This is a genomic window from Mesorhizobium sp. CO1-1-7 (assembly GCF_020164885.1).
Lineage (GTDB): Bacteria > Pseudomonadota > Alphaproteobacteria > Rhizobiales > Rhizobiaceae > Mesorhizobium > Mesorhizobium australicum.
Genome location: NZ_JAIUHA010000003.1, coordinates 452799 through 509765, shown reverse-complemented (window position 1 = coordinate 509765; position 56967 = coordinate 452799). Strand labels below are relative to the sequence as shown.

Here is a 56967-nt window from a genome sequence, read left to right as displayed (position 1 = left end):
CGACCCAGTCGCAACGGTTGATGCCGGCAAAGATGTTGACCAGGATGGTCTCGACATTCTTGTCGCCGAGCACGGCGCGGAAGGATTTCGCGACCCGCTCGGGCGAAGCGCCGCCGCCGATGTCGAGGAAGTTCGCCGGCTCGCCTCCGGCGATCTTGATCATGTCCATCGTCGCCATGGCGAGCCCGGCGCCATTGATGATGCAGCCGATATTGCCGTCGAGGCCGACATAGGAGAGGCCGCGGTCGCTGGCGAAGGTCTCGCGCGGATCTTCCTGGCTCTTGTCGCGCAATTCGGAGATTTCGGGCCGCCGGAACAGCGCGTTCTCATCGAACGACATCTTGGCGTCGAGCGCTACCAGGCTGCCGTCGCGGGTCACCACCAGCGGATTGATCTCCAGCATCGAGGCGTCGTAGTCGCGGAACACCTGGTAACAGCTGAAGATGGTCTCGGTCGCCTTGCCGATCAGGCTGTCCTCCAGGCCGAGCCCGAAGGCGATCTCGCGCGCCTGGAAGCGCTGCATGCCGACACCGGGATCGACGGTGGCGCGGATGATCGAATCGGGTGCCTTCTCGGCGATCTCCTCGATTTCCATGCCGCCGGCGGCCGAGGCCACGATCATGACGCGCTCTTCCTTGCGGTCGAGCACGAAGCCGAGATAGAGCTCCTGCGCGATGTCGACGGCTTCCTCCAGATAGAGGCGCGAGATCAGCTTGCCACGCGGGCCGGTCTGGTGGGTCACCAGCTTGCGCCCGAGCATGGCTTCGGCGGCGCTGGAAATTTCCTCATCATTGGCGCAGAGCTTGATGCCGCCGGCCTTGCCGCGCGCGCCGGAATGAACCTGCGCCTTCAGCACCCATTTGCCGCCGCCGATCTCGCGCGCCCGGTAGGTCGCCTGTTCGGGGCTGTAGGCCAGGCCGCCACGCGGCACATGGATCCCATGCCGGGCGAGCAGTTCCTTGGCTTGGTATTCGTGGATGTCCATTCTTTTCTCCTCCCCAAATCGTCAAAGTGCCGCGACGTGCTGTTGGCCGGCGCGTTCGATGGCGTCGTTGACCACCAGAACGTTGCGCGCCATGCGTTCCGACGCGGCGTCGATCATCTTGCCGTCGAGTGCGGCGGCACCCTTGCCCTGCGCCTCCGCCTCCTTCAGCACTTCGAGGATGCGGCGGGCGCGCGTGACTTCCTTCTCCGGCGGCGAGAAGACGTCGTTGGCCAAGGCAATCTGCGAGGGATGGATCGCCCATTTGCCTTCGATGCCGAGCGCGGCGGCGCGCCTGGCGGCCGCCTTGTAGCCTTCCGGGTCGGAGAAATCGCCGAACGGTCCGTCGATGGCGCGCAGGCCGTAGGCGCGGCAGGCGACGGTCATCCGCGACAGGGCGAAATGCCACTGGTCGCCGGGATAGTCGGGATTGAGGCCGCCAATATTGACGGTCCGCGCCTTGCAGCTTGCCGCATAGTCGGCAACGCCGAAATGCATGGCTTCCAGCCGTCCAGGGGTGGCGGCGATAGCCTCGACATTGGCCATGCCGAGCGCGGTCTCGATCAGGGCTTCCAGGCCGACACGGGTCTTGAAGCCCTTGGCCATCTCGATCTGGTTGACCATGGCCTCGACCATGTAGAGGTCGGCCGGAACGCCGACCTTGGGCACCAGTATGGTGTCCAGCCGGTCGCCGGCCTGCTCCATGACGTCGACAACGTCGCGGTACATGTAGTGCGTGTCCAGCCCGTTGATGCGCACCGAGACGGTCTTGCCCTTGGCGCGCCAGTCGATGTCGTTCAGGGCCTGGATGATGTTCTTGCGTGCGCGTTCCTTGTCGGGCGGCGCGACGGCGTCCTCAATGTCGAGGAAGACGAAGTCGGCGGCGCTGTTGGCCGCCTTGTCGATCATCTCCGGGCTGGAGCCTGGAACCGCCAGTTCGCTGCGCTGCAGCCTGAGTTTCTTGAGGTGGTTAATGGTGTGGCTCATCGTCGACTCCCTCAGGCGGCTTCGGCGACCGGCAGCGCGGCCGAGGCGCGGAAATGCTGGATGGCGGCGCCGACGCCGGAGCCCGGCGCCAGCCGGACGCCACAATCGAGCAGCGCCATTTCCGCCGCCGAAAGCGAGGCCAGAACCATCACCTCGTTCAGCCAGCCGAGATGGCCAATGCGGAAAACCTTGCCGAACACCTTGTTGAGGCCGCCGCCCAGCGACGTCTGGTAGGCCTGGTAGGCGCGCTTGACGACGTCGCCGCTGTCGATGCCATCCGGCACGAGTATGGCGCTGACCGTGTCCGAATGCCATTTCGGCGCCTTGGCGCAGAGCTTCAGGCCCCAGGCGTCGACCGCCTTGCGCACGCCTTCGGCAAGGCGATGGTGCCGGGAGAAGATGGTCTCCAGCCCTTCCTCGGCGATCAGGTCGAGCGAGGCGCGCAGGCCGCGCAGCAATTGTGTCGCCGGCGTGTAAGGGAAATAGCCGGCATCGTTGGCGCGGATCATGTCCTCGAAGGAGAAGAAACAGCGCCGGTGGGTGGCGGTTCTCGAAGCGACGAGCGCCTTCCTGCTCACCGACAGGAAGCCAAGGCCGGCCGGCAGCATGAAGCCTTTCTGCGAGCCGCTGACGGCGCAGTCGACGCCCCATTCTTCCTGGCGAAAGTCGATCGAGCCGATCGACGAGACGCCGTCGACGAAAAGAAGGGCAGGGTGGTTCGCATCGTCGAGCGCGGCGCGGCAGCCGGCGACGTCGCTGGTGACGCCTGTCGCCGTCTCGTTCTGTGTGCAGAAAATCGCCTTGATGCGGTGCGTCTTGTCCGCCTTCAGCCGCTCCGCATAGAGTTCCAGCGGAACGCCGGTTCCCCATTCGCAGTCGATGACGTCGACCTCGAAACCCAACCGTTCGGCCATGTCGACCCACAGATGCGAGAACTGGCCGAAGCGAGACATCAAAACGCGGTCGCCGGGGCTGAGCACATTGGTCATCGCCGCTTCCCAGGCGCCGGTGCCGGAGGACGGGTAGATGAAGACGCGGCCGGTCTCGTTCTTGAAGACCCGTTTGATGTCCTCGAACAGCGGCAGGGTGAGATCGGGGAAGGTGGCCGCGCGCATGTCCTCCATCGGCAGGTTCATCGCTTGGCGTACCTGCTCGGGGATGTTGGTCGGCCCGGGAATGAAAAGATGGGTGAAACCGGCCATGATGCGAACTCCTCCTGATCCAGCAAAGCGGTGGTGGGGAGTTTCGTTTCGACGGCCGATGCCGACAACACCTTGGCGGGTAAGATCTCACCGCATGCGGGTGGGTATGGCCTACCCGGTCGCCCTACCCGAAAGGCTGCCTTTGGCTACGCCTCTCTCGTGAATAGAGCGCGACCGCCATGGCGCGGTTGCGGACGTCCAGCTTGTCGTACAGATTCTTGAGATGGTACTTCACGGTATTTTCGGAGATGCCGGTCCGGGTGGCGATCTGCAAATTGGTCCAGCCGTCGGACAGTACCGCCAGCAGTTCACGCTCGCGCACGGTAAGCCGGGATAGAGGCGTGTCGTTGACCTTGTTGATGTCAATATAGGGGATGCAGATACGGCCGTGCGCGACAGCCAGGATCGTGTCGAAGATGATGGCGGGATCGTCGAACTGGAAGCAGTAGCCCTGGGCCCCCAGGCGCACGCACTGTTTCAGGATGCCGATGTCATGGTCGTTTGAAAAGACCGCGATGCGAACGTCGAGCTTGCGGGTCTGGACCTCGGCTAGGACATCAGCGCCGTCCATGTCGGACAGCTTCCAGCCGATCACGGCGACATCGAACTCCTGGACCGCTGCCAGCTCCAGGAAATGCCTGCCGCTTTGTACGGAGGCCAAAAGCTCGAAGCGCCCGTCGCAGTCCAGCATTTCGCGCAGAGCCGATATGACGAGCGGATTGCGTTCGGCCACGACCACGCGAACGCGCCGCTCGTCGATTGCCTTGTTTTCTGTCCGCGACCTGATCTTCAAGGGCTTCCGGCTTTTTTGTTGCGGCTTGGGGGTCCAGCCGATGCCTGGACCTGCATCATGACAATTCTGCCCCAATCGCGCACGGGTGCTCTTTCCCCAGCGACATGCGCTGTCGCGTGGCCGGGCCACAAGCACACCCGCTTTTGGCGGAATCGACCAGGTCGCGCACGCCGGACAATGTCGCGTCGGCGGAAAACGACGCCGTTGCGCAAGCGGGACTTTTCGGCTGGAATTCCCGTGCGTTGGAGCGACGGGCTGCGAAATCGAATCATGCCGCCGCTCCAAATTTCTTGTTTGTGGTCGGACCCAAAACCGATTTCCACTTTTCGGAATCATGGTCTAGACCTGACTGGCAACCTTTCCGGGATTCTGATGGCTGGAGACGCTGGTGGAAGGCCAGGACAAGCAGACGACCTCCGCCAAGGCGGCTGACGACGCCCACGCCGACATCTATGGCGAGGACGGCGCGGTTCTTTCGTCCTTCCTTGCCCAGATCGGTGCGGCGATCGCCGACCGCGATACGCTGACCCTCAAGCGCGAAGTCGACGACCTGCATCAGTCGGAACTTGGCGACCTCATCGAGGCGCTGCATCCCGAGCAGCGGCGCGCGTTGGTCGAACTGCTGGGCGCCGACTTCGATTTTTCCGCGCTGACCGAAGTCGACGAGGCGATCCGCATGGATATCGTCGACAATCTGCCCAATGCGCAGATCGCGCAGGCCGTGCAGGCACTCGATTCCGACGACGCGGTCTACATTCTCGAAGACCTCGAGCCGGAAGACCAGGACGAGATCCTGTCGCAGCTGCCGTTCACCGAGCGGATCAGGCTGCGGCGCTCGCTCGACTACCCGGAAGAGACCGCCGGGCGGCGCATGCAGACCGAGTTCGTCGCTGTGCCGCCTTTCTGGACCATCGGCCAGACCATCGACTACATGCGCGAGGACAAGAACCTTCCGGACCGCTTCAGCCAGATCTTCGTCATCGATCCGACCTTCAAGTTGTTGGGGGCCATCGATCTCGACCAGATCCTGCGCGCCAAGCGCGCGGTCAAGGTGGGGGAGGTCATGCATGAGACGCGGCACGCCATTCCCGCCACCATGGACCAGGAAGAGGCGGCGCGGGAATTCGAACAATACGACCTTCTGTCGGCCGCGGTCGTCGACGAAAACGAACGGCTGGTCGGCGTGCTGACCATCGACGATGTCGTCGACGTCATCCAGCAGGAGGCGGAGGAAGACCTGCTGCGCATGGGCGGCGTCGGTGACGAAGAGCTCTCCGACAGCATTCTGGCGACCTCGCGCTCGCGCGTTCCCTGGCTGCTCGTCAATCTGCTGACGGCATTCCTGGCGGCATCGGTGATCGGCCTGTTCGACCACACGATCGAGCGGATCGTGGCACTCGCCGTGCTGATGCCGATCGTGGCCGGCATGGGCGGCAATGCCGGTTCGCAGACCATGACCGTCACCGTGCGGGCGCTGGCGACCAGGGATCTCGACATCTACAACGCCGGCCGCATCATCCGCCGCGAGATGGGCGTCGGCTTCATCAACGGCATCGTCTTCGCCGTGCTGATCGGCATCGTCGCCGCAAGTTGGTTCCACGACCCTAATCTCGGCGGCATCATCGCGGCGGCTATGATCATCAACATGTTCGTGGCGGCCCTTGCCGGCATCCTGATCCCGCTGCTGCTCGACAGGTTCAAGGTGGATCCCGCGGTCGCTTCGGCGGTTTTCGTCACCACGGTCACCGACGTCGTTGGATTCTTTGCCTTCCTCGGCCTCGCGAGCTGGTGGTTCGGCGTCCGGTAACGGTCTCAATTGACTTTTACGTAAATGCCGTGCGAGGCTTGTGCGGGGTGTCGCGTCGATTCCGGCGGACAAGGGTTTAGTTCGGGACAGAAGGGCGACGCCGCATGGCGAGCGCCTGGAATTCCGGCAGGGAGTGACAATGCGGGAATATTATTCGATCACCGAGCTGACCCGCGAATTCGACGTGTCGACGCGGACACTGCGTTTCTATGAAGACGAGGGATTGGTGCAGCCGGTGCGGCGCGGCCGCACACGCCTGTTTCGCCCTTCCGACCGCCACCTCATCCGGCAGATCATGCGCGGAAAACGCCTCGGCTTCTCGATCAACGAGATCCGCGAGATCATCCAGATGTACAAGGAGCCGCCGGGCGAGGTCGGGCAGCTCAAGCTGATGATCAAGCGCATCGAGGAAAAGCGCGAAGACCTCAGGCAGAAACGTCGCGACCTTGAGGAGACACTAGCCGAACTCGACCAGGCCGAGGAGTCTTGCGTCGAGCGGCTGGTCGAGCTCGGCGTCAACACGTAGCCCTGCTCAAATCCAGCGCCGGACTCTTTTTGCATAGTCGCGGTATTTCTTGCCGAATTTCGCCGCCAATATCTTTTCCTCGCCCTCGATCGCGACCTTCTGGGTGACGAAGGCGGCGACGAAGGCAAGCAGGAAGAACCAGGCGATGCCCGAGACGAAGGCGACGCCGATCAACAGCAGCGTGTTGGCCAGGTACATCGGATTGCGGCTGACGCCGAAGGGGCCGGTCGTGACGAGATGATCGGGCACGGCGTTGGGATTGAGCGTGGTCCTGGCCCGTATCATGGTGCGGATCGCTGTGAACCAGAGTACGGCCACGGCGAACAATGCCACCCAGCCGGCGGCGAACAGGATGTCGCCAAGGAGATCGCCGATCCAGGGCAGCGGGATGTAGAGGCCGAGCACGACACTGATGAGGATGGCGGCGGCGTAGATCACCGGCGGCCACGGTACCAGCCCAGGCTTCGGCCCGGTCCCAGGCTTCGGTTCGATCCCAGGTTTTGGCCCGATCATTGTGTCCCTCCCTCCGTCATCTTGTCGTCGGTCTTGGCGGTGCACGTTGCGGCAAGATCGGACAGATGCGCCCTGAAGTCCGCAGTCTGGTCGTTGTTGAAGAGCCGATCAAGAGAGGCTTCACCTTCGAGCGTTTCGAGCATGCAGCCGCAATAGCTCGAACAGAAGGTTGCGTTGCGCATCTGCTCGCACGATCGCTGGCAGGTTTTCAGGAAATTGACCTGCGGGGTTTCGACCTGCGCCGGCATCACTTGCGAGAACAGCCAGACGCAGCCGATCAGCAGCGGCTGGTGGATCAGGTAGAAAGCCAGGCTGTGGCGGCCGATGAAGACCAGCGGGTTGGACCAGCGTCCGGGCGCCAGGTTCGCCAGGCGTGCCCTTATGCCGGAGGTGGAGGCGAATTTCGCCACCGCAATGCCCGTAAGCACGGCGCCGAACCAGGGGAACAGCGGAACGTAGTCGTTGGAGCGCGGATTGATCGCCGACAGGCCGATCCACCAGAGCCAGGGATGATCGAGAGCCTCGAAGCGCAGGTAGACTGGTGCCGCGATGACGAGCGCGGCGACGGCAAGCGTCAGCAATGCCGGCAAGCGCAGGAAGGCGAGGCCGAGCAGGCTGGCGAGCGCGATCTCGTGCAGGATGCCGAAGAAGATGAACCCGTCGGGCGTGGCGACGCGGGTGACGACCGAAATGGCGACCGCCGAGCCGGCGACCATGGCGAACCGCCTCCAGAAGCCGTTCCAGCGGATCTGCCGGCCATGGGCGAGATAGAGGCTGACGCCAACCAGGAACAGGAAGGTCGATGCAATGCAGCGGGCGTAGAACTTCCACCAGCCGAAGGCGGTGAGGCCGGGATCGGTGTAACCGAAGAATTCCAGGTCCCAGGTGAAGTGGTAGCTCGCCATCGCGATCAGCGCGATGCCACGCAAGATATCGATGGCGACGATGCGCTTCGATGGCTGCGGGACGGGTACGGTCGGCGTGTGGATGCTCATGGTCTCGCGATCTGATTCAGCCCCTCCACGACGACTATCACGGTTGCACCGGATAGAAGAAGACCGGGCGCCTTGGCCTGGACCGCGCGGCGGGGTCCGCGCCAGCCGCCGGGTTGGGCCAGCGCGGAAAAGCCTTTGACCGGCTTCGCTTTTGCCGGATGTGCGTCGGTTTCCTCTTAATGGGCCTGAAATGTCCACGGCAGATTCGACGCCGCGATTCTGCTTTGGGGAAGCAATGTCCACCCATGTTCGCCATCCGATCTGGCTTCCGGCCCTCAAGGCCGCGGATGCGCGCACCTTCGCCTCGCTTTACGCGGTCGAATCCTTCGCCCGCGCCATGGTGTCGAGCGTCATACCGATCCAGGCCTACGAGATTCTCCACAACGAGCAGATCGTCTCCATACTTTACACCGCCGTGTCCCTGCTCGGCCTGTCGGTGACCTTATTCATGCCGATGCTGATCCGCCGCTTCGCGCGGCGCTGGGTCTACACGGCGGGCGCCTGCCTGCTCGCTATCGGCTCGCTGTTCTTCGTCACCCATACGCTCGCCGGGCAACTGGCCGGGATGCTGTGCCGGGTGATGGGCGCCAGCGCGCTGTCGATCACGCTCAACCTCTACATCATGGATCACATCCGCAAGACCGATTTCATGCAGGCCGAATCGCTGCGCATGGCGTGGTCGATGGTTGCCTGGACCTGCGGGCCGACGCTCGGCATTTTTCTCTATACGCGCTTCGGCATTTATGCCGCGCATGGCGCGGTGGCGGTGTTCGCCATGGCCTTGCTGGCGCTGTTCTGGACCTATCGGCTGAGCGACAACCAGTCGATCCGCCCGGGCAAGACACGACCGGCCAATCCGCTCGCCAATATCGGCCGCTTCGTCGCCCAGCCGAGGCTGAGATTGGCCTGGCTGATCGCCTTCGGCCGCTCCTGCTTCTGGACGACCTTCTTCGTCTATGGACCGCTGTTCATGGTCATCACCGGCGAGGGCGAATTGGCCGGCGGCCTGCTGGTCTCGGCCGGCAACGCGCTGCTGTTCATGGCGATCTTCTGGGGCAAGGCGGGGAAACGCTTCGGCGGCCGCAGGACCATGACTTTTGCCTATTTCGCCATGTCGGCGACGCTGCTGGCGGCCGGTGCCGTGGGCGAAACCGTGCCGTTGCTCACCGGTGCCTTCCTGCTGTGCGGCGCCTTCTTCACCATCGCGCTCGACGCGCTGGGTTCGACCGCCTTCATGCGCTCGGTGCGCTCCTATGAGCGCGCGCAGATGGCGGCGGTCTACCGCACCTATCTCGATTTTTCCGAACTGACGCCGCCGCTGGTCTATTCGGTGGTGCTGGCCTTCTTCGGTCTGGGCTCGGTGTTCGTCACGCTCGGACTGCTTGCCGCGTTTTGCGGCTTCATGACCTGGCGATATCTGCCGAAGTCGCTGTGATCTTCAGGCCTCGGGTGAGCGCGCAGCGTGCCGTTCGCGCACCCAATCGTGGAAGCGGTGAAGGTCGTACTCCTCGGGCATCAGCACGCCAGCTGTATGACGCATCGAGCGCAGGCCCTTCTGGTTGACCTCGCAGATTGCCGCGTCCTCCTCCAGCACCTGTGTGCCGAAGGCAACGATGTTGTCGATGTCGGTCTCAGCGAGCGCCTCGGGCGCGAACAGCCATTCCGCGGTCAATTCGGTCTGTTCGGGACCGAGCGGCGTAAGCCGCACGGTCCTGACATAGTCGACATGGCCGACGATGAACATCGACGGCAGGCTGGTAGCATAGGTCTGACCGGCGCTGCGTTCCGCCGGCGTCAAGCTCGGGAAGATCGGCCCGTGCGTCTGCCCATCACGCGACCATGTCTCAGCCCCGGCGCGCAGGCCGCCGGAAAATTCTGGCGCGTCATTGTCGGCGTGGCGGAGCCATTCGGGATCGTCATGCCGGCTCGTCAGGCCGCGGCCATAGATCGGCACCAGCCGCGACAGGTCCTTGTGGACGCCCGGGCAGTGCAGGCACTCGTTGAAGTTTTCCCAAAAAATCTTCCAGTTGCAGTTCATCACCTTGCGCAGCACTTGCCCTGATACCAGCGTTTCCAGCGGCCAGTTGCCGAAGTCGCCGGAGGCCGGGTCGAAGGAGGATTGCGCCGAGCTCGCGGCATCTTCCGCAAGATTGACGAAGACGAAGCCCCGCCACACCGAGAGCGCGACGCGATAAAGCGGGTGATCGGCCTTGTCGAAGCCGTCAGGCAGCGATTTCGACGGCACGCGCACCAGATCGCCACGCAGCGAATAGGACCAGGCATGATACGGGCAGGTGATCAGCCGCGCCTTCAGCCGGCCCTGGCTTTCCTGGCAAAGCTGCGAGCCGCGATGCCGGCAGGTGTTGTGGAAGGCATGCAACTCGCCGGTGTCGTCGCGCAGCAGGAGGATTTCCTGCGTACCGACGCGGAAGGTGCGGAACGCCAAAGGCTGGGCAAGGTCGGCCTCGCGGCAGACGAGCAGCCAGTTCCTGTACCAGATGGCGTCGAGATCGCGCTGATAGTTGTCCTGGTCCCAATAGGCCGACGAGGGCAGCGTCGGCTCGGTTCGAGTCAGGCCGTTATAGGGCACGCACTCGCTGGCATTGGGCTGCATGGCTGGCTTCCCGTGAGGGGTGCCAGCCGACACCCGGCCATGAAGTTTGTCAATCGGGACGGGGTGAGGACAGCTTCGCCGATACGGCGCTCCTGCGCTGGCGGCTGTCGGAATTTGGTTTGCCGGGCGCGGCGAATTTCCCTATAGTCACCGATGTCGTCGGTTCCTTTTTGGAGCCAAGAGGGAATGCGGTGCGGGCAGGAATTCCTGCCCAATGCCGTGGCTGCCCCCGCAACTGTGTGCGGTAGTCCTCTCCATATGCCACTGAAGATTTTTCTTCGGGAAGGTGGGGAAGGGCGCTTATCCGCGAGCCAGGAGACCTGCCGGCGACAGGAAACTGACTTCGATGCCCTCGGGTGGAGGGCGAAAGGACAAGACATGACTACCGCTTCCGTCTCCCTCGGCGCCTCCGTCTCCTCGCAGTCGCGCTTCATGCAGCTTGCGCTCGCGGCGCTGCTCGGCATCTTCGTCGTCGGCTTTGTCGGCTTCTCGCATATCGATGCGGTCCACAATGCTGCCCACGACTATCGCCATTCGATGGCGTTTCCCTGCCACTAACGAGGATCCGACATCATGAATCTGTTTCGCAACGTCGTGTTCGTCGCGGCGATCGCGGGGCTCGTGGCCGGTGTCGTTCTCGCCTGCATGCAGGCCTATGCCACCGTGCCGCTGATCCTCAAGGCGGAAGTCTACGAAAGGGCCGGCGGCGGCCACCACCATGATCACGCGGCCGCACCAGCGGCGACCAATGATGCCATGAGCACGGTGGCGCCCGCTGGGAATGCCATGAGCTCTGCCGCGCCCGCGGGCACCGATGCCGTGACACCGGCGGAGGAAGACGAAGGCTGGGCGCCGGCCGACGGTTTCGAGCGTTTCGCCTTTAGCGTGGTTGCCAATATCGTCACCGGCATCGGCTTCGCACTGGTCCTGGTCGCGGTTTCCGAGTTCTTCGGCGGCGTCGGCAACTGGCGCCAAGGTGTGTTCTGGGGCTTGGCCGGCTTTGCCGTGTTCACACTGGCACCGGGTCTCGGACTGCAGCCGGAACTGCCGGCAATGCCGGCGGCCGATCTTCTGCCGCGCCAGATCTGGTGGACGGCGACGGCGGCCGCGACCGCGATCGGCCTAGGCCTGATCGTGTTTCGCAGATCGCTGCCATTGACCATCCTCGCCGTCTTGCTGATCGTCGCGCCGCATGTCGTCGGCGCGCCGCAGCCCGACAGTTTCGAAACACCGATCCCGGAAGGCCTGCACCATCAGTTCGTGGTGGCGGTGACGGTGACCAATCTGGTGTTCTGGCTGGTGCTCGGCGCGATCGTGGGCGTGGTGCGCAGGCGCTTCACCGGCATGGCGACCAGCCTGCGCGACAGCTTTGCCTGATCGCGGCAGGCTGACCTTCATCATCGGTGGTGGGCGCTCCGGCAAGAGCGCGCACGCCGAAACCCTGATGACGGCATTGCCCTCGCCATGGGCCTATATCGCCACGGCGCAAGCCCATGACGACGAGATGCGCGAGCGCATCGCGCTGCACCGCTCGCGGCGCGGTGAGGGCTGGTCGACCACCGATGCGCCACTCGACCTCGCCGAAGCGCTGGAGGCGTTGCCAGACGGGCAGCCGGTGCTTGTCGACTGCCTGACGCTGTGGCTGACCAACCACACGCTGGCCGATCACGACGTCGAGGCCGCGTGCCGGCGGCTGGCGGACGTGCTGTCTCGGCCGCGCGGACCGTGGTTCGTGGTAACGAACGAGGTCGGGCAAGGCATCGTGCCCGACAACGCGCTGGCGCGTCGGTTTCGTGACGATGCCGGCCGGCTCAACCAGCGGGTCGCCGCGATTGCCGACACGGTGCTGCTCATGGTGGCGGGGCTACCGCTCAAGGTGAAGTGAAATGACCGATATCGACGACAAGGATGAAGAACGCCATCGCGCCAAGATGGCCAAGCGCAAGGCGGTGCAGGACGCCGAGGTTGCGGGCAAGACGATCGAGAAGGGGTTGCTGATCGTCAACACCGGTCCCGGCAAGGGCAAGACCACGGCCGCCTTCGGTCTTGCGCTGCGCATGCTCGGCTACGGCAAGCGCGTCGGCGTCGTCCAGTTCATCAAGGGCAAATGGCACACCGGCGAGAAGGAGGCCTTTGCCGTCTTTGGCGACCGTGTCGTCTGGCACGCAATGGGCGAGGGTTTCACCTGGGAGACGCAGGACCTGAAGCGCGATATCGCTGCCGCCGAGGCCGCCTGGGCCAAGGCTCTGGAATTGATCGCCGACCCCTCGATCAGCCTTGTCGTGCTCGACGAGCTCAACATTGCCTTGCGCTACGACTATCTCGCTCTCGACAAGGTGGTTGCGGCGCTCAAGGCTCGCCGCGAAGGCCTGCATGTCGTCGTCACCGGCCGCAACGCCAAGCCGGCACTGGTCGAGGCGGCGGACCTGGTCACCGAGATGGGGGTGACAAAGCACCATTTCTCGGCTGGCGTGAAAGCGCAGCAAGGCATCGAGTTCTAGAAAACCAGAACGGCGATCAGCGCGACAAGGCCGAACAAGCCGATCAGCAGGTAGTCCGCGACCCGGTAAAGCTTGAGCGCCCGCCTGATATCGCCGCTGTCGACATCGCGGCGGCCGCCTTCGCCCATGAAGATGTCGTCGACCATGACACCGCCATAGCTGCGTGGTCCGGCGAGCGCCAGCCCGAGCGCGCCGGCCATGGCCGCTTCCGGCCAGCCGGCATTGGGCGAGCGGTGTTTTTTCGCGTCGCGCCTCACCGCCTGCCAGGCGTCGCGGGGGTCGGCGCCCTCGACCAGGAGGGAAGCGAGCACGATCAGCAGCGCCGTCAGCCGCGATGCAGGCAGGTTGATCCAGTCGTCGAAGCGCGCCGCCGCCCAGCCGAAGGCCTCATGGCGCGGAGTCCGGTGGCCGACCATCGAATCGGCGGTGTTGGCCGCCTTGTAGGCCGCGCCGCCGGCGAGCCCTCCGACCCCGGTCCAGAAGGCGGGGGCGACGATGCCGTCGGAAAAATTTTCCGCCAGGCTCTCGATCGCCGCGCGGCAGACGCCGGCGCGGTCGAGCGTCTCGGGATCACGGCCGACGATCCGCGAAACGGCGGCTCGGCCCATGTCGAGGCCTCCGCTGTCGAGCGCGTCGGCGACGGCTTCGACATGTTCGTAAAGGCTTTTCTGCGACAGAAGCGATGTCGCCAGAAAGACGGCAACGATCCACCCCAGGGGGACGAACCAGAGCAGAACAAGCTGCACGCAAAGGCCCGCTATCGCAGGCACCAGCACGATGACCAGAAGCGCCTGGACACCACGTTGGCGACGCAACGCGTCGGGATCAGTGGCGCGGTTGAGCCGCAAGTCGAGAAAGGATATCAGCCTGCCGAACCATGTCACCGGATGGCCGATGGCGCGAAACAGCCAGTCGGGATAACCAAGGGCGAATTCGACAATTAATGACAGGAAAGCGATCAGGACTGACATGAAGCTTCTTGAAGGAGCGGTGGACCATGGTGGAAGTCTTGGCCGGGCAAGGGCGCTTTTCCCCAATGCCGTGCTGCCTTTCGTCGACCTCTCGACCGGTATCAATCCGCACTCCTACCCGCTTTTCGACCTGCCCGCCACCTCGCTGTGGCGATTGCCAGAGGCCGCGCGTGGACGCGAACTGATAGAGATCGCGGCCAACACCTATGGCGCGCCTTCCCCAGCAAGCGTGGTGGCGGCCCCTGGCACACAGATCCTGTTGCCGCGCGTCGCCTCGCTGGTGAGGCCCGGCAAGGCAATGGTGCTGGGGCCGACCTATGCCGAACACGCCCGGGCGGCGGCGATTGCCGGGCACGACGTGGTCGAGGTCAGCGATTTCGCGGCGCTGGCGAAAGCCGACCTCGCCATCATAGTCAATCCGAACAATCCCGATGGGCGCGTCGTCGAGCGCGACCGGTTGCTGGTGCTGGCCGCTGGACTTCGCGCCAAGGGCGGGCTGCTGGTCGTCGACGAGGCGTTCATGGATGTCGGTCCATGCGAGCACAGCCTCGCCGGCGATGTCGGCCAGGGCGGCATCGTCGTGCTGCGTTCGTTCGGCAAGTTCTTTGGTTTGGCCGGCCTGCGGCTCGGGTTCGCGCTTGCCGAAGCGCCGACGGCTGAACGGCTGGACATGCAGTTCGGGCCGTGGGCTGTCGCAGGACCGGCCTTGGAATACGGCATCCGCGCGCTCGCCGATCTCGATTGGCAGGATGCGATGCGGGCCTCGCTGGCGGAAGCGACGGTGCGGCTCGATGCGCTGTTTAGCCGTTTCGGCGTTCCCGTCGCGGGGGGCACCACGCTGTTCCGCTATCTCAGCCTGCCCGATGCCGGCGGCCTGTTTTCCGGCCTTGGCCAGAGCGGTATCCTGCTGCGGCATTTCTCCGAACGGCCGCATGCCTTGCGCGCCGGACTGCCGGGGAGCGAGGAGGAGTGGCGCAGGATCGAATCCGCCCTTGCCGATTGGGCGTCGCGGCGCGAGGATCGGTCGAAAGGTTTCAAACAATGATCCATGTCTGCTCACTGGCGAAAATCGAGGAAGTGGTGGCCAGGACCGGCGCCGACCGCATGCTGTCGCTGCTCGCCGCCGGAACGGACGTAGTCCGACCGGCCTCGATCACAAGGGAAAACCATCTGCACCTGGTCATGCACGACATCGCCGTGGCGCAGGACGGCATGACCATGCCGGGCGAGGAGCATGTCCGTAACCTGCTCGATTTCGCACGCCGCTGGGACCGGGCGAAACCAATGCTGGTGCACTGCTATGCCGGCATCAGCCGTTCGACCGCCTCGGCCTATATCATCGCCGCGGCTTTGGCGCCGAAACGCAACGAGGTGGAACTGGCGCGGACGCTGCGAGCGCTGTCACCTTCGGCGACGCCCAATCCGCGGCTGATCGCGGTGGCCGACGCGCTGCTCGAGCGCAACGGCCGCATGATCGAGGCGATCGAGTCGATCGGGCGCGGCGCCGACGCCTTTGAAGGCACGCCGTTCGCCCTCCAGATCGACGGTTAGCTATTTCAGCCACTCCGCGAGCTTGGCCTTGCGCACATCCCGCACCAGGTTGATGAACCCGTCAGCCTGATATTCCGCGGTCAGCCGGCCTTTCTCGGCTGTCGCGATGCTGGCGTCGCCGACCACGCCGTTCGGGTTGAGATCCCCGGCAATCCAGGCGAAGGCGTGGGTGCCTGTGTGGCGCAACAGCGAGAATTCCTTCTCGGCCTTGGCGACGTTGGAAACGAAATTGTCGGCCTTGCCCATGTCGACGAGATCTGGCCGGAAATGCAGCATCAGCGACGTCTCGACATCGCCGCCATGAATGCCGTGACGATCCTCGAGTTCGGTGTACATGCCGGCCGGGCGGCCAAAGCGCTGCCAACTGGTCTTCACCGCCAGCATCTTTTCGCGCACGCGCAATTCGCGCGTGACGATGCCCATGATCTCCTCATTGCCGCCATGCGAATTGACGACGATAAGCTTGCGCACGCCGGCGCGCGCGATCGACAGGCCGAGCTCGGTCCAGGCGTCGACCAGCGTCGTTGCCGGCAAGGTGAGAGTGCCCGGCGCGTGCAGATGCTCGTTCGACTTGCCAACCGCCTGGACCGGCAGGATGCGGATATCGAGATCGTCGGGCAGGCGTGAAATCACCGTGTCGAGCATGCCGTTCATGATCGAAGTGTCGGTCGACACAGGCAGATGCGGTCCATGCTGCTCGATAGCCGCCAGCGGCAGCACCGCGATTGTCGCCTCGGGATCGATCGAGGCGTATTCGGTGGTCCGGTAGTCGCCCCACCATACGCGTTTCTTGCCAGCAGTCATGTCACGCCTCTTCAAATGATCAGGTCAGACCTAGCGCGGTGCCGGCCGGCCTGTCGATCACCCGGCCGCGATGGCCTCGACCTCGACCTTGAATTCGGGCCGGGCAAAGCCGGAAACGATCATCAGCGTCGAGGCTGGCGCCGGGCTCGAAAACAGCCGGTCGCGAACCTCCATATAGGGCCGCAGATGCGCGCGGTCGGTGACATAGGCGTTGATGCGAACGATGTCGCCAAGTCCCAGCCCGGCTTCGCCCAGAACCGCCGCGATGTTCCTGAAGCAGAGTTCGGCCTGCGCGCCGGCATCTTCCGGTATCTGGTCGTCCGCCGTGATGGCGACCTGGCCCGAGCACAGCACCAGCCGCTTGCCGGCCGGCACCTCGACGCCGTGGCTGTAGCGGGCAAAGGGTGGCTTGATCGACTTAGGGGTAAGGAATTTGAACATGGCAATCTCCTGGATATCGCCAGCCTAAGGCCGGATGCATTGCACCATCAAGATGGTGGTGCATGTCGCCGGTGCGATTGTGGACAGGCGTTCAAAAAATAGGCACGATGCCCTTCGGTGCAGCACGACCTTTCCGGCTTTCGCAGATGGCTGTGGTGCAGGCGGGCGGGTCCCGGCGCGCGACGCCGGTGGCATGTGTCTTGCTTCTTGAATCTTTGGTGTCAAGCACGGCGCGCAACGCGCCGGTGCAAATAAAGGGCGGTGTCAATGTACGTGAAACAGAAGATTTCGGCCGCGGTGGTGGCCCTGCTTGCAGCCAGCACGCTGGGCGCGGCGGCGAATGAAAAAGTCACTTTCGGCACCAACTGGCTCGCCGAGCCGGAACATGGCGGCTATTACCAGGCCGTGGCCGATGGCACCTATGCCGCCTGCGGTCTCGACGTCACCATCATGCAGGGCGGCCCGCAGGTCAGCGGCCGGCCGATGTTGCTCGCCGGCAAGATCGATTTCTACATGGGCGGCAATCTGCTGTCGGCCTTCGACGCCGTCCAGCAAGGCATTCCGATGCGTGTGGTGGCAGCCGACTTCCAGAAGGACCCGCAGGTCATCATGTCCCACCCCGGCGAGGGGCTCGACAAATGGGAAGACCTGAAGAACGCCGAGCAGTACATTCTGGGTGACGAAGGCGTGCAGACCTTCTTCCAGTGGATGGTCATCGAGCTCGGTTTCGACGCTTCAAAGCGCGTGCCCTACACCTACAACACCGCGCCTTTCCTTGCCAACAAGAAGTCGATCCAGCAGGGCTACGTCACCTCGGAGCCGTTCGCGGTCAAGAGGGAAGGCGGCTTCGTGCCGAACCAGTTCCTGCTCGCCGACTACGGCTGGGACACCTATTCGACTACGATCGAGGTGATGCAGGAGACGATCGACAAGAAGCCTGAGGTGGTCCAGTGCTTCGTCGATGGCTCGGCCAAGGGCTGGTACAAGTACCTCTACGGCGACAACAAGGCCGCCAACGACATGATCAAGAAAGACAATCCTGACATGAGCGACGAGCAGATCGCCTTCTCGATCGAGCAGATGAAGAAGTTCGGCCTGGCCGATTCCGGCGACACCGAGAAGCTCGGCATCGGCGCCATGAAGGAAGAACGGATCAAGAGCTTCTACGACAAGATGGTCAAGGCCAAGGTCACGCCTGAAGGCATCGACATCACGAAAGCCTACACGCTGGCCTTCATCAACAAGGGGGTCGGGCTCGAGCTGAAGAAATAGGCCGGCCCGGCATGATGCGGGAACAGGTGGCGCAAACGCCCGCCTCGGACATGGCTCCGACCTTGCTGGCGCTTCGTGGCGTCGGCAAGGTCTTTTCCAACGGCGTGACGGCGCTCAGCGATGTCGACCTGACGATCCGGGAAGGCGATTTCCTCAGCCTGCTCGGACCGTCGGGCTGCGGCAAGTCGACGGCGCTGCGGCTGATTGCCGGCCTGTCCACGCCGACATCCGGCGTGCTCGACTGGCGCGGCGGCGGCTCGCTCGACCGTGCCAATATCGGCTTCGTCTTCCAGGAGCCGACGCTGCTGCCCTGGGCCAGCGTCTTCGACAATGTCTGGCTGCCGCTCAGGCTGAAAGGCATTTCCCGCGCCAAGGCCGCCCCGGCGATAACGGAGATGCTGGCGCGGGTGCACCTCACCGGCTTCGAGGACGCCGTGCCGCGCGAACTCTCCGGCGGCATGAAGATGCGCGTCTCGATCGCGCGCGCCATGGTGACCAAGCCACGCGTGCTGTTGATGGACGAGCCGTTCGCGGCCCTCGACGAGATCACCCGCTTCAAGCTCAACAACGACCTGCTGGAACTGTGGCAAGACGAGCGCTTCACCGTCGTCTTCGTCACCCACAGTGTGTTCGAAAGCGTGTTTCTCTCCAACCGCGTCGTCGTCATGGCGGCTCGGCCGGGGCGGGTGTTCGACGAACTCGCGATCGAGGCCTCCTATCCGCGCGATGATGCGTTTCGCACCTCGCCTGACTATGCGGCCCTTTGCCGGCAAGCCTCGGATGTGCTGGTCAATGCCATCAATTCAACAGTGGGCTCGCATCATGACGGCCATTGACGGCACGTTGAAACTCGACCCCGAGGAAGCGCGCCGCGTGCGCCAGGAGCGGTTTGAGCGGATCGGCCGCTGGGTTCTGCCGCTGGCGATCATGATCCTGGCGATCTGGCTGTGGGACCGCATCTGCGTGTGGAACGAGATCCCGCAATACATCCTGCCGCGCCCCGGCGTTGTGCTGACAACGCTCTACAACGATGCCGGCCTGCTGTTTTCCGCACTGCTGGTCACCTTGCGCATCACCTTCCTCAGCCTGCTGCTGGCGGTGGTCGGTGGCGTCGGCCTGGCGGTCTTGTTCGCGCAGTCGAAATGGGTGGAGATGTCGTTCTTCCCCTTCGCCATCGTGCTGCAGGTGACACCGATCGTGGCGATCTTTCCGCTGATCAACATCTATGTCGACAATCAGACGACCAAGCTCCTGCTCTGCGCCTGGATCGTCGCCTTCTTCCCGATCCTGTCGAACACCACGCTCGGCCTCAACTCGGTCGACCGCAACCTGCGCGACCTGTTCAAGCTCAACGGCGCGACGCGCTGGCAGCAGCTGCGCTATCTCAGGCTGCCGGCGGCTATGCCGTATTTTCTCGGCGGGCTGAAGATCGCCGGCGGCCTGTCGCTGATCGGCGCCGTGGTGGCCGAGTTCGTCGCCGGCGCCACCGGCCAGTCGTCCGGGCTTGCCTCGCGCATCATCGAAGCGGGTTACCGGCTCAACGCGCCAAGGCTGTTCGCGGCGCTGTTCCTGATATCGCTGACAGGCATCCTGATCTTTCTCGTGCTGTCGCTGATTTCGCATCTCATTTTGCGGCGCTGGCACGAGAGCGCGCTGAAGCAGGAGCGGTAGACCTTGATACCAGCCTCTGGCTCTTACCGCCTTGCCAACGCGCGTGTTCATCAATCTGTCACGCTTGGTCTGGCTGCGACCTTCGACAGCGACGGTTTCGCCCTTGCCGACATTACCGTCGCGGACGGCAAGATTTCCAGCATCGCCGCGCAGGCCGCATCGAAGCTACCGCCGGGCGTCATCGACCTTGCCGGCCGTATCGTGCTGCCGTGTTTCGTCGACTGCCACACGCATATCGACAAGGGCCATATCTGGCCACGAAAGCCCAATCCAGACGGCAGCTTCATGGGCGCTCTGAACGCCACGGGCGCCGACCGCGTGGCGCGCTGGAGCGCCGAGGATGTGGCGCGTCGCATGGATTTCTCGCTGCGCTCGGCCTACGCGCATGGCACCAGGGCGCTTAGAACTCATATCGACAGCGTCGCGCCGCAGGAGGAAATCTCCTGGCCCGTGTTCGAGACGATGCGCGAGGCATGGCGTGGCCGCATCGAATTGCAGGGTGCCTGCCTGCTCGGCATCGAGGGCGTGCGCGACAAGAAATGGTTCGACAGGCTGGCCAAACGCGTAGCCGCCGCCAAGGGCGTGCTTGGAGTCGTCACCTATATGGTGCCGGACCTGGAAGAGCTGCTCGACCACGTTTTCGCGCAGGCAATCAAGCACGGGCTCGACCTTGATTTCCACGCCGACGAGACTGATGACATCGCCGCGATCTCGCTGAAGAAGATCGCCGAGGCAGCGCTGTGGAACGGCTTCGAGGGCAACATCCTCATCGGCCATTGCTGCTCGCTGGCGCGCCAGCCCGATCTCGAGGTGCTGGACACGCTGGACAAGGTGGCGAAGGCCGGGCTGGCAATCGTGTCGCTGCCGATGTGCAATCTCTATTTGCAGGACCGTCGCGCTGACCAAACCACACCGCGCTGGCGTGGCGTGACGCTGCTGCATGAGATGAAGGCGAGGGGCATTGCGGTGGCCGTCGCTTCGGACAACACGCGCGATCCCTTCTATGCCTATGGCGATCTCGATATGCTGGAGGTCTACCGCATGGCGACGCGCGTCCTGCATTTCGATCATCCGGTCGGCGACTGGCCGCAGGCGGTCACCGCGACGCCGGCCCATGTGATGCGGCTCGATGGCTTCGGCACGCTCACCGCCGGAGGCGATGCCGACTTCGTGCTGTTCAAAGGTCGAAGCTGGACGGAATTGCTGTCGCGCCCCGAATCGGATCGCATCGTCGTGCGTGCGGGGCGAGCGATAGACCGGCAATTGCCCGACTATGCCGAACTCGACGGACTGATGGTGGAATGATGGATGTTTCGGCGCTCAAACGCGATCTCGACGGGATAAAACTCGACGACAATCCGGCCATCGTCCAGCAGAAGAGCCGCGACTTCTACTGGTACAGTCCGGTGCTGAAACAACAGCTCGACCATGTCACCGGCGACCTCATCGTGACGCCCAGGAACGAAGCCGAACTGATCCGCGTGCTTGCCGCCTGTCATCGGCATGGCGTGGCGGTGACGCCGCGCGGCAGCGGCACCGGCAATTATGGCCAGGCAATGCCGCTTTCGGGCGGTGTGGTGCTTAATCTCGCCGAGATGAACGAGATCAAGTCGATCGCGCCGGGGCGTGTGGTGACCGGACCGGGCGCGGTCCTGGCCGACATCGACAAGGCGACGCGCGCGCATTCCGGGCAGGAGCTGCGACTGTCGCCCTCCACCTACAACACCGCCTCGATCGGCGGTTTCATCGCCGGCGGCTCCGGCGGCGTCGGCTCGATCAATTTCGGCGGATTGCGTGATTTCGGCAATGTGCTGCGCCTGCGCGTGGTGACGATGGAGGCTGAGCCGAGGGTGCTCGAACTCACCGGCGAAGACCTGCACAAGGTGACCCACGCCTATGGCACCAATGGCATCATCTCGGAAGTCGAGATGCCGCTGACGGCGGCCTATGACTGGATCGACGTCATCGTCGGCTTCGACCAATTCATGGATGCGGCGCGCTATGGCAATGCGCTGGCCTGCCAAGACGGCATCCTGACCAAGCTGATCACGCCGGTCGCGGCACCCGTGCCGCAGCTTTATTTCAAGCGGCACCAGAAATTCTTCAGGGAAGGTCAAAGCATCTGCGTCGTCATGGTGGCGCGACATGGGCTGGATGCTTTTCTGGCCTTTACGCGCCGCGCCGGGGGTGAGGTGACCTACAACGCCACCACTGCGACCCCTGAGGAGAAAAAGGGCCTGCCGCCGGCCTATGAGCTGGCCTGGAACCACACGACGCTCCGGGCGCTGCGCGTCGACCCCGCCGTCACCTACCTGCAGTCGCTCTATCCCTTTCCCAACCAGCTGGCGCTGGTAGAGAAAATGGATGCGATGTTTCCCGGCGAAGTGTTCTCGCATCTCGAATTCGTGCGGCTGGATGGCAACATCACCTGCTTCGGCCTGCCGCTGGTCAAGTTCACCACCGAGGCGCGGCTTAACGAGATCATCCGCCTGCATGAGGAAAATGGCTGCCCGATCTTCAACCCGCACCGCTACACGCTGGAAGAGGGCGGCATGAAGCAGACCGACGCGGTGCAACTCGCCTTCAAGCGCGAGACCGACCCGCAAGGCCTGCTCAATCCCGGCAAGATGATCGCCTGGGAAAACCCGGACTATGACTACCGTTCGGGCCGGACGTTCCTGTTCAAGGGGTTGCAGAGGACCGGATGAGGAGAAGTTCGCGCTTGAACACCCCCCTCTGGCCTGCCGGCCATCTCCCCCGCAAGGGGGGAGATCGGACTGCCTCATTGCTTTCGCCAATTGTCAGCGTGGCAGGTTGGCGGCAGCGTTTAAGCTGCCAATCTCCCCCCTTGCGGGGGAGATGGCTGGCAGGCCAGAGGGGGGTGCCTCGCGCCGACCTGCGGAATATCCTCCCGTGAAAATCCTCGTCCTCTACGCTCATCCGGTCGAGACCAGCTTCAATGCCGGGCTGCATGGGACGATCGTCGAGCGGCTGACGGCGGCGGGTCACGTGGTCGACGATTGCGATCTCTATGCCGAAGAATTCGATCCGCGGCTGACGCGCCAGGAACGGTTGGACTATCACAATCAGCGCGGTCCCGGGGATCCTGCGGCGCCATACGTCGAGCGCCTGTTGCGGGCCGATGCGCTGGTGCTTTCCTATCCGGTCTGGAATTACGGTTTCCCGGCGATCCTGAAAGGGTTTTTCGATCGCGTCTTCCTGCCGGGCGTGTCGTTCAAGCTGGTCGACGGCAAGGTGGAGCCGTCGCTGCACAACATAAGAAAGGTCGCGGCGGTCACCACCTATGGCGGCAGCCGGTTCCGCGCCTTTCTGATGGGCGACCCGCCGCGAAAACTGATCAAGCGCATGCTGCGCGCCACGGTAAAGCCGGGTGCTCCGGTGACCTACCTCGCGCATTATTCGATGAACCTGTCGACCGATGAAACCCGAAAGTCCTTCACGGCGAAGGTCGCGGCCAGCATGGATGCATTCTGATGCGTGCCCTTGTCGTCTATTGCCATCCGGTGCCGGAGAGCTTCTGCGCCGCCATTCGCGACATCGCCGTGGATGTGCTGACGCGTCGAGGCTGGGACGTGCGGCTGCTCGACCTCTACGCCGAAAAGTTCGATCCGGTGATGAGCTGCCAGGAGCGGCGTAGCTACAATAGTCAGGCGCCGCAGGACCCGGCGCTGAAACCGCATTTCGAACTGCTCAACTGGGCCGAAGCGATCCTGTTCGTCTACCCGACCTGGTGGTACGGGCTGCCGGCGATGCTGAAGGGCTGGCTAGACCGGGTGTGGGCGACCGATGTCGCCTTCAAGCTGCCGGCGGGCAAGGGCGGGATCAAGTCGCTGATGACGCATGTCACCAAGGTCGGCGTCATCACCACTTGCGGTGCACCGACCTGGTGGAGCGTCGTCGTCGGCCAGCCCGGGCGCAAGACCTTGCTGCGCGGCATGCGGGCGCTGTGCGCCAGGCGCTGCAAGACGTTCTTCCTGGCGCATTATTTGATGGACGCCTCGACGCCGAAGACGCGAGCGGCGTTTCTGGTCAAGGTGCGGGCGAAGTTGGAGCGGTTTTGAAAGATTAGCACCTTCTCCCCGTGAACGAGGGAGAAGGAAAAAGCGCCGCTACATCTTCGTCCGTTCCGACTTCGGATCGTACATCGGTTTCAGCGATGCCTCAGCCGCAAACCGTTCGCCGGCGATCTCGATTTCATAAGTCGAGGCGAGCACATCCGCCTCGCCCTGCCCTTGGCACGGCACATAGCCCAGCCCGATCGCTCCGCCGAGATGATGGCCGTAATTGCCCGAAGTGATCGGACCGATGATCTTGCCATCGCGCAGGATCGCTTCGTTGTGGAAGAGCAGAGGCTGCGGGTCCTTGAGGCGGAACTGGACCAGGCGGCGGTCCAATCCGGCCTCCTTCTTCTTCAGCACGGCATCGCGGCCGATGAAATCGCCCTTGGCCGTCTTCACCGCGAAGCCGAGGCCCGCCTCCAGCACATTGTCCTCATCGGTGATGTCGTGTCCGAAATGGCGGAAAGCCTTTTCTATGCGGCAGGAATCCAGCGTGTGCAGTCCACAGAGCTTTAGCCCGACATCGGCACCGGCCTCAGCGATGGCCTCGAAGACATGGGCGGCCTGTTCGGTCGAGATGTAAAGCTCCCAGCCGAGCTCTCCGACATAGGTGACGCGGTGCGCCCGGGCGAGGCCCATGCCGATTTCGATCTCCTGGAACGTGCCGAACGGATTGTTCTCGTTGGAGAAGTCGTTGGGGCTGACCTTCTGGATCAGTTTTCGCGCATCCGGGCCCATCACGCAGAGCACGCTTTCAGCGGCGGTTACGTCCGTGATGATGACGAACTGGTCGCCGACATGCCGCCGCAGCCAGGCGAGGTCGCGCTGCAGCGTGGCGCCCGGCACGACGAGGAAATAGGCCGTATCCGAAAGCCGCGACACGGTGAGGTCGCTCTCTATGCCGCCGCGCTGGTTGAGCATTTGCGTGTAGACGATCTTGCCCGGCGCCACGTCCATGTCGTTGGCGCAGAGTCTTTGCAGGAAGGTGCAGGCGTCGCGGCCCTCGACGCGGATCTTGCCGAACGACGTCATGTCGAACAGGCCGACCTTGTCGCGGACAGCCAGATGCTCCTCGCGCTGGTTGTCGAACCAGTTCTGCCGCTTCCAGGAATAGCGATATTCGCGCTCCTGGCCTTCGCGGGCGAACCAGTTGGCACGCTCCCAGCCGGCGACTTCGCCGAACACGGCGCCGCGCGCCTTCAGATGCTCGTGCAGGGGCGAGCGGCGCACACCACGCGAGGTTGCCATCTGGCGATAGGGGAAATGGTCGGCATAGAGCAGGCCGAGCGTTTCGGAGACGCGTTCCTTGAGATAGCGGCGGTTCTTCTGGAAGGGTTGAGTGCGGCGGATGTCGACTTCCCACAGGTCGAACGGGGCTTCGCCATCGTTGATCCACTGCGCCAGCGCCATGCCGGCGCCGCCCGACGAGACGATGCCGATCGAATTGTAGCCGGTCGCCATCCAGTAGCCGCGCAACTCCGGCGCCTCGCCGAGATAATAGCGGTCATCTGGGGTGAAACTTTCAGGGCCGTTGAAGAAAGTGTGGATGCCGGCGGTCGCCAGCATCGGCATGCGGCTAACGCCCATTTCGAGGATCGGTTCGAAATGGTCCATGTCCTCCGGCAACTGGTCGAAGCAGAAATCCTCGCGGATGCCCTCCATGCCCCATGGCTTGGCCACCGGCTCGAAGGCGCCGAGCATCATCTTGCCGGCGTCTTCCTTATAGTAGGCGCACTCGTCCGGCACGCGCAGCACCGGCAGGCGGCCAAGGCCGGGGATCGGCTCGGTGACCAGATAAAAGTGCTCGCAGGCGTGCAGCGGGATGTTCACGCCGTTCTGGGCGCCGAGGTCGCGCGCCCACATGCCGGCGCAGTTGATGACGATGTCGGTCTCGATCGTGCCCTGGCCTTCGCCTTGCGCCCAGGACACGCCGGAGACGCGGCCATTTTTCGTATGGACCTTGGTGACCTTCACATTCTCCGCGATTGTGGCGCCGCGTTGGCGCGCACCCTTGGCAAGCGCCATGGCGATGTTGGCCGGGTCGCACTGGCCGTCGAGCGGCAGATGCACGGCGCCGACCACGTCCGAGACATTGAGATGCGGGTACATCTCCTTGACCTCATTGGGAGAAATCTCGCGCACGTCGACGTCGAAGGCGCGGGCGAGCGACGCCTGCCGGTAGATCTCGTGCTTGCGCTCTTCGGTCAGCGCCACGGTGATCGAGCCGACCTGGCGCATGCCGGTGCCGACCTCGGTCTCTGCTTCCAGCTTGACGTAGAGATCGGCCGAATATTTCGCCAGCCGGGTCATGTTCTGCGAGCCGCGCAACTGTCCGATCAGCCCGGCGGCGTGCCATGTCGTGCCCGAGGTCAGTTGCTTGCGCTCCAGAAGCACGATGTCGGTCCAGCCAAGCTTGGCCAGGTGGTAGGCGACCGAGCAGCCGGAGACGCCGCCGCCGATGATGACGACCCTTGCCTTGGTGGGAATGGCTTTCGTGGGAAGGCTCCTGGCAGTCATGCGGCCTCACGACGGTAGCTGGAAACGAAATGGCGCAGCCGGGCGGCTGCTTCCCTGAGCACGGGTTCGGGCTGGCACAGGCTGATTCTGATATGGCCGGCCGCGGCTTCGCCGAAACTCGAGCCCGGCATGACGCCGACCTTCTCCTTGTCGAGGAAGGCGAAGGCGAATTTCTCGTCGTCGGGTTCGACATCGGATATGTCGAGCATGACATACATGCCGCCTTCGGAACCGCGCACGGTGACATCGTTCATGCCACGCACGGCATCGAGCAGAACGGTGCGGCGCGCCGCGTAGCGTTCGGCGATGTCCTTGACGCCATGGTGCTGCTCCAGCGCCTCGGTGCAAGCGATGGAGATGAAGGCCGGCAGGCCGTAGGTCGTCACCAAATTGAGATTGATCAGCAGTGTGATCATTTTTTCCGGACCGGTCAGCCAGCCCATGCGCCAACCAGTCATGCCGTGGCTCTTGGACATCGAATTGATCACCAGCGTGCGCTCGGCCATGCCGGGCAGCGAGCGCGGCGAGACATGCTCGCCGCCGCCCAGCGTCCAGTAGACCTCGTCGGATAGCAGCCAGAGATCGTGCTCGCGGCAGATTTCGGCCAGCTGTTCCAGCCGCTCACGCGAATAGACGGCACCGGTCGGGTTGTTCGGCGTGTTGATCAGTATGGCGCGCGTGTTGGGCTTGAGTGCGGCACGGATCATGTCCGCGCGCGGTTGGAACCCATCCTCGGCCGGTGTCTCGACGACGGTGAAACTGGCACCGGCGGCACTGAAGGTGTTGGGATAGGTGGCATAGTAGGGGGCAACCACGATGGCGTGGTCGCCCGGGTCAAGAACGGCCTGCACGGCCGCGTAAAGTGCTGCTTGGCCGCCCGGCGTGGCGATGACCTCTTCCGGCGTCGTCTCGACACCGGTGCAGGCGCTGGAGGCCGCCGCCATCGCCTTGCGCAGGCGCGGCAGGCCGGGCAGCGGCGTGTAGTGATGGTTGCTGCCGCGAACCGCCGCAACGCAGGCTTCGATCGTCTCCGACGGCGTGTCGAAATCGTGGTCGCCGACCGACAGCATGATAATGTCCTCGCCGGCTTCCTTGCGGGCCCAGGCGGCGAAATGAACTTCCCAGCCGTCCTTGCCCGATGGAACAATGCCGGTGATGCGCGATGATGGTTTAGGCATGTGAGACTCCCGTGATCGCGTAGCCGTCCTGTTGCAGCCGGTCACGCAAGGCGGCGATATGGGCAGGACCGACCTCGCAGCAACCGCCGACGATGTCCGCACCCGCTTCCACCCAGCCGACAGCCTGGTCGGCGTAGGCATCCGGACCGAGGTCGTGGCGGGCATGCAGTACATCCACCGTCCCGCCATGCTTGAGCGCTTCGGTGGAAGTGAAGCCATTGGCATAGGCACCGACCAGGCCGCCAAGCTCGATCAGTTCAGGCAAGGCCGCCGCAATCGCCTCGGGGCGGCAGCAGTTGAGCAGCCGCGCCGCCACCGGCAGATTTCCGAGCGCATCGGCCGCCGACGCAATCGTCTCGCCGCTGCGCAAGCGCGGCGTGCCGTGATCGGCCAGCGTCCATGACACCCAGACAGGCTTGCCGCTTTCCGATGCGGCGGTGACCGCCGCGCGCGCTTCCTCCGACGACGCCATGGTCTCGCAAAGGAACAGGTCGACACCGTCCACCTGCTCGGCGACGATGCGGCGGTAGATGTCGAGCGTCTCCTGGTAGGAGATCGTCAGCGCCGGCGCGTAGCTGCCGAAGAGCGGCGACAGGCAGCCGGCGATCGCCGCGTCGCCGGCCTCGTCACACGCTTGCCTGGCGAGCTCGATGCCACGCTTCTGCAATGGCTTGAACAGGTCTTCCGCGCCTTCGCGCGCCAGGCGTTCGGGCGTCGCCGAATAGGTGTTGATGGTGATGACGCGGGCGCCGGCGCGGATGAATTCGGCATGCAGGCCGCGCACAAGGTCCGGTTCGTCGATCAGCACCCTGGCCGACCACAGCGGCGTCGGCTCGGACTGGCTGCGCCGCACCAGCTCCTGGCCCATGCCGCCATCGGTGAGGATAACGTTCTTCATGCGCGCAGTCTTTCGTTCCTGGGATCCCACAAGGGTTCGTCCTGTTGCACGATCGCCTTGAAGCGATCGCCGAAGATCTCGACCTCAACCGATGTGCCGGGTTCGGTCAGGTCGGCGCGCAGCATGCCGAGCGCGATCGACTTGTCGACGCGATGGCCCCAGCCCCCCGACGTCGTCTCGCCGACGATCTGGCCGTCATGCCAAAGGGTCGACATGTAAGGCGCGTCGCAATCGCCGGGATCTTCGACCACCAGCGTGACGAAGCGTTTCTTCACGCCTTGCTGTTTTTCGTTCTGGAGGGCCGCCTTGCCGCGGAAATCGGGCTTTTCCCATTTGACGAAGCGCTCCAGACCGCCCTGCAGGATCGAATAGTCGGTCGACAGGTCGCCCTTCCAGGTGCGGTAGCCTTTTTCGAGCCGCAGCGAATCCAGTGCGTACATGCCAAACGGCTTCAGCCCATGATTCTGCCCGGCAGCGCAGATCGTATCGAAGATCGCGGCAGTGTCGTCGACCCTGGTGTGGATCTCCCAGCCGAGCTCGCCGGCGAAGGAGACGCGGACCAGCCTGGCCCAGCGCCCGGCAATCCTTGTTTCCTGATGCGTCAGCCAAGGCAAGGTCAGGTCGGCGTCACAGACGTCGGCAAGGATTTTTCGCGAGTTGGGACCGGCCAGGATCTGCGTGGAGAATTCGTCCGTCCGGTCGATCAGCTTGAACGCCGCATCCCCGGGCATGTGCGATTTCAGCCATTCGAAGTCATGCCACTGTGCCACCGCCGCGGTGATCAGCGTCATGGACTCCTCGCCATGGCGCACCACCGACATTTCGGTGACGATGCGGCCCTTGTCATCGGAGAAATAGACGAGGCCGATGCGGCCGGGCTTCGGCACCAGGCCGGTCACCTGCCGGCTCAGCCATTCGGCGGCACCAGGGCCTTCGAGATTGAAGCGCGAGAAGCCGGGCAGGTCGAGGATGCCGGCAGCGTCGCGGACAGCCAGGCACTCTTCGCGCACGCGCTGCTGCCAAGGCCCGTCGCGGCGGAAGGTCAGCGTGGCTTCCTCGGAGACGTCGTCGCCGTCCCGCGCGTACCAGGTGGCGCGTTCCCAGCCATTGTAGGCGTCGAAACGGGCACCCAGCGCCTTGATGCGATCGTGGATCGGCGACAGTTTCCTGTCACGTCCTTCCGGCCAGGCATGGCGCGGGAACTGGATGGCGTATTCGTTGCCATAGATCTCCATGCCCTTGGCCACGCAATAGTCCGGCGCGGAAGCAAAGGAGGTGAAGCGGCGCGGATCGCACGACCACATGTCCCATTCGGTCTGGCCTTGCGTCACCCATTCGGCCAGCACCTTGCCGGCACCGCCGCCCTGGGCGATGCCGAAAGTGAAGACGCAAGCCTCGAAGGCGTTGGGAACGCCGGGCATCGGCCCGATCAGCGGATTGCCATCCGGCGCATAAGGGATCGGGCCGTTGATGACCTTGGAGAGGCCGGCGGTGCCGAGGATCGGCACACGGGCGACGGCGTCGGCCAGGTAATGTTCCAGCCGGTCGAGGTCGTCGGGGAAGAGCTGGAAGGAAAAGTCGTCCGGCATGGGGTCGTTGTGGGTGGCCCAATGCGCGCGGCAATTGCGCTCATAGGGGCCGAGATTCATGCCCGCCTTTTCCTGGCGCAGATAATAGGAAGTATCGACGTCGCGCAGCAGCGGCAGCTTCTTGCCCTGTCCCTTCGACCAGGCGGCGAGTTCGGGGATTTCCTCGAACAAAATGTACTGGTGGCTCATCACCATCATCGGCACTTCGCGGCCGAACATCCTGCCGACTTCGGCGGCACGGTAGCCGGCTGCATTGACGACGATCTCGCAGCGGATCTCGCCTTGCGGTGTCTCGACCACCCACTCGTCCTTTTCGCGGCGCACGCCTGTCACGGGGCAGAACCGGATGATTTTCGCACCCATGTCGCGCGCGCCCTTGGCCAGCGCCTGCGTCAGCTGTGCCGGGTCGATGTCGCCGTCGCTCGGATCGTACAGCGCGCCCTTCAACTCATGCGTTTCGAGGAAGGGGTAGCGGCGCTTGATCTCGTCGAGCCCGATCACGTCTATGTCCATGCCTTGGTAACGGCCCATGCCCTTGGCGCGCTGGAATTCCTGGATGCGTTCCTTTGTGTGGGCGAGCCTGAGCGAGCCGGTGACATGGTAGTTCATGGGATAGTCGACGGCGTCGGCCAGGCCGCGATAGAGCTCGGTCGAATAGCGCTGCATGTTCATCAGCGACCAGGAGGAGGAGAAGGTGGGCACATTGCCGGCCGCATGCCAGGTCGAGCCGGAGGTCAGCTCGTTCTTTTCCAGGAGCACGCAGTCGGTCCAGCCGGCCTTGGCCAGGTGATAGAGCGACGAGGTGCCGACAACGCCACCTCCGATGATCACCACGCGCGCCGTGCTCGGCAAACCCGCCATGTTCTTCTCCCAATCTTCAAGCGCGCCGCGCTTCTTTTGCTTTATGGATGCATGTCGTCGGCGACATGCATCAATAGACCGGTGGCGACACCACCCAGATGACAACCGCCGGTTCGCTGCCTGGATTGCGCCAGCGGTAAGGCTTGCCTTCGAAGCGGAAGGAGTCGCCTTCGCCAAGCCGGTGCCAGACGCCCGCAATCTCGATGTCGAACTGCCCGGACGCGATGTATCCGGCCTCCTCGGTCGGCCGGCGGGCCTCGTTCTTCAACTCCGCGCCCGGCGCGAAGACAGACCGCACCATCTCGAAGGTACCACCGAGGTCCGGTGACAGAAGCTCCTCCACGAGGCCGGATTCGCTGGTGCCAAGCGTGCGGCGCTTGCCGGCGCGTACCACGACGCCGCGCTCGCTTTCCACGGGCACGTCATGGCTGAAGAAGAGGCTGATCGGCACGCCGAACAACTCGGCGAAGGCCCTGAGGTCGCTGAGCGACGGCGTCGACAGGCCGCGCTCGACCTGGCTGACCCAACCGACCGAACGGCCCAGCTTCAGCGCGATCTCGGCCAGCGTAAGCCCGCGCACCCGGCGCAACGCCCTGATGTCGCCGGCCAGCACTCGTTCGCCAGGTCCCTGCAATGTTCGTGCGGTAGGGGAGGCCAAATCGCTCACTTCATGAAAATTTTCAGGCGAATTTCATGAGAAATGAAGCCCATGAAAAAATCAAGTAGATTTTCACCAATGCTCAAGATTTGCTTGCAGGATTTTGACGGTTCATGCAAAGCCTCCGCCGCGAGCGGCGAGTGGGGACGTCCGATCGAGAACACGGCTAAGGGACGGCCCATGCTGGAAAAGAAGGCTCGAATCGCGGTTGACGCCGAAATCGTCGACGATGCGATCATGTCGCGCCGTTCGGTGCGCGCATTTCTGCCCGACATGATCGACGACGAGACGATCCGTGGCATACTGACTGTTGCGGCGCGCGCTCCTTCCGGCACCAACATGCAGCCGTGGCGCGTCTACGTTACCAAGGGCGGGAGCAAGCAGCGGATCACGGATGCCATCATGAATTCCGGAATCCGCGCGGAAAAAGCCGACTGGGACGAATATCGCTATTATCCCACCCAGTTCTTCGAGCCTTATCTCACCCGCCGCCGTGCCAACGGGTTCGGCCTGTACGGCGCGCTCGGCATAGGCCGTAGGGAAGTCGACAAGATGCGCGCCCAGCACGACCGCAACTTCGTTTTCTTCGACGCGCCGGTCGGTATGATCTTCACCATTGACCGCCGGCTCAACCAGGGTTCGTGGATCGATTACGGCATGTTCCTGCAAAACATCATGGTCGCGGCGCGGGGCAGGGGTCTGCATACCTGTCCGCAAGCGGCCTTCGCGCCCTATCACCGGCAGATCCGGCCGGTGCTCGGCATTCCCGACGAGGAGATCGTCGTCTGCGGCATGGCGCTCGGCTATGAAGACACATCCAAGCCCGAGAACGCCTTCCGCACCGAGCGTGAGCCGCTCGTTGAATGGGTGACGTTCAGCGAATAGGCTGCATCCGGCGCAAGCCGCTATTCCGTATTCATGTGGGCGCCGTGGCCACTGACATGGGCGCCGTCCTGCGGCGTCAGCTTGAGATAGGCTGATAGTGCGCAGAGCGTGATGACGCCTTCGATCACGAACAGGATCCGGAAGTCGCTGGCGACGGCCGGCCCGCCGCCGGCGAGAAACGACAGCATCGCAGCCGCCAGGCCGACGCTGATGGCGACCGCCAGTTGCCACAGGATATAGTAGAGCGCGCTGAAGCGGGCGAGCTGTTCGGGCGCGATGTCGGAATAGGCGAGGTTGCCGGTTGAGGCCCATTGCACCGAGCGGAAGACGCCGAAGACGAAGATGTAGGTGAGCGTGATCCAGACCGGGGTCGTTGCCTGCACCAAGGCGAAGCCCGCGACCATGGCGGCAACCACGGGCGTGTTCAAGACCAGCACGCGGCGAAAACCGAAACGGTTGAGGAGGCGTGGCATGAAGATGCGCATACCCACCGAACCGACCGCCGCCACGAAGGTCAGCGATCCTGCCTGCACCGCGCTCATGCCGAAGCCGAGCTGGAACATCAGCGGCAGCAGGAAGACGACGGAGCTGAGACCGATCGTGTCAAGGCCGCCGCCAGTAAGAAACGAGATGCGGAAGGTGCGGATGCGCAGGAGCTTGAGATCGAGCAGCGGATTGCGCACGCGCAGGCAGTAGAAGGAGGCGGCCGTCAGGATGATGAGCGCCAGCGCAAGCTCGGCCGCGATCATGCCGCCGGCGGCGTCTTTCGCCGCCAGCGAGTCCATGCCGAAGACCAGCAGCACCATGCCGCTGCCGACCAGCAAAAAGCCTGGAAAATCGAACCGCGTGCGCACCGGCTTGGTCATTGTCGGGAACAGCGAGGCGGCAAGAATTGCGGCCGCGAGCGCGAACGGCACGTTGATGAAGAAGATCCAGCGCCAGGAGATGTAGGTGGTCAGCGCGCCGCCGACGAGCGGACCGACCAGCGGTCCGGACTGGCCGGCCAGCGAGATGTACATGTTGATCTTCAAGGTCCGGCTGCGCGGGAAGGTCGACAGGATGACGACCTGGCCGAGCGTTCCCATCAGCGCGCCGCCGAAGCCCTGCAGCGCGCGGGCGCTAACCAGCATCCAGAGGTCGTTCGAGAGCCCGCACATGGCCGAAGAAGCGGCAAATACCAGCAAGGCAAAGCAATAGACGTTGCGCAGGCCGAAACGGTCGGCCGCCCAGCCGCCGAGCGGCATCGAGATGATCAGGCTGGCGACGTAGACCGTAATCAGCAGGCCAAGCTGGCTTGGCGGACGGCCAAGGCTTTCGCTGATGCCCGGCAGCGCCGTCACCACGACATTCTGGTCGAGGCTGGTCATGAACACGCCGCAGGCGACCGTCAGCGGCAGCAGGAGCACGGCTCTGGCCGGCACATCGGCGCGATCGGTAGCGCCGGTGGATAGTTCAGCGGTCATGGGGATGTTCGAACCAAATATGCCGACTCTAAACCGGGATTTTCACCCCTCGGGCCGGTTGGACGACCACGTTTTCCACCTTGGGCGCCTTCGGCGGGATTCTCTAGCGGCAGAACCAGCCGGCATTGAGGCCAGAGGCCGCGGCTCTAAGACCGCATGCCTACTGCACCTCGTAACCGACTTCCTCGCTGGCGTGGCAGAGCGCCTTCCAGAACGAGCGCGCGAAGGAGCGAAAGACATAGATGTCGAACTGGTCGGTGCCGGTGCGCTGGATCTGGGCGAAGACATCGTGATGCGTTGTCGAGCGGCCGGCGCCGACCGGAAAGGCAAGCAGGGCGAAGTCGATGGCGAAGAATTTCGACAGCACCCATTCGGCTTTCGGCCCGGCAATGCGGATCGCGGTGCGGCCATGCGACAGGTCCGTCACCGTGCCGATGGCCGGCGTCACCGCCTTGGTCAATGCCAGGGCCAGTCCTTCGGCTTCATCGGTCACCGTGAATTTTCCCGGCGCGAAGCCGAATACCGCTTTCACGCCGTCGCTCGAGCCGCCGCCTGCGCCATCGGGCAGAGCAAGCCCGGTGACGGTGCGGATGGCCTCCATCAGTTTCTTCTCCTCGCCTGGCCATGCCGCGAGTTGCACGATCGAGCCCGGCCTGGTTTCGGTGAGCAGGATCTCGACGCCATGTTCGAAATTGCCGTGCGAGCCGACATGGAACTCCGGCTCGAGGGGCGATTGACGCTCAGCCATGCATGCGGGTCCCTTCCGGATCGTAGAAGTGGTTGGAGACGATCTCCACGGGCCCGAAGCGGTTGCGCAAGGGATCGGAGACATGCGCACGCGTGCCGTGCCTGGCCTTGCCGCCCTTGACCAGCGCCAGCGCGATATGCTTGCCGAGCGCCGGCGAATAGCAGCAGGCGGTGATGTGCCCGATCGAGCCGTGCGGATTGGCTTCGTCGACGTCCTCGACAATGTGCGCGCCGCCATTGAGCGGCCGGTTGTCGAGCGCGATCAGGCCGACCAGTTCCAGCCGCTCGGAAGCGACGAGACCTTCCCGATCCATCATCGCGGAGCCGATGAACGGCTTCTTCTTCGACAGCATCCAGTCGAGATGCAGGTCGCGCGCCGTGGTGCGGCCATCAATCTCGGCGCCGGTGACGTGGCCTTTTTCGATGCGCATCGTGCCCAGCGCCTCGAGGCCGTAGGTGACCAGCCCGAACGGCTTGCCGGCCTCGACCAGCGCTTCCCAGACATGGGTGCCATGGCCGGCGCCGGAATAGACCTCGAAGGCCATTTCGCCGGAGAAGGAAAGCCGGCAAATCATAACCGGAACGCCTGCGATCTCGCCGTGCACGATGCCCATGAAGGGCAAGGTGGCGTTGTCCACGGCAGTGCCGGTGACGCAGGCTGCCAAAATCTGCCGCGCTTTCGGGCCGCCGATGGCGGCTCCCGCCCATTCGTCGGTCACCGAGGTGACGTGGACCTTGAGTTCCGGCCAGATCACGTCGAGGAAATATTCCAGATGCTGCATCACCTTGCCGGCATTGGCCGTGGTGGTGGTCATCAAGAAATCCTGTTCGCCCAGCCGCCAGGTGGTGCCGTCGTCGAAGGCAAAACCGTCCTCGCGCAGCATCAGCCCGTAGCGTGCCTTGCCGACGGCGAGCGTCGAAAACATGTTGGTGTAGACACGGTCGAGGAACGCCGCGGCGTCGGGACCCTGCACGGCGATCTTGCCCAGCGTCGAGACATCGACGATTCCCGCGCTTTCGCGCGTCGCCTTGGCTTCGCGCACATAGGCCTGTTCGACGGTTTCGCCCGAAAGCCCGTAGATCATCGGCCGGTACCAGAGGCCGGCGGAGTACATGGTCGCGCCATTGTCGACATGCCAGTCATGCATCGGGCTCAGCCGCTCGGGCTTGAGATCGCCGAAGCGCTCCGCTGCCAGCGAGCCGATCGACACCGGCGCGAAAGGTGGCCGGAAACGGGTGGTGCCGACTTCCGGGATCGGTTTGCCCAGCGCTTCCGCCATGATGGCGAGGCCGGGGACGTTGGAGCTCTTGCCCTGGTCGGTGGCCATGCCGAGTGTGGTGTAGCGCTTCAGGTGCTCGACAGAGACGAAGCCTTCGCGATGCGCCAGGCGGACATCCTCCGCCGTGACGTCGTGCTGGAAGTCGACGAAGCTCTTGCCGCTGCCCTTGACTTCGAACACAGGCGCGGGATCTGGATCTCCGGGAGCTGCCTCGACAGTGGGCAGTGCCGTCGGCGTGGCGGTGCCGCCACTCGCGGCAAGGCCTGCGGCGCGCCCTTCGGCGATTGCCTCTCCCGTCGAAAAGCTGCCGGTGAACGCGCCGGCGCCGATCCAGCTTTGCGTCGGCTTGGGCGGCAGGAAGGCCTGCCGGGCCGCGTTCCATTCAGCCTTGGCGCCGGCCTGGCTGGCCAGATGGATGGTCGGCGACCAGCCGCCGGACATCAACAGGCAATCGGCATGGATGCTGCGCGCGTCGCCGCTCAGCGCGCCCGCGACCATGTCGAAGCGCTGAACCTTGAGGCCGGACAAGGCTTTGCCGCCTTCCGTGGCGACCACCGCATGGCCGGAAAGCAGTTCCGCCTCGGCTTCGCCGGCCAGGGCGCCCATCTCGGCGGATGGCTGCGGGCGCACGTCGACGATGGCAACGATCGCCGCACCCGCCTGCTTCAGCGCCAGCGCCGAGCGATAGGCGCTGTCATTGTTGGTGAACAGCACGATCCGCTGCCCCGGCAGCACGCCGAATTCGTTGGCGTAGCGCTCCGCCGCATGCGCCAGCATCACGCCGGGCCGGTCATTGCCGGGAAACACCAGCGGCCTTTCGAAGGCGCCGGTGGCCAGCACGACGGATCCGGCGCGGATCGCCCAGTAGCGATGGCGCGGCTCCCCCTTGGCGGGCTGCGCCTTGTGATCGCTGACCCGCTCGAGCGCGGCAAGCGTATTGTTGTCGTAGTAGCCCCAGACGGTGGTGCGCGGCAGAAGCCGGACATTGTCTCGCGCCCCAAGCTGGGCCACGGTGCGCCGCACCCAATCAGCGGCGGGTGCGCCATCGATGGTCTCGCCGGACCAGTTGGCCGAACCGCCGAAGCGCGGCTCGAGATCGGCCAGGATGACGCGGGCGCCCTGATCGGCGGCTGCCTTGGCGGCTATCAGGCCGGCCGGTCCGGAGCCGACCACAAGCACGTCGCAAAAGGCGTTCATGCGCTCGTAGCGGGCCGGGTCCTTCGCCGATCCGGCGCTGCCGAGGCCGGCGGCGCGGCGGATGAAATGCTCGCAGAACATCCAGAAGCGCGTGCCTTTCAGCGGGCCGACAACCGGTCCCATGAAGGTCTTGTAGTAAAACCCGGCCGACAGCAGTTTTCCGCCGAGCTGGTTGACGGCATGGATGTCGAAGGCAAGCGAGGGGAAACGGTTCTGGCTGACGGCGACCAGCCCGTCATGGATCTCGACCATGGTCGCCGGGATGTTGGGTTCGCGCACTTCGCCCTTCAGCACCGTGACCAGCGCGTTGGGCTCCTCGACGCCCGCGCTCAGCAGGCCGCGCGGCCGATGGTATTTGAAAGAACGCCCGAACAGGGTGACGCCATTGGCCAGCAGCGCGGACGCCAGCGTGTCGCCGCCATGCCCGGTATAGGCAACGCCGTCGAAGGTGAAGCGGATCGTCTTCAGCCGGTCTATGCGGCCGCCGGTATCGGTGCGGCGCGGGCTCATGGCTTGTCCTCCGCCTTGCGGCGCGCGGCCGAGCCGTGGTCGCCGCGCGCGAAGGCGACGCTGGAAATCTCGTGCGTCAGCGTGTTGCGCACGACCCTGAGATGCGCGCGGCAGCCGCCGGAATGCTGCCAGATCTCGTTGTGGTCGCCGGCCGGGTTCAGCCGGTCGTAGACATAGGCATTCCAGGCCTCGAAATTCTGCGAGGCGGGGTCGGGACGTTCGCGGTTGCCGTCACCCTGATAGGTGAACTCAATGACATCGCGCGGGCCGCAATAGGGGCAAGTGATCAGCACGGAATGATCCTAATGAAGCCTTGTCTAGTGGAGCCTCGGGTTTGCACCCTGGCCCTTGTCGTCGATCACCAGCCCGCGATGAAAGCGGTCCAGCGTGAAGGGGGCGTTGAAATCGTGAGGCTGATCCTTGGCGATCGTCCAGGCAAAGCACCAGCCGGAAGCGGGCGTCGCCTTGAAGCCGCCATAGCACCAGCCGCAATTGAGATACATGCCGGGCAGGGGGCCCATGGTGATGATCGGCGAGCCGTCCATCGACATGTCGCAGACGCCGCCCCAGGAGCGCAGCATGCGCACACGCGCAAGGCCCGGGAAAAGGGCCAGCATCTCGCTCATCACCTCGTCGACGATGGGCAGGTTGCCGCGCTGGGCGTAGCTGTTGTAGCCGTCGATGTCGCCGCCATAGACAAGGCCGCCCTTGTCGGACTGCGACATGTAGAAATGGCCCATGCCGAAGGTCACGACCGTGTCGATGAAGGGTTTCAGCGATTCGGTGACGAAGGCCTGCAGCACATGGCTTTCGATTGGCATCGTCTCGACGCCGGCCAGTTGCATGACCCGTCCGGTGCTGCCAGCCACCGCGACCGCTACCTTCTTGGCCCTGATATCGCCGCGCGAGGTGGCAACGCCGGTAACCCGGTCGCCGTCGCGCAGGAAGCCGGTGACCTCGCAATTCTCGATGATGTCGACGCCGCGCCGGTCGGCGCCGCGCGCATAGCCCCACGCGACAGCGTCGTGCCGGGCGGTGCCGGCCCGCCGCTGCATCAGGCCGCCGACCACGGGAAAGCGTGCACCGTCGGAGATGTCGAGCGCCGGGATCAGGCGCTTGATCTCGGCTGGTGTCATCAATTCCGCATCGACGCCGAGATGGCGCATCGCGTTGCCGCGTCTTGCGTAGTCGTCGAACTGAGCCGGCGTGTGCGCCAGGTTCAGGCAGCCGCGCTGCGAGAACATGACGTTGTAATTGAGCTCGTGCGACAGGTTTTCCCACAGCTTCATCGAATGTTCGTAGAAGCGGGTGTTGGCGGGCAGCAGGTAATTCGAACGAACGGCCGTGGTGTTGCGGCCGACATTGCCGGAGCCCAGCCAGCCTTTCTCCAGCACCGCGACATTGGTGATGCCGTGTTCCTTGGCCAGATAGTAGGCGGTCGCCAGTCCATGCCCGCCGCCGCCGATGATGATGACGTCGTAGGATGCCTTCGGATCCGGCTTGCGCCAGGCCGGCTTCCAATCCTTGTTTCCCTTGAGCGCGTTCGCGAGCAGCGAAAGGGCCGAGTACTCTGCCATGTGTATGATGTCCGTTGCGGGCGATGCGGCAGACTATAGAGCAGGGGCTGATACAAAGCCAATATTGCGCCATCGCCTTTCGACTGGCCGACGCTCGATGAGCGCGATCGTCGCGGTGACTTGCCCCATGATATGGCCGTCTTTATCAAGGACAGGCTTTTGAATGCCTTTGCCGTCCGCGAGTCGCCAATCCATCATGTTTTTTCGATTGCTTCGCCTCATCCTGGTCCTGGCGCTTGTCGTTTCGGCGCCGCTGTCGTTCGAGGCGGCGGCGCAAGGCGTTGGCCAGGCGCCCGCCGGACTGGTCGCCGACCAGCAGAAAATCATCCAGGGCCTGACGACCAAGGCCGACAATTTCGAGAAGCAGATACAGCAGGATGGCGAGGACGACAGCAACCTTGTGGACATCCGCCTCCAACTTGAGGAATTGTCACGGCAATCGCTGGCCAGCGCGCTGGCGTTCCGCACACGCCTGGGCGAAATCAACAGCAGGCTCGAACAGCTCGGGCCGCCACCCGCCGCCGGCCAACCGGCTGAGCCCGACATCGTCAGCGCCGAACGCGAGGGGCTGACGTCCGAAAAGGCCGAGATCAACGCGGTCATTGCGCAAGCTCAATCCTTGTCGATCCGCATCAGCGGGCTGATCGACAAGATCGGCAACATGCGCAGCGCGCTGTTCCGCAATCTTTTGACCAAGCGCTACGTGCTCTCGGACGCGCTGAGCCCGCAGGTGTTTTCCGACGCGCGCGACGAGTTCGGCAATTTCTACAAGGCGGTGTCGTCCTGGCTGAGCTTCGCCATCAAGTTCAAGTTTCAGGCTATCCTGGCCGCCACCTTCGTGGCGCTCGGCCTGGCGCTGGTGCTGCTGGTCGGCGGGAGGCGCCTGTTCGGGCGGGTGTTCGAGGCCGATCCGGCCAATGAGGACCCATCCTATCTCAGCCGCCTGTCCGTGGCCTTCTGGTCGACCTTGCTGCCGACGCTGGCTGTCGCCGCCTTTCTCGGCTCGACGATCTTCTTTTTCAATTATTACAACGTGCTGCGCGGCGATATTGGCCTCTTCCTCAATGCGTTGGCCACGGTCATCGGCGTGGTGTTCTGTGTCAATCGGCTGACCAACGCTGCACTCGAGCCGCGTTTGCCCAACTGGCGGCTCATCCCCGTCGAAACCGGGCCGGCGCGCTGGCTGGTCCGGCTGACCACCGCCATGGCCGTGGTCATCAGCTTCAACACCTTCCTGTCGGTCGTGAACGACAAGATGGGGTCGCCGCTGTCGCTGACCATCGCGCGCAGTTTCGTGGCCACCATCATCGTCGGCGTCATCCTGATCCTCATGGCGATGCTGAGGCCGTTCAGGGCGCGTGACGGAAGCTGGCGCCCGTGGCCGGCCTGGCTGCGCTACACCTCGCTCGGGCTGGGGCTTTTCACCATCATCGCGGCGCTGCTCGGTTATATCGGCCTTGCCCTGTTCGTCTCGCTGCAAGTCGTGGTCACCGGCACCGCGCTGATAACGGCCTATATCGGCTTCCTGTCGGCGCAGGCGATCGGCGAGGAGGGCGCTTTCGCCAACACCTCGGTCGGGCGTTGGCTGTCGGCCAATTCCAGCTATGAAGATACCGCACTCGACCAGCTCGGTCTTGTCGTCAGCATCGCCATCAACGTGATGATCGTGCTGGTGTTTCTGCCGTTGATCCTTTTGATGTGGGGCTTCCAGCCCGGCGATATCGAGGCGTGGGCGTACAAGCTCGCAACCGGAATCAATATCGGTTCGGTGACCATTTCGGTCACTGGCATCCTGTCGGGCATCGTCGTCTTCGTCATCGGCTATTTCCTGACGCGCTGGTTCCAGGGCTGGCTCGACGGCTCGGTCATGGCGCGCGGCAAGGTCGACACCGGAGTGCGCAACTCGATCCGGCTGGCGGTCGGCTATGCCGGCGTTGCGCTCGCCGCGCTGGTCGGCATCTCTGCGGCCGGCATCGATCTTTCCAGCCTGGCGCTGGTCGCCGGTGCTCTTTCCCTCGGTATCGGCTTTGGCCTGCAGAATGTGGTGTCGAATTTCGTCTCCGGCCTGATCCTTCTGGCCGAACGGCCGTTCAAGGTCGGCGACTGGATCGTGGCCGGCGAGATCAGCGGCACGGTCAAGAAAATCAGCGTGCGTGCCACGGAGATCGAGACTTTCCAGCGGCAGTCGGTGATCCTGCCCAATTCGAACCTGATCAACAACGCCGTCGGCAACTGGACGCACCGCAACAAGCTCGGCCGCATCGACATCAAGGTGGGCGTCGCCTATGGCAGCGACGTCAAGCAGGTCCACGCGGTGCTGCTGGATATCGCGCGCAGCCATCCGCTGGTGCTGAAGAACCCCGAGCCTTTCGTCTTGTTTTCCAATTTTGGACCCGCCGCGCTCGAATTCGAGATCCGCGTGTTCCTGGCCGATGTGATGAACGGCAACATCGTGCAGAACGACGTCCGCTTCACCGTGCTGGAAAGATTCGACGACCAGCACATCGAAATCCCGTCCACGCCGCGCGCGGTTGTCGAGGCCAAGAAGCACGTGGCATGGCCGACCGACGACGACAAGATCGAGGCCGATTTCGCCGAACGGGAAGAGGCCAAGGCGCAAGCCGAGGCAGACGCAAAGCGTCAGGCCAAATCAAGCCGCAAGACACGCAAGCCAGATCCGGATTAGATTGGAGATTGCATGTCGGCATGCCAATTGCGGCATGAATGCGGCATTCAGTTGCGGTTCAGCTTCCATCTCATATAAGCTCCCATGCAAAGGCGAGAATGCCTTGTGGAAATGCAACAGAGGCGGTGGGAACACCGATATTGCAAATGTGGAAGTCTCTCGTCGCTGCCGTGGCCTTGCTCGCCGTGAGCGGCTCGGCCCATGCCGCCAGCGCGGTCAACAAGGACGCCGAGACGCGCACGCTGGTCGTGACCGAGGGCGGCAGCAAGACCGAGCTTGCGCTGGCCGGCGGTGAAACCGTCGAGTTCTGCCAGAGCGGCTGTTTTGTCACCTTGCCTAATGGCGACCTTGAAGCCCTGACCGGTTCGGAAACCGTCGAGATTTCAGGCGGCGTCGCCCGCATCAAGTAATCTCGGTGTGATGATTGGAAAGGCCGGGCGTTTGCTCGGCCTTTTATTGTTTCCGGTAGCTATTGTTTAACAATGACGATGGAAATACCGCGGCGGCAGCCCTTTGCAACCGTACGTTTTAATGTTCGCTAGGCGATCCCCCGCTATACCAGCATCAAGACGCCGAAACACGGCGCCCAACGGGTTCCGGTTTCCGGATCAGATGCTGGCAGGGCAGGACGGGCATGGACGCGCGGTCGGACAGGAACGCAATACCGCTTGCGGTCGATCTCGACGGCACGCTGATCGCGACGGACCTTTTGTGGGAAGGATTGTTCATCCTCCTCAAGAAGAACCCGCTCTATTTCTTCCTGGTGCCTTTCTGGGCGGCCGGCGGACCGGCGAGGCTGAAGCAGGCGATCGCCCAACGCATCGACATCGACCCCGCCACGCTGCCCTATCGGGCGCCCCTGCTCGACCGACTCCGCACCGAGCACGCCGAAGGCCGCAAACTCGTGCTGGCCACCGGCACGCCGCGCAAGTTCGCCGACGCCATTGCTGTCCATCTCGGCATTTTCGACCGGGTACTGGCCACCGAGGGTCTCGACAATCTCACTTCGGGAAAGAAGCGAGCCTCGCTCCTTGCGGCCTATGGCGATGCCGGTTTCGACTATGCCGGCAACAGCCGCCATGACCTCCAGGTCTTCGACGCGGCACGCAGCGCGATCGTAGTGGCCCCGGACCGTCATGCCGCGCGCTGGCAGGCGGCGCATGGCGCCGAAACGATGCCGGCGCCCAAGCCGACGTTGCGGACCATCGTCAAGATGCTGCGCGTCCACCAGTGGCTGAAGAATTCGCTGATCGCCGTGCCGATGATGCTGTCGCACGAATATTTCAATTCCAACATGATCTGGGAATGCCTGCTGGCGTTCATCGCGTTCAGCGCGGTGGCGTCGGCGATCTATATCCTCAATGATTTCTTCGACCTTGCGCTCGACCGCAAGCATCTGACCAAGCGCAACAGGCCGTTCGCCAGCGGTGCGCTGTCTATTCCGTTCGGCCTTGGCGCAATCGCGGTGCTGCTGGCGGTCGGCGTCGGCACCGGGCTGTTCTTGTCGCCTGAATTCCTGGCTGTGCTCGGCGGCTACATGGTCGTTACCACGGCCTATTCGCTGTCGTTCAAGCGCATGCTTCTGGTCGACGTGCTGACGCTTGCCGGCCTCTACACCATTCGTGTGCTGGCCGGCGCGGCCGCCACAGGCGTCGACGTCTCGTTCTGGCTGCTCGCCTTCTCGATCTTCTTCTTCCTGTCGCTGGCACTGGTGAAGCGCTTTGTCGAATTGCGCACCACGGCCATTCCGCCCGGCGAACGCATTGCCGGCCGCGGCTATCGCACCGAAGACCAGGAGATTGTCGCCCAGGCCGGCATGGCTTCGGCGTTCTCCTCGGCGCTGGTGCTGGCGCTCTACATGGACAGCGTCGCGGTGCGCGAACTCTATCCGCATCCCTGGCTGATCTGGCCGCTGGCGCCGATCGTGCTTTATCTCACCATGCGTGTCTGGATCCTGGCGCGCCGCGACGAAATGCACGACGACCCGGTCGTCTTCATCATTCGCGACTGGCGCAGCCAGATCGTGGTGGCGATCGGCGCGGTGCTGCTGGTCATCGGAGGCTGGTAGGCATGGCGGAACGCTTCCAGAGCTTTGGCCTTGCCACGCCGCCAGCGGCAAGGGCGATCCACGCCGATGACGCCATTGCGCTGCTGAAGGGCGGCCAGGCCAGGCAAGCGTCGCTGCTTGCCTATGGCAATGGCCGATCCTACGGCGATTCCTGCCAGAACCAGCTCGGCACCGTCATCGACATGCGACCCCTGAACCGCATTCGCGGCTTCAACGCCGAGAGCGGTCTGCTCGAAGCGGATGCCGGGGTGCTGCTCGCGGATGTCATTGCACATGCCGCGCCTCACGGCTTCTTCCCGGCGGTGGTGCCCGGCACACAATTCGTCACGCTCGGCGGCGCCATTGCCAACGATGTCCATGGCAAGAACCATCACCGGCGCGGTACGTTCGGTTGCCATGTGGAAAGTTTCACGCTCCTTCGGTCGGATGGACACAGCTATCGCTGCTCTGCGACCGACAATCCGCGCCTGTTTCGGGCGACCATCGGTGGCATGGGGCTCACCGGCCTGATCCTGTCGGCTTCGATCCGGCTGATGCGGATTCCGTCGCTCGATATCGTGGAAGAGACGACGCGGTTTCGCGACCTCCGCGAGTATTTCGACCTTGCCGAAGCGGCGGACCAGGCCAATGAATATGCCGTCGCCTGGATCGACCAGCTCGCCGGTGGCCGCAACAGCGGACGGGGGCTGCTGTTTACGGGCAACCACGCCGAGCACGGCTCGCACGCGGCCGCGCGTGCGAGCGCGAAATTCTCCGTTCCGCTCCAGCCGCCTTTCAACGTGCTCAGCCGGCCGTTCCTGACCGCCTTCAACGCCGCCTACAGGTGGAAAAAGGGGCAGGCCAAGGTGCCGCGCCAGGTCGAATACCAGGGCTTCTTCTTCCCTCTCGACGGTGTGCGCGACTGGAACAGGCTCTATGGACCGAAGGGGCTGTTCCAGCATCAGAGCGTGGTCCCGGAAGGGGCCGCGCGCGCAATCGTGCCGGCACTGCTCGCGGCGGCCAGGCAGGCCGGGCAGGGGTCGTTCCTCACCGTCTTGAAGCGCTTCGGTGGGGTCCGCTCGCCGGCGCTGCTGTCGTTCCCTCGTCCGGGTTACACGCTGACGCTGGACTTCCCCAACAGGGGAGCGGCGACACTTGCCCTGCTCGGCGAACTCGACCGCATGACGATCGCGGCTGGTGGGGCGGTCAACCCTTACAAGGATGCGCGCATGAGTGCTGCAACCTTCGTTGCTTCGTTCCCAGAGTGGCCGAGGCTGGAAGCGCTGCGCGATCCCGCCTTCATGTCCGACTTCTGGGCGCGCACGGCCGGGATTGTCGACCCGCGGCGGCGCGATGCAGAGGCAGCCGAATAGGTAAACTTAGAATGAATCGTGGTTTACGAAAGTTTAACATCCAGATTTACCCAAAAATGTCTTGTGGGTTCACGAAATCTTTTCAGATTTGTATTAGCTGATATCACAGGGTGGCGGGCTACATGAAATATATCGTCTTCATTTTGTTTACGGTCATGACAAATGCCGCTGCGCAGCTGATGCTGAAGCAAGGCATGATGTCGCTCGGACCGATTTCATTCGAGGGCACCAATCCGCTGATCAAGCTGTTGCAGATCGTCTTCAGCCCCTGGGTCTTCCTTGGCCTGTGCACCTTCGTCATTTCGATGGCCTCGCACCTCTACGTGCTTTCCAAGGTCGAGCTTTCCTTCGCCTATCCGTTTCTGAGCCTGGCTTATGTCGCGGTCGCGATCTTTGCCTATTTCGTCTTCCGAGAAGACCTGAATGGCTGGCGCATCGCCGGCATTGCCTGCATCTGCGTCGGCACGGTGCTGATCGCGCAAAGTGGGCGAGGGCATGAAGATCAGAGCGCTTCCATCACGCCCGACAAGATACAAGCAAACGAGATCGTTCGATGAGACATGTGATTTTCGGGGGTGACGGCTTTGTTGGCCGTCACCTGGCGCCGAAGCTTGTGGCCGACGGTGAAGAGGTTATCGTCGCCGACATCGTCAGGAGCGACCTTGCGCATTACCGCGCTGTCCGCTTCATCAAGTGCGACGTCACCGACCAAGGCTCGGTTGCCGCGGTCGGGCTGAAGGCTGACGACATGGTCTACAATTTGTCGGCCAAGATGCTGTCGCCGATCCAGGTGCGGGCGAAGCGGCACGACTTCTTCTTCCCGGTCAACTTCCACGGCACCGAACACATCCTGCAGGCCATGGACAAGGCTGGTGCCCGCAGGCTCGTTCACTATACGACCGACATGATCTATGGTCACACCGTCACCCAGCCGATGACCGAGGAGCACCCGGTCGCGCCGCTCGGCGAATATGGCTGGTCGAAGCAGAAGACCGAGGAACTGGCCGGCGAATGGCGCAAGCGCGGCATGTCGATCTCGCTGTTTCGCCCGCGCCTGATCATCGGGCCCGGCCGCCTCGGCATCCTCGAAAAGCTGTTCAAGCTGATCGACTGGAACTTTCCCGTGCCGATGATCGGTTCGGGCCGCAACCCTTATCAGTTCATCTCGGTGTTCGACTGCGCCGAGGCGGCGCGCGCGGCGTGGAAGGCCGGTGTGCCCAACGAGGCCTATAATCTCGGGTCGCTCAATCCGCCGCCGGTGAAGAAATTGCTTGGCGACCTGATCCGGCATGCCGGCTCGAAGTCGATCCTGCTGCCTACCCCTGGCTGGGCGGTCAAGCGCACGCTCGACCTGCTCGACCTCTTCAACATGCCGATCATGGATCCGGAGCAATATCTGATCGCCGACGAGGACTGTGTGCTCGACGTGTCCAAGGCCGAGCGGCAGCTCGGCTGGGTGCCGCAATACCGCGACGAGGACATGCTGATCGCCGCCTACAGCGAATACCGCGCCAAGAAGGCCGGGCCCGCCGTCGCCACCAAACATGTCCCCGCCGAATAGGGGCGCGCCGAACAGTTTATTGCGCTCGACGCCAGCCGCGGGCGCGAACAGGAGATTGAAATGACCGTCATGGCCAAGCCGGAACAGACGAATACGCGCACCCTGGTCAGCGCGCCGACACTGTCGCCCGCCACCACCGCCAAGCCCGACCTGATCAGCGTCGAGCAGGCCAAGGCGATGGATGTCGCAGGGATGACCGACCTGTTCAAGGCGCATCTCAACCCCGGCCAGCTGCATTTCATGAAGCTGCTCGGCTTCCACAAGATCAAGATCGAACGTGCAGAGGGCATGTTCTACATCGACCAGAACGGCCGCAAGATCCTCGATTTCTTCGGCGGCTTCGGGTCGCTGGCCTTTGGCCACAATCATCCGCGCATTCTGGAAGTGCGCAAGAAATTCCAGGAGGAGAAGCGGCAGGAAATCGCCATCGCGTTCATGTCGCAATATGCCGCCGCGTTGGCGCACAACATCGCCAAATGTTCGCCTGGCGATCTCGACATGGTGTTTTTGGGCTCGTCGGGCTCGGAAGCGATGGAAGCGGCGGTGAAGCTTGCCGAGCGTGCCGCCGGCCCGAAGCGGCCGAAAATCGTCTATGCCGAGAATTCATTCCACGGCAAGACCAAGGGTGTGCTGGGCATCACCGACGGCCAGCTCTACCGCGCCGACTTCAGGATGGCCGACAACACGGTGCGCATTCCCTTTGCCGATATCGAGGCCGTCGAGCGCCTGTTCCGCTCCGATCCGGAGATCGGCGTCATCGTGCTGGAAACCATCCAGGGCGGCGGTGGCATCATTCAGGCGCCGACTGAATACTGGCAGAAGCTGCGGGCGCTGTGCGACCAGTATGGCGTGCTGTGGGTCGCCGACGAAGTGCAGTGCGGCTATGGCCGCTCGGGCCGCTTCTATGCCTTCGAGCATCATGGCGTCGTGCCCGATGTGACGGCACTGGCCAAATCGCTGGGTGCCGGCAAGGCCGCTGTCGGCGCGATGATTGCGCGCCGCGAAATCTACATGAAGGCCTACGGCACGCCGAAGACGGCGATGATCCATGCCATGGCCACTTTCGGCGGCATGGGCGAGGCGTGTGCCACGGCGATCGAGGGCATCAACGTGCTTTACGACGAGGGGCTGATCGACAACGCCGCCGTCACCGGCGAGTACCTGCTGCAGCGGCTGCAGGCACTCAGGGAAAAATACCCGAAGATCATCAAGGACGTGCGCGGCAAGGGTTTCATGGTGGGGCTGGAGTTCCACGACTTCTCGCAGACCTTGCCGATGGTGCTGCGCCCCATCGTCAGCGTGCTCGACGACAAGCTGAAGGGCTCGCTGTCCGGTTTCGTCGGCGCGCTGCTGCTGCGCGACTACGACGTGCTCGTCGCCTTCACCGAATACAACCGCAATGTCATCCGGCTCGAGCCGCCGCTGATCTGCCAGCGCGAGCATGTCGACCGCTTCGTCGATGCCTTCGACAGTCTCTTGTCGCGCGGCATCGTGGCGATCGTGAAGGATTTCGTCAAAAGCCAAGTCCGTTGAAACGAACGTTCGCCGAGAAGACATGCTGACCAAGTCGCCCGCTCCGCAAAGTCCACTCGACCGGCTCGCCGAGGCTGGTCTGGATTGGGGCGAGGGGACCTATGCGCGGCTGGCGGCTCCGATCGGTGCGGCTGCCTTCGCCCTCTATATGCTTTTGACGGCGTTCACGGCCTGGGTGATGCCCGACGCCAACTGGGACATGCTGCCCTATCTCGCCATATCGGAGGAGGGCACCTACCCCGATGCGCAGGCACTGCATGATTATGCCTACAGCACCGTCAAATCGAGTGTCTCGGCGGCCGACTACAAGGCGCTGACCGACGATGGCGGCGGCTTCCGCAGCCACATGGCGCAGAACGCCGCCGATTTCCATTCGTTGCTCGGCATGTACCGGATCAAGTTCCTCTATGCCGAAATCCTGTCGACGCTGAGTTCCGTCATCTCGCCAGTCGAAGCGATGCGGCTGGTGCAGGTGTTCTCGGTCCTGCTGTTCGGCGCGATCACGCTGCTCTGGCTGCGCGCGGAAAAGGCACTGGCGTTGGCACCGGTGGTCGGCGCGGTGCTGATCATGGCCGATTTCGGCGACGCCGCGCGCGCTTCGACACCGGACCTGCTTACCTCGGCGTTGTTGCTAGGCGGTCTCTTCGCTTATGTCCGAGGCCGCGAGGTAGCGACGGCGATCCTGCTCTTCCTCGCCTTCATGGTGCGGCCGGACAACATAGTTTTCCTTGCCGTTTTCGCTGTGCTGCTGGTCCTGTTCCGGCAGAAGGGCTGGGGCGTGCTGGTCGGTTTTGCTGCTTCGCTCGCCGCGTATTTCGCCATTTCGCACTGGGCCCATCATCCCGGGTGGTGGCCGCATCTGTGGTTTTCCAGCATCGGGCAGCACTACAATATGGACGGGTTCGAGCCGGCTTTTTCCGTCATCGCCTATCTCCGGGCGTTTGCCGCCTCGCTGCTGCGCGCCGTCAACCTGAACAGCTGGGTCGGGGTCTCGGTTCTGGCGCTGGCCGGGTGGTTTGCGGCCGACCGCGCCGGCTTCAGGCTCGGCCGCCGCGCGGGCATTCTGTTTGCTGCGCTGGTGCTCGGTGCGCTCGCCAAATTCAGCGTCTTCCCGATCCACGACACGCGCATTTATTTCCCGCATCTGATCCCGCCATTCCTGCTGCTGGCACCGCCCTTAATGGCGTTGTGGGCGGCGGTCACCGGCCAGCACCGCGCCGCCCTGCACGTCATACCAGGAGACAAATCATGAGTTCAGTTTCCAACCTGGCGCGCATTGCCCTGTCGCTCGGGCTTCCCGCCGGCCTGCTCGATCGCGGGCCGTCGCTGCGCGGCACCAAGTTCCTCGCCAAGGCGGCGCTGAAGGCACGCTTCAGTGATAGCGGCCGGCCATTCCAGATGGTCAATGTCGGCGCCTGCGATGGCGCGCTGTTCGATGACGTGACGCCTTGGCTGCACCGCATTCCAAAGGCCCGCGCCATGCTGGTCGAGCCGATCCCGTACAACCAGAAACGGCTGCGCGCCAATTACCCCGACACGGACCGCTTCGTCATCGAACCCGTCGCGGTGACGAGAACTAAAGGCACGATCACCGTCCACACCTTTGACGCTGCCGCACTCGAAGCCGGCACGCTGCCGATCGAGTTCATCGGCTGCTCGTCGGTGACCGACACCAACCTGATGTCGGGCAAGAATGCCTGGGGCGAGGCCGACGCCAATTTCAACAAGTTCGCGCCGCATCTGAAAGACATCGAGGTGCCGTCGGAGACCTTGCAGACATTGCTCGACCGCAACGGCATCACCCATATCGACGCCTTCCTCGTCGATTGTGAAGGCGCCGACTGGATCGTGTTCGAGCAGATCGACCTCAAGCGCTATCGTCCCGGCATGATCAAGGTCGAGGTTGGTGCGCTGCCCGCGCCGGAGATCGGACAGGTCGTGGTCAAGCTGAAGACGGCGGGCTATCAGGTCGGCTTCCAGGCCGAGGACGTCTGGGCTTTCGCCTGACGGGTAGATGTTTTTCCTGATTTGGGGAGGGGTCGCGCGGCATCTGTGGCGTGTCGCAAACAGGCGGTAGCGCCGTCCCCGTCGCCTGCATATTGTGCGCCGATCAGACGGGCGCCGACGCCGCCCGCAACAGCATTCTGGAGTCGCGGGCAATGGCAGAGTTTCCGAAAAAGGCGAAGGTCGTCATCATTGGCCTCGGCGGCATTGTCGGCGCATCGATCGCCCATCATCTGATCGAGCGCGGCTGGGACGACATTGTCGGCATCGACAAATCAGGCATCCCGACCGATATCGGCTCGACCGCTCACGCTTCCGACTTTTGCTACACCACCAGCCACGATTTCCTGTCCTGCTGGACGACGCTCTATTCCATCGATTTCTACGAGAAGATGGGCCATTACGCGCGCGTCGGCGGCCTCGAGGTCGCCCGTGTCGGCGACAACGGACGCATGGACGAGATCAAACGCAAGATCGCCTCGGCCAAGGCGTTCGGCACACGCGCCCGTTTGATCGATCCCGCCGAGATCAAGGAAAAATTCCCGCTCATCGAACAGGATCTGGTGCAGGGCGGCCTATGGGATCCGGATGCCGGCCTCGTCATTCCGCGCTCGCAGACCGTTGCCGGCAAGCTGGTCGACCAGGCGGAAGCGTCCGGCAAGCTCAAATCCTTCGCCAACACGCCGGCGAAGTCGCTCGTCGTCAAGGACGGCCGCATCAGTGCCGTGGTGACCGACCGCGGCACGATCGAGGCCGACTATGTCATCGTCTGCGCCGGCATCTGGGGCCGGCTGATCGCCGAGATGGTCGGCGAGGACCTGCCGGTCATGCCGATCGACCATCCGCTGACCTTCTTCGGCCCTTATACCGAGTTCGCCGGCACCGGCAAGGAGATCGGTTGGCCTCTGCTGCGCGACCAGGGCAACTCGGCTTATATGCGCGACACCGGCGACCCCAAGACCGCCGAGGGCGGCCAGATCGAATGGGGTTACTACGAAGAGACCAATCCGCGCCTCTGCCATCCGCGCGACCTGCTGGAGAAGGACCAGGCACGACTGTCGCCGTCGCAGCGCGATCTCGACATGGAGCAGATCCTGGCGCCGCTCGAGCGCGCCATGGAACTGACGCCGATCCTGGGCGAGCTCGGCTATAACGAAAGCCATTCCTTCAACGGCCTGCTGCAGGTGACGGCCGATGGCGGCCCGTCCATGGGCGAGAGCCAGAAGGTGAGGGGCCTGTGGTACGCCGTCGCCATCTGGGTCAAGGACGGCCCCGGCATGGGCAAGCTGATCGCCGACTGGATGACGGATGGCCGCACCGCGATCGACCACCACGCCATCGACTATGCGCGCTTCTATCCGCACCAGACCAAGGAACAATTCATCTGGGATCGCTGCACCGAGACGGCGATGAAGGTCTACAATCCGGCGGTGCATCCGCGCGAACCCTTCTCCAAGGCCCGCAACATCAGGCGCTCGCCGTTCTGGGAGCGTGAAAAGGAACTCGGCGGTTATTTCATGGAGCTGGGCGGCTGGGAGCGTGCGCACGGCTATGCCGCCAACGAGCATCTGCTTGAGAAGTATGGAAACCGCGTGCCGGTGCGCGAGAACGAATGGGACAACCGCCATTTCTGGCGCGTCTCGAACGCCGAGCATCTGGCGATGAGCGAGGATTGCGGCATCGTCAACCTCTCGCATTTCTCGATGTATGACATCGAAGGACCCGACCATGTCGCGCTGCTGGAATGGCTGTGCGCGGCCAAGATCGGCGGCGACAACAACATCGGCAAGGGCATCTACACCCACTTCCTCGATGAGCAAGGCATGGTGCGCGCCGACTTCACGGTGATCCGCATGGCCGACCGCTGTCGGCTGATCGACGGCGCCGACGCCGGGCCGCGCGACTACCAGTACATGCGCCGCACGGCCCAGGACAAAGGGTTCGACGTCACCATCACCGACGTGACCGAGAAGTACGTCACCATCGGCATCTGGGGGCCGAATGCCCGCACGACGTTGCAAAAGGTGGTCGAGAACCCGGATGGGCTTTCGCCGGAGAATTTTCCGTTCGCGGCGATCAAGCCGGTCCGGATCGGCGGCAAGGATGTCACGGCGTTCCGTATCTCCTATGTCGGCGAGCAGGGCTGGGAACTGCATATGCGCTACGAGGATGGTCTCGCCGTCTGGGACGCGCTGCGCTCGACCGGTGTCATGCCATTCGGCGTCGAGACCTACGCCAATACGCGCCGCATGGAGAAGAGCCTGCGGCTGCAGAACGCCGACCTCTTGACCGAGTATAATCTGCTGGAAGCCGATCTCGCCCGCCCGAAGGTCAAGGAGAACGATTTCTGCGGCAAGGCCAAGCACTTGGAGTATCGTGAGCGCGCGCACCAGCCGGCGATGCTATGCACGCTGGTGATGACCGAGAACAGGGATTCCAGTGGTGTCGCCCGCTATCCCGTCGGCATCATGCCGGTGATGGACCCCGAGAGCGGGGAAACACTGGTCGACGAACTCGGCCGCCGCTCCTTCACGACATCGGTCGCCTATGGCCCGACGATCGGCAAGAACATCGCGCTCGCCTATCTGCCCTGGGCCTATGCCCAGGAAGGCCGTAAGCTCAAGGTCGAGTATTTCGGCGAGACCTATCCGGTCGAGGTCGCCAGTGTCGGCTACAAGCCGCTTTACGACCCGGAGAATCTCAAGCCGCGGAGCTGAGCCTTCGCCAAGAATTTCGCGCGTGTTCGGATGAGCCCGGCCCAGGTCGGGCTTTTCTCTTTTTCAGCTGTCGATTCTGGCTTACCCTCGCGGCATGTCTGGTTTTGGCACTGCAAGACATCTGCTTTCGAGCGTCGTCGCGCTGGCGCTGACGCTCTGGCCGACGACAATGTCTCGCGCAGACGAGCCGGTGGATGTCGAACTGGTGCTGGCGGTGGACGTGTCGCTGTCGATGTCGGCCGACGAGCTCGAGATCCAGCGTCATGGCTACGGGGCGGCGCTGACGCACGACAATGTGCTGCAGGCGATTACCGATGGCGCCTATGGCAAGATCGCCGTCACCTATGTCGAATGGGCCGGCACCAACTGGCAACGCGTCATCGTGCCGTGGACAGCGATCGCGACCCGGGCCGATGCGGAGCGGGTGGTGGCGCAATTGTCGGCTCAGCCGCCCAACAGCGCGCGGCGCACCTCGATCTCCGGCGCGCTGGAGTTCGGCAGCGACCTTTTCGCCGAAAGCGGCTACCAGGGAACCAAGCGCGTCATCGACATTTCGGGCGACGGGCCAAACAACCAGGGCGCGCCGGTCAATCTCGCCCGCGACGGGGTGGTCAGGCAAGGCATAGTCATCAACGGCCTGCCGCTGATGACCCGAGGCGGCTTTTCCGGCGTCTATGACGTCAACGATCTCGATCGCTACTACAGCGACTGCGTCATCGGCGGTCCCGGCGCCTTCATGATCCCGGTCAACGACTGGACGCAATTTCCCGAAGCCATCCGCCGCAAGCTGGTGCTGGAGCTCGCCGGCCCGGCGTCACGGCAATGGGCGGCGGAGGAGGCGGATCACCCGCCAGTGGTGCTGGCCCAGGACAAACCCGCCGCCGACTGCCAGGTCGGCGAGAAAATGTGGCGCAACCGCAACTGGATGCCCGACGCCAGATAGCGCTATCCCAAACCGGATTGCCGGCTGCTTTGCGCGCAAACACGGTCCTGTTGATTGACAAGCCCATCGGCCTCTGTGAACAATTTCCCGCAGAAAAACAAAAGGGGAACCGATATGAACAGAATAACCGTCCTTGCCGCGACATTGACACTTGCCACAGGCTTGTCCGCGCCGGCGATGGCCGCCACATCGCTCACCATCGGCATCAGCGGATGGACCGGATTCGCGCCGCTGACACTCGCCAAGCAGGCAGGGCTGTTCGAGAAGCATGGGCTCGATGTGACCTTGAAGAAGGTGCCGCAGGCCAGCCGTCCGCTCGCCATCGCCAGCGGCGACCTACAATGCGCCGCCACCACGGTCGAGACGTGGCTGGTCTGGAACGCCAGCGGGGTGACCACCAAGCAGATTTTCCAGCTCGACAAATCCTATGGCGCCGACGGCATTGTGGTGCGCAACGACATCAAGACAGTCGCCGATCTCAAGGGCAAGACCGTCGCTTCCTCGGCGCCTGGAACGTCGCCCTACTTCCTGCTGGCTTGGGTGCTGAACAAGAACGGCATGTCGACCAAGGATGTCACGGTCGTCAATCTCGAACCCGACGCGGCGGCGCAAGCCTTCCTCGCCGGCCAGAACGATGCGGCCGTCACCTACGAGCCCTTCATCTCGGCCGTGCGCGACAAGGCCGACCAGGGCCATATCCTGGCGACCACGCTCGACTATCCAATGGTTCTCGACACGGTCGGCTGCACGCCCGAATTCCTCAAGGCCAATCCCGACGCCGCCAAGGCGCTTGCCGACAGCTATTTCGACGCCCTCGACATGATCAAGAAGGAGCCGCAGAAATCCTATGAGATCATGGGCGCCGACGTGAAACAGTCGGCCAAGGAATTCGAGGATTCGGCAAAGTACCTGAAATGGGCCGACAAGGCCGAGAACAAGCAGTTCTTCACCAAGGAATTCCAGGACTTTTCCAAGACCGCCGGCGATCTGCTGCTGCAGATGGGGCTGATCAAGGAGGCACCCGACGTCGCCACTCTGGCCGACACCAGCGCCGTGGCGAATTGACGGTTCAACCCTTGGGCACCGTGCGGTGGCGCAGAGCGCCGCCGCCTTGCCGCTGACAAAGGACGAAGATGCGCCCATTGCATCCTGTCTCTCCGAGCCTGCGAAGCGTGCTCGGTATCTCCTTCTTCGTGCTGTTCGTGGCCTTCTGGGCCTGGATCACGCTTGGCGGCCACGTCAACCGCATCTTCCTCGCCGATCCGCTGTCGATGCTGCGAGATGGCTGGCGGCTGCTGGTCGAGGATCGTTTCTGGCTCGACATACTGATCACCATCTGGCGGGTCTTCGGCGGCTTTGTACTGGCCTCCGTCGTCGCGGTGCCGCTCGGCATCGCCATGGGCGCCTGGAAGCCGGTGGAAGCGTTTCTGGAGCCCTTCGTCTCCTTCGCCCGCTATCTGCCGGCGTCGGCCTTCATTCCGCTGCTCATCCTTTGGGCCGGCATTGGCGAGCTGGAAAAACTGCTCGTCATCTTCGTCGGCTCGGTGTTCCAGATCATCCTGATCATTGCCGTCAAGGTTGGGGCCACGCGGCGCGATCTGGTCGAGGCCGCTTATACGCTGGGCTCGACCAACAATGGCATCGTCAGGCGGGTCATCATGCCGGCCAATGCGCCCGAGATCGCCGAGACGCTACGGCTGGTGCTCGGCTGGGCATGGACCTATGTCATCGTGGCCGAATTGATCGGCTCATCGTCGGGCATCGGTTACATGATCATCAACAGCCAGTCGCGGCTGGCGACCGGGCAGATCATCTTCGGCATCATCGTCATCGGCCTGATCGGGCTGTTGTCCGATTTTGCATTCAAGGCGTTCAACCGCTGGCTCTTTCCATGGAGCCTGGCGTGAGCAAGCTTCTTATCGAGGGTGTCTCGCGAACCTTTGCCGGCGTGCGGGGTGGAGAACCCGTCAAGGCGCTGATGCCAATCGACCTGGCGGTGGCGGCCAACGACTTCATCACCGTTTTGGGACCGTCCGGTTGCGGAAAGTCGACACTGTTGAGGATCGTCGCCGGCTTGGAGGCGCCAAGCGAAGGCCGCGTTCGGCTAGACGGCAAGACGGTGACGCGGCCCGGGCCGGACCGCGGTATGGTCTTCCAGTCCTACACGCTGTTTCCATGGCTGACGGTCGCCGAAAACATCGGCTTCGGCCTGCGCGAACGGGGGATGGCCGAAAAGGAGCGGGACGACATTGTCGCCTCCTATGTCGATCTCGTCGGGCTGAAGGGGTTCGAGAACCATTGGCCGAAACAGCTTTCAGGGGGCATGCAGCAGCGCACGGCGATTGCCCGGGCGCTAGCCAACGATCCCGAAATCCTGTTGCTGGACGAGCCGTTCGGGGCGCTGGACAACCAGACACGCGGGCTGATGCAGGAATTGCTGCTCGGCATATGGGAACGGCGCAAGAAAACGGTGCTGTTCGTCACCCACGACATTGAGGAGGCGATCTTCATGGCCTCGCGCGTGATCGTGATGACGGCGCGGCCCGGCCGCATCAAGTCGGATGTCTCCATCGACCTGCCGCATCCCAGGCACTATACGCTGAAGACCAGTGCCGAATTCTCGGCGTTGAAGGCGCGGCTGACCGAGGACATCCGCGTCGAGGCGATGCGGACGGCGCAAGTGCGGTCGGCCGAGACCTGATCGGGATCAGGCCGCCAGCAATTGCTTGCGGTCGACGCGTTCCTGCTGCGGCGAGCGGGCGTAGAGCTCGCGGTAACATTTCGAGAAATGCGAGGCCGAGACGAAGCCGCAGGCGACCGCCACCTCGACCACCGGCAGCGACGATTGGATCAAGAGATGCCGGGCGCGGTCGAGGCGGATTTCGAGGTAGTAACGGGCAGGCGACCGTCCCATCTCGGTGCGGAACAGGCGCTCGATCTGGCGACGCGACAGGTCGACATGGTCGGCGATCTCGATCAGCGACAGCGGCTCGGACAGATTGGCCTCCATCAGCTCGATGATGGTCAGCACTTT

General features: G+C 63.7%; 52 protein-coding genes and 1 riboswitch (2 of these 53 running past the window's edge). Of the genes, 31 read left to right on the top strand and 21 right to left on the bottom strand.

Translation table 11 applies throughout. The annotated features are described in order from the left end of the window. The 4 genes from LB516_RS09050 to LB516_RS09035 all read right to left on the bottom strand — a co-directional run. Positions 1 to 985 carry the 5' portion of a malate--CoA ligase subunit beta gene (locus tag LB516_RS09050; RefSeq protein WP_015317364.1) on the bottom strand. The gene continues 200 nt to the left of window position 1, outside the view, so only the first 985 of its 1185 coding nucleotides appear in the window; its start codon is at positions 983 to 985; its stop codon lies off the left edge, out of view. 21 nt (positions 986 to 1006) lie between these two features. Then, positions 1007 to 1969: an HpcH/HpaI aldolase/citrate lyase family protein gene (locus LB516_RS09045; protein WP_015317365.1), complete on the bottom strand. Its 963-nt coding sequence runs from the start codon at positions 1967 to 1969 to the stop codon at positions 1007 to 1009. An 11-nt stretch (positions 1970 to 1980) separates the two neighbouring features. Continuing rightward, a complete protein-coding gene (locus LB516_RS09040) occupies positions 1981 to 3171 on the bottom strand; it encodes an aminotransferase class V-fold PLP-dependent enzyme (protein ID WP_140723999.1) in 1191 nt (396 codons plus the stop codon). 124 nt (positions 3172 to 3295) lie between these two features. Beyond that, positions 3296 to 3862 carry a LuxR C-terminal-related transcriptional regulator gene (locus LB516_RS09035; protein WP_411908857.1) on the bottom strand — a complete coding sequence of 189 codons (567 nt, stop codon included), beginning with the start codon at positions 3860 to 3862 and terminating at the stop codon, positions 3296 to 3298. A gap of 490 nt (positions 3863 to 4352) precedes the next feature. Between LB516_RS09035 and mgtE the strand changes: the two genes are divergently transcribed. Both mgtE and LB516_RS09025 read left to right on the top strand, forming a co-directional pair. Beyond that, positions 4353 to 5771: a magnesium transporter gene (gene mgtE, locus LB516_RS09030; RefSeq protein WP_015317368.1), complete on the top strand. Its 1419-nt coding sequence runs from the start codon at positions 4353 to 4355 to the stop codon at positions 5769 to 5771. 139 nt (positions 5772 to 5910) lie between these two features. Next, on the top strand, positions 5911 to 6297 hold the full coding sequence (locus LB516_RS09025) for a MerR family transcriptional regulator (RefSeq protein WP_006203215.1): 387 nt from the start codon (positions 5911 to 5913) through the stop codon (positions 6295 to 6297). 6 nt (positions 6298 to 6303) lie between these two features. On the opposite strand, the gene LB516_RS09020 is transcribed toward LB516_RS09025, so the two are convergent. Both LB516_RS09020 and LB516_RS09015 read right to left on the bottom strand, forming a co-directional pair. Beyond that, complete coding sequence (locus LB516_RS09020) at positions 6304 to 6810, bottom strand: methyltransferase family protein (protein ID WP_140723996.1); 507 nt, start codon at positions 6808 to 6810, stop codon at positions 6304 to 6306. Further along, the gene (locus tag LB516_RS09015; RefSeq protein WP_224594971.1) at positions 6807 to 7805 is read right to left on the bottom strand and encodes a heparan-alpha-glucosaminide N-acetyltransferase; all 999 of its coding nucleotides are present in this window, start codon (positions 7803 to 7805) and stop codon (positions 6807 to 6809) included. Before LB516_RS09015 ends, LB516_RS09020 begins: the two co-directional genes overlap by 4 nt. Positions 7806 to 8040: 235 nt before the next feature. On the opposite strand from LB516_RS09015, the gene LB516_RS09010 reads away from it, so the two are divergent. Beyond that, positions 8041 to 9240: an MFS transporter gene (locus LB516_RS09010; protein ID WP_015317371.1), complete on the top strand. Its 1200-nt coding sequence runs from the start codon at positions 8041 to 8043 to the stop codon at positions 9238 to 9240. Between the two features lie 3 nt (positions 9241 to 9243). Here the strand turns inward: LB516_RS09010 and LB516_RS09005 are convergent, their stop codons facing one another. Beyond that, the gene (locus LB516_RS09005) at positions 9244 to 10419 is read right to left on the bottom strand and encodes an aromatic ring-hydroxylating oxygenase subunit alpha (protein ID WP_224719364.1); all 1176 of its coding nucleotides are present in this window, start codon (positions 10417 to 10419) and stop codon (positions 9244 to 9246) included. A 143-nt stretch (positions 10420 to 10562) separates the two neighbouring features. After that, positions 10563 to 10762: riboswitch (cobalamin riboswitch) on the top strand. A 35-nt stretch (positions 10763 to 10797) separates the two neighbouring features. On the opposite strand from LB516_RS09005, the gene LB516_RS09000 reads away from it, so the two are divergent. The 4 genes from LB516_RS09000 to cobO are packed head-to-tail and all read left to right on the top strand — an operon-like array spanning position 10798 to position 12920. Then, complete coding sequence (locus LB516_RS09000; protein ID WP_015317373.1) at positions 10798 to 10977, top strand: CbtB domain-containing protein; 180 nt, start codon at positions 10798 to 10800, stop codon at positions 10975 to 10977. Positions 10978 to 10992: 15 nt separating this feature from the next. Then, entirely contained in the window at positions 10993 to 11796 is an 804-nt protein-coding gene (locus LB516_RS08995) for a CbtA family protein (protein ID WP_224643517.1), read from the top strand. Beyond that, positions 11789 to 12304: a bifunctional adenosylcobinamide kinase/adenosylcobinamide-phosphate guanylyltransferase gene (gene cobU, locus LB516_RS08990; RefSeq protein ID WP_224719363.1), complete on the top strand. Its 516-nt coding sequence runs from the start codon at positions 11789 to 11791 to the stop codon at positions 12302 to 12304. Before LB516_RS08995 ends, cobU begins: the two co-directional genes overlap by 8 nt. Position 12305: 1 nt before the next feature. Next, positions 12306 to 12920 carry a cob(I)yrinic acid a,c-diamide adenosyltransferase gene (cobO, locus tag LB516_RS08985; protein ID WP_140615856.1) on the top strand — a complete coding sequence of 205 codons (615 nt, stop codon included), beginning with the start codon at positions 12306 to 12308 and terminating at the stop codon, positions 12918 to 12920. Here cobO and cbiB read toward each other — a convergent pair. Beyond that, the gene (gene cbiB, locus LB516_RS08980) at positions 12917 to 13891 is read right to left on the bottom strand and encodes an adenosylcobinamide-phosphate synthase CbiB (RefSeq protein ID WP_224523193.1); all 975 of its coding nucleotides are present in this window, start codon (positions 13889 to 13891) and stop codon (positions 12917 to 12919) included. The two genes, cobO and cbiB, sit on opposite strands and share 4 nt — an antisense overlap. Between cbiB and cobD the strand changes: the two genes are divergently transcribed. Together cobD and LB516_RS08970 are read left to right on the top strand one after the other, a co-directional pair. Further along, the gene (gene cobD / locus LB516_RS08975; protein ID WP_224719362.1) at positions 13890 to 14936 is read left to right on the top strand and encodes a threonine-phosphate decarboxylase CobD; all 1047 of its coding nucleotides are present in this window, start codon (positions 13890 to 13892) and stop codon (positions 14934 to 14936) included. The two genes, cbiB and cobD, sit on opposite strands and share 2 nt — an antisense overlap. Continuing rightward, positions 14933 to 15442 (top strand): tyrosine phosphatase family protein, encoded by a 510-nt coding sequence (locus tag LB516_RS08970; RefSeq protein ID WP_224719361.1) that lies wholly within the window; start codon positions 14933 to 14935, stop codon positions 15440 to 15442. The genes cobD and LB516_RS08970 overlap by 4 nt, the downstream gene beginning before the upstream one ends. Here LB516_RS08970 and LB516_RS08965 read toward each other — a convergent pair whose 3' ends face one another. After that, positions 15443 to 16246, bottom strand: a complete 804-nt coding sequence (locus LB516_RS08965) for a creatininase family protein (protein WP_140661022.1) — start codon at positions 16244 to 16246, stop codon at positions 15443 to 15445. A 57-nt stretch (positions 16247 to 16303) separates the two neighbouring features. Further along, positions 16304 to 16687 carry a RidA family protein gene (locus LB516_RS08960; RefSeq protein ID WP_140615865.1) on the bottom strand — a complete coding sequence of 128 codons (384 nt, stop codon included), beginning with the start codon at positions 16685 to 16687 and terminating at the stop codon, positions 16304 to 16306. A 267-nt stretch (positions 16688 to 16954) separates the two neighbouring features. Here LB516_RS08960 and LB516_RS08955 point away from each other — a divergent pair, with 267 nt between their 5' ends. The 7 genes from LB516_RS08955 (at position 16955) to LB516_RS08925 (ending at position 23712) form a co-directional block, all read left to right on the top strand. Then, positions 16955 to 17959, top strand: a complete 1005-nt coding sequence (locus LB516_RS08955) for an ABC transporter substrate-binding protein (RefSeq protein ID WP_140714786.1) — start codon at positions 16955 to 16957, stop codon at positions 17957 to 17959. Between the two features lie 11 nt (positions 17960 to 17970). Then, positions 17971 to 18795: an ABC transporter ATP-binding protein gene (locus LB516_RS08950; protein ID WP_140714788.1), complete on the top strand. Its 825-nt coding sequence runs from the start codon at positions 17971 to 17973 to the stop codon at positions 18793 to 18795. Beyond that, complete coding sequence (locus LB516_RS08945; RefSeq protein ID WP_015317384.1) at positions 18782 to 19630, top strand: ABC transporter permease; 849 nt, start codon at positions 18782 to 18784, stop codon at positions 19628 to 19630. Before LB516_RS08950 ends, LB516_RS08945 begins: the two co-directional genes overlap by 14 nt. 3 nt (positions 19631 to 19633) lie before the next feature. Further along, entirely contained in the window at positions 19634 to 20935 is a 1302-nt protein-coding gene (locus LB516_RS08940; protein ID WP_140714790.1) for a cytosine deaminase, read from the top strand. Beyond that, a complete protein-coding gene (locus LB516_RS08935) occupies positions 20935 to 22338 on the top strand; it encodes an FAD-binding oxidoreductase (protein WP_140714954.1) in 1404 nt (467 codons plus the stop codon). Before LB516_RS08940 ends, LB516_RS08935 begins: the two co-directional genes overlap by 1 nt. A 205-nt stretch (positions 22339 to 22543) precedes the next feature. After that, on the top strand, positions 22544 to 23125 hold the full coding sequence (locus LB516_RS08930; RefSeq protein ID WP_224523188.1) for an NAD(P)H-dependent oxidoreductase: 582 nt from the start codon (positions 22544 to 22546) through the stop codon (positions 23123 to 23125). Continuing rightward, a complete protein-coding gene (locus LB516_RS08925; RefSeq protein WP_224523186.1) occupies positions 23125 to 23712 on the top strand; it encodes an NAD(P)H-dependent oxidoreductase in 588 nt (195 codons plus the stop codon). The genes LB516_RS08930 and LB516_RS08925 overlap by 1 nt, the downstream gene beginning before the upstream one ends. 48 nt (positions 23713 to 23760) lie before the next feature. Here the strand turns inward: LB516_RS08925 and LB516_RS08920 are convergent, their stop codons facing one another. The 5 genes from LB516_RS08920 to LB516_RS08900 form a co-directional block, all read right to left on the bottom strand. Beyond that, positions 23761 to 26226, bottom strand: coding sequence for an FAD-dependent oxidoreductase (locus LB516_RS08920; protein WP_224523184.1), 2466 nt, complete (start codon positions 26224 to 26226; stop codon positions 23761 to 23763). Continuing rightward, the gene (locus LB516_RS08915) at positions 26223 to 27404 is read right to left on the bottom strand and encodes a pyridoxal phosphate-dependent aminotransferase (RefSeq protein WP_224523182.1); all 1182 of its coding nucleotides are present in this window, start codon (positions 27402 to 27404) and stop codon (positions 26223 to 26225) included. The genes LB516_RS08920 and LB516_RS08915 overlap by 4 nt, the downstream gene beginning before the upstream one ends. Next, positions 27397 to 28302 (bottom strand): homocysteine S-methyltransferase family protein, encoded by a 906-nt coding sequence (locus tag LB516_RS08910; RefSeq protein WP_224523180.1) that lies wholly within the window; start codon positions 28300 to 28302, stop codon positions 27397 to 27399. The genes LB516_RS08915 and LB516_RS08910 overlap by 8 nt, the downstream gene beginning before the upstream one ends. Further along, positions 28299 to 30752 (bottom strand): FAD-dependent oxidoreductase, encoded by a 2454-nt coding sequence (locus LB516_RS08905; RefSeq protein WP_224719360.1) that lies wholly within the window; start codon positions 30750 to 30752, stop codon positions 28299 to 28301. The genes LB516_RS08910 and LB516_RS08905 overlap by 4 nt, the downstream gene beginning before the upstream one ends. A 70-nt stretch (positions 30753 to 30822) precedes the next feature. Then, positions 30823 to 31365 carry a helix-turn-helix domain-containing protein gene (locus tag LB516_RS08900; protein WP_023769828.1) on the bottom strand — a complete coding sequence of 181 codons (543 nt, stop codon included), beginning with the start codon at positions 31363 to 31365 and terminating at the stop codon, positions 30823 to 30825. A gap of 225 nt (positions 31366 to 31590) precedes the next feature. Between LB516_RS08900 and LB516_RS08895 the strand changes: the two genes are divergently transcribed. Continuing rightward, positions 31591 to 32295, top strand: coding sequence for a nitroreductase (locus tag LB516_RS08895; protein WP_224719359.1), 705 nt, complete (start codon positions 31591 to 31593; stop codon positions 32293 to 32295). Between the two features lie 20 nt (positions 32296 to 32315). On the opposite strand, the gene LB516_RS08890 is transcribed toward LB516_RS08895, so the two are convergent. The 5 genes from LB516_RS08890 to LB516_RS08870 form a co-directional block, all read right to left on the bottom strand. Beyond that, positions 32316 to 33758 (bottom strand): MFS transporter, encoded by a 1443-nt coding sequence (locus LB516_RS08890; RefSeq protein ID WP_140723950.1) that lies wholly within the window; start codon positions 33756 to 33758, stop codon positions 32316 to 32318. A 160-nt stretch (positions 33759 to 33918) separates the two neighbouring features. Then, positions 33919 to 34506, bottom strand: coding sequence for a sarcosine oxidase subunit gamma family protein (soxG, locus tag LB516_RS08885; RefSeq protein ID WP_224719358.1), 588 nt, complete (start codon positions 34504 to 34506; stop codon positions 33919 to 33921). Then, positions 34499 to 37492, bottom strand: coding sequence for a sarcosine oxidase subunit alpha (locus LB516_RS08880; protein ID WP_224719357.1), 2994 nt, complete (start codon positions 37490 to 37492; stop codon positions 34499 to 34501). The genes soxG and LB516_RS08880 overlap by 8 nt, the downstream gene beginning before the upstream one ends. Beyond that, on the bottom strand, positions 37489 to 37785 hold the full coding sequence (locus tag LB516_RS08875; RefSeq protein WP_224584981.1) for a sarcosine oxidase subunit delta: 297 nt from the start codon (positions 37783 to 37785) through the stop codon (positions 37489 to 37491). The genes LB516_RS08880 and LB516_RS08875 overlap by 4 nt, the downstream gene beginning before the upstream one ends. A 24-nt stretch (positions 37786 to 37809) precedes the next feature. Continuing rightward, positions 37810 to 39069, bottom strand: a complete 1260-nt coding sequence (locus LB516_RS08870) for a sarcosine oxidase subunit beta (RefSeq protein WP_140615893.1) — start codon at positions 39067 to 39069, stop codon at positions 37810 to 37812. Between the two features lie 196 nt (positions 39070 to 39265). Between LB516_RS08870 and LB516_RS08865 the strand changes: the two genes are divergently transcribed. The 14 genes from LB516_RS08865 to LB516_RS08800 all read left to right on the top strand — a co-directional run bounded on the left by LB516_RS08865 (position 39266) and on the right by LB516_RS08800 (position 56634). Then, complete coding sequence (locus LB516_RS08865) at positions 39266 to 41755, top strand: mechanosensitive ion channel family protein (protein ID WP_224719356.1); 2490 nt, start codon at positions 39266 to 39268, stop codon at positions 41753 to 41755. Between the two features lie 146 nt (positions 41756 to 41901). Then, a complete protein-coding gene (locus tag LB516_RS08860; protein ID WP_015317401.1) occupies positions 41902 to 42165 on the top strand; it encodes a hypothetical protein in 264 nt (87 codons plus the stop codon). A gap of 224 nt (positions 42166 to 42389) precedes the next feature. Then, positions 42390 to 43823, top strand: a complete 1434-nt coding sequence (locus tag LB516_RS08855) for a UbiA family prenyltransferase (protein ID WP_224719355.1) — start codon at positions 42390 to 42392, stop codon at positions 43821 to 43823. Positions 43824 to 43825: 2 nt separating this feature from the next. Then, positions 43826 to 45175: an FAD-dependent oxidoreductase gene (locus LB516_RS08850; protein ID WP_224719354.1), complete on the top strand. Its 1350-nt coding sequence runs from the start codon at positions 43826 to 43828 to the stop codon at positions 45173 to 45175. A gap of 122 nt (positions 45176 to 45297) precedes the next feature. Beyond that, positions 45298 to 45732: an EamA family transporter gene (locus LB516_RS08845; RefSeq protein WP_015317404.1), complete on the top strand. Its 435-nt coding sequence runs from the start codon at positions 45298 to 45300 to the stop codon at positions 45730 to 45732. After that, a complete protein-coding gene (locus tag LB516_RS08840; RefSeq protein WP_224719353.1) occupies positions 45729 to 46736 on the top strand; it encodes an NAD-dependent epimerase/dehydratase family protein in 1008 nt (335 codons plus the stop codon). The genes LB516_RS08845 and LB516_RS08840 overlap by 4 nt, the downstream gene beginning before the upstream one ends. A 60-nt stretch (positions 46737 to 46796) precedes the next feature. Beyond that, positions 46797 to 48269: an aspartate aminotransferase family protein gene (locus LB516_RS08835; protein WP_224719352.1), complete on the top strand. Its 1473-nt coding sequence runs from the start codon at positions 46797 to 46799 to the stop codon at positions 48267 to 48269. 22 nt (positions 48270 to 48291) lie between these two features. Next, on the top strand, positions 48292 to 49521 hold the full coding sequence (locus tag LB516_RS08830) for a hypothetical protein (RefSeq protein WP_224719351.1): 1230 nt from the start codon (positions 48292 to 48294) through the stop codon (positions 49519 to 49521). After that, positions 49518 to 50276 carry an FkbM family methyltransferase gene (locus tag LB516_RS08825; protein ID WP_224719350.1) on the top strand — a complete coding sequence of 253 codons (759 nt, stop codon included), beginning with the start codon at positions 49518 to 49520 and terminating at the stop codon, positions 50274 to 50276. The genes LB516_RS08830 and LB516_RS08825 overlap by 4 nt, the downstream gene beginning before the upstream one ends. Before the next feature lie 152 nt (positions 50277 to 50428). Then, positions 50429 to 52990 carry an FAD-dependent oxidoreductase gene (locus LB516_RS08820; RefSeq protein WP_224719348.1) on the top strand — a complete coding sequence of 854 codons (2562 nt, stop codon included), beginning with the start codon at positions 50429 to 50431 and terminating at the stop codon, positions 52988 to 52990. 94 nt (positions 52991 to 53084) lie between these two features. Continuing rightward, on the top strand, positions 53085 to 53933 hold the full coding sequence (locus LB516_RS08815; protein ID WP_140615911.1) for a DUF1194 domain-containing protein: 849 nt from the start codon (positions 53085 to 53087) through the stop codon (positions 53931 to 53933). 114 nt (positions 53934 to 54047) lie between these two features. Beyond that, a complete protein-coding gene (locus LB516_RS08810; protein ID WP_140873523.1) occupies positions 54048 to 54998 on the top strand; it encodes an ABC transporter substrate-binding protein in 951 nt (316 codons plus the stop codon). Positions 54999 to 55066: 68 nt separating this feature from the next. Further along, the gene (locus tag LB516_RS08805) at positions 55067 to 55840 is read left to right on the top strand and encodes an ABC transporter permease (RefSeq protein WP_224719347.1); all 774 of its coding nucleotides are present in this window, start codon (positions 55067 to 55069) and stop codon (positions 55838 to 55840) included. Next, positions 55837 to 56634 (top strand): ABC transporter ATP-binding protein, encoded by a 798-nt coding sequence (locus LB516_RS08800; RefSeq protein ID WP_140714835.1) that lies wholly within the window; start codon positions 55837 to 55839, stop codon positions 56632 to 56634. The genes LB516_RS08805 and LB516_RS08800 overlap by 4 nt, the downstream gene beginning before the upstream one ends. Before the next feature lie 6 nt (positions 56635 to 56640). On the opposite strand, the gene LB516_RS08795 is transcribed toward LB516_RS08800, so the two are convergent. Continuing rightward, on the bottom strand, positions 56641 to 56967 hold the 3' end of the coding sequence (locus tag LB516_RS08795) for a GlxA family transcriptional regulator (RefSeq protein ID WP_263484891.1). Its footprint extends 687 nt past the window's final position; 327 of the gene's 1014 nt are visible here — the last part of the coding sequence; the start codon falls outside the window, past its right edge; it ends in the stop codon at positions 56641 to 56643.

Bases quoted from the DNA above. Each gene is read 5' to 3' on its own strand.
- LB516_RS09045 (WP_015317365.1), bottom strand. From the start codon at position 1,969: ATGAGCCACACCATTAACCACCTCAAGAAACTCAGGCTGCAGCGCAGC.
- LB516_RS09040 (WP_140723999.1), bottom strand. From the start codon at position 3,171: ATGGCCGGTTTCACCCATCTTTTCATTCCCGGGCCGACCAACATCCCC.
- LB516_RS09035 (WP_411908857.1), bottom strand. From the start codon at position 3,862: ATGCTGGACTGCGACGGGCGCTTCGAGCTTTTGGCCTCCGTACAAAGC.
- LB516_RS09025 (WP_006203215.1), top strand. From the start codon at position 5,911: ATGCGGGAATATTATTCGATCACCGAGCTGACCCGCGAATTCGACGTG.
- LB516_RS09020 (WP_140723996.1), bottom strand. From the start codon at position 6,810: ATGATCGGGCCAAAACCTGGGATCGAACCGAAGCCTGGGACCGGGCCG.
- LB516_RS09015 (WP_224594971.1), bottom strand. From the start codon at position 7,805: ATGAGCATCCACACGCCGACCGTACCCGTCCCGCAGCCATCGAAGCGC.
- LB516_RS09010 (WP_015317371.1), top strand. From the start codon at position 8,041: ATGTCCACCCATGTTCGCCATCCGATCTGGCTTCCGGCCCTCAAGGCC.
- LB516_RS09005 (WP_224719364.1), bottom strand. From the start codon at position 10,419: ATGCAGCCCAATGCCAGCGAGTGCGTGCCCTATAACGGCCTGACTCGA.
- LB516_RS09000 (WP_015317373.1), top strand. From the start codon at position 10,798: ATGACTACCGCTTCCGTCTCCCTCGGCGCCTCCGTCTCCTCGCAGTCG.
- LB516_RS08995 (WP_224643517.1), top strand. From the start codon at position 10,993: ATGAATCTGTTTCGCAACGTCGTGTTCGTCGCGGCGATCGCGGGGCTC.
- cobO (WP_140615856.1), top strand. From the start codon at position 12,306: ATGACCGATATCGACGACAAGGATGAAGAACGCCATCGCGCCAAGATG.
- cobD (WP_224719362.1), top strand. From the start codon at position 13,890: ATGAAGCTTCTTGAAGGAGCGGTGGACCATGGTGGAAGTCTTGGCCGG.
- cbiB (WP_224523193.1), bottom strand. From the start codon at position 13,891: ATGTCAGTCCTGATCGCTTTCCTGTCATTAATTGTCGAATTCGCCCTT.
- LB516_RS08970 (WP_224719361.1), top strand. From the start codon at position 14,933: ATGATCCATGTCTGCTCACTGGCGAAAATCGAGGAAGTGGTGGCCAGG.
- LB516_RS08965 (WP_140661022.1), bottom strand. From the start codon at position 16,246: ATGACTGCTGGCAAGAAACGCGTATGGTGGGGCGACTACCGGACCACC.
- LB516_RS08960 (WP_140615865.1), bottom strand. From the start codon at position 16,687: ATGTTCAAATTCCTTACCCCTAAGTCGATCAAGCCACCCTTTGCCCGC.
- LB516_RS08955 (WP_140714786.1), top strand. From the start codon at position 16,955: ATGTACGTGAAACAGAAGATTTCGGCCGCGGTGGTGGCCCTGCTTGCA.
- LB516_RS08950 (WP_140714788.1), top strand. From the start codon at position 17,971: ATGATGCGGGAACAGGTGGCGCAAACGCCCGCCTCGGACATGGCTCCG.
- LB516_RS08945 (WP_015317384.1), top strand. From the start codon at position 18,782: ATGACGGCCATTGACGGCACGTTGAAACTCGACCCCGAGGAAGCGCGC.
- LB516_RS08935 (WP_140714954.1), top strand. From the start codon at position 20,935: ATGGATGTTTCGGCGCTCAAACGCGATCTCGACGGGATAAAACTCGAC.
- LB516_RS08925 (WP_224523186.1), top strand. From the start codon at position 23,125: ATGCGTGCCCTTGTCGTCTATTGCCATCCGGTGCCGGAGAGCTTCTGC.
- LB516_RS08920 (WP_224523184.1), bottom strand. From the start codon at position 26,226: ATGACTGCCAGGAGCCTTCCCACGAAAGCCATTCCCACCAAGGCAAGG.
- LB516_RS08915 (WP_224523182.1), bottom strand. From the start codon at position 27,404: ATGCCTAAACCATCATCGCGCATCACCGGCATTGTTCCATCGGGCAAG.
- LB516_RS08910 (WP_224523180.1), bottom strand. From the start codon at position 28,302: ATGAAGAACGTTATCCTCACCGATGGCGGCATGGGCCAGGAGCTGGTG.
- LB516_RS08905 (WP_224719360.1), bottom strand. From the start codon at position 30,752: ATGGCGGGTTTGCCGAGCACGGCGCGCGTGGTGATCATCGGAGGTGGC.
- LB516_RS08895 (WP_224719359.1), top strand. From the start codon at position 31,591: ATGCTGGAAAAGAAGGCTCGAATCGCGGTTGACGCCGAAATCGTCGAC.
- LB516_RS08890 (WP_140723950.1), bottom strand. From the start codon at position 33,758: ATGACCGCTGAACTATCCACCGGCGCTACCGATCGCGCCGATGTGCCG.
- soxG (WP_224719358.1), bottom strand. From the start codon at position 34,506: ATGGCTGAGCGTCAATCGCCCCTCGAGCCGGAGTTCCATGTCGGCTCG.
- LB516_RS08880 (WP_224719357.1), bottom strand. From the start codon at position 37,492: ATGAGCCCGCGCCGCACCGATACCGGCGGCCGCATAGACCGGCTGAAG.
- LB516_RS08870 (WP_140615893.1), bottom strand. From the start codon at position 39,069: ATGGCAGAGTACTCGGCCCTTTCGCTGCTCGCGAACGCGCTCAAGGGA.
- LB516_RS08865 (WP_224719356.1), top strand. From the start codon at position 39,266: ATGTTTTTTCGATTGCTTCGCCTCATCCTGGTCCTGGCGCTTGTCGTT.
- LB516_RS08860 (WP_015317401.1), top strand. From the start codon at position 41,902: ATGTGGAAGTCTCTCGTCGCTGCCGTGGCCTTGCTCGCCGTGAGCGGC.
- LB516_RS08855 (WP_224719355.1), top strand. From the start codon at position 42,390: ATGGACGCGCGGTCGGACAGGAACGCAATACCGCTTGCGGTCGATCTC.
- LB516_RS08850 (WP_224719354.1), top strand. From the start codon at position 43,826: ATGGCGGAACGCTTCCAGAGCTTTGGCCTTGCCACGCCGCCAGCGGCA.
- LB516_RS08845 (WP_015317404.1), top strand. From the start codon at position 45,298: ATGAAATATATCGTCTTCATTTTGTTTACGGTCATGACAAATGCCGCT.
- LB516_RS08840 (WP_224719353.1), top strand. From the start codon at position 45,729: ATGAGACATGTGATTTTCGGGGGTGACGGCTTTGTTGGCCGTCACCTG.
- LB516_RS08835 (WP_224719352.1), top strand. From the start codon at position 46,797: ATGACCGTCATGGCCAAGCCGGAACAGACGAATACGCGCACCCTGGTC.
- LB516_RS08830 (WP_224719351.1), top strand. From the start codon at position 48,292: ATGCTGACCAAGTCGCCCGCTCCGCAAAGTCCACTCGACCGGCTCGCC.
- LB516_RS08825 (WP_224719350.1), top strand. From the start codon at position 49,518: ATGAGTTCAGTTTCCAACCTGGCGCGCATTGCCCTGTCGCTCGGGCTT.
- LB516_RS08820 (WP_224719348.1), top strand. From the start codon at position 50,429: ATGGCAGAGTTTCCGAAAAAGGCGAAGGTCGTCATCATTGGCCTCGGC.
- LB516_RS08815 (WP_140615911.1), top strand. From the start codon at position 53,085: ATGTCTGGTTTTGGCACTGCAAGACATCTGCTTTCGAGCGTCGTCGCG.
- LB516_RS08810 (WP_140873523.1), top strand. From the start codon at position 54,048: ATGAACAGAATAACCGTCCTTGCCGCGACATTGACACTTGCCACAGGC.
- LB516_RS08805 (WP_224719347.1), top strand. From the start codon at position 55,067: ATGCGCCCATTGCATCCTGTCTCTCCGAGCCTGCGAAGCGTGCTCGGT.